A 56986-nucleotide genomic window follows, 5' to 3' on the forward strand; every position below is an offset into this window, starting at 1 on the left:
TCCCACAGATGATTGGCCAGCGCACCATAGGTCCACGGCCCGGTCTGTCGCAATGCAATGCCGGTGATCCCAGCAGCCCATGTATCACTCGATACGTCGCTAAAGGTTGGAAAGCGCACAACGGGACCCACGCCCCACGTTATGTCCCCGGTTCCGATTGGCGAGAACCACGCAGAGAACAGGATATCTCCGAACCCCTCCTGGCGTGTGCCCGGCACAACGTCTTCCTGCCAGATGTAAGGAATGATAGTTCGGGTAATCAGGTTAAGGTCATCGTTCAGTTGAAAGGGCACGACTGGTTGAAAGTTCAGCGTGGTGCGCGAGCCCTGATCAGAGACGCCCAGATTTTCATCATAGTTCAATTGAAACGGAACCGAGACGATTGCCGCAAGTGGGTTGGCCAGTTCCTGTGCCAGATCGGATGCCTCGTCTGCAACGGTTGTGGTTCCGGCACTGGCTGTAAAAAGCAGCCCCATAAGAGTATGGGATCGACGCATAGCCGTGTACTCCTTTTGAGATGCGGTTTGGGCGAGTGGCCTAGTTGATCGGCTCCAGCTTCGGGAAGGTCCAAGTGCCGTTCAGGATTGCACCCTCGGGCTCATAGAGGCGGATCGCGTAGTTCCAGCCCGGAGTAATCGGCAGACAATTCACGCGGCCATCGTCGCACCCGCCGAAATGCAACGTGACCGAGCCGTCTTCTGCTGCTTCGGCTGTGTAGCCGTTGTAGCTGTTTATGCCCAGATCATTGGCTTCCAGAAAGCCGTCACCGTTATAGACAGTCACCGACCAGAACGCCCGAACCGGCACATCCTTGACGGTTACCGCATGCGGTGTTTCGCCGTCATTCTGATCGACCGCGTCCAACAGATAGATCGCGGCCTCAGGCGGAAGACCGCCCCAGCCCGAGAAGGCGCCGACCAGAAACTGAACCGGATCAATATCGTCTTTTGTTCTGCCAAAGGCACGGGCTGAATCGGTGCCCAGCAAGGACAGGTCGTTTATCGCCTGACGCGCAGTGGCAAGCTGTTCGGTGTTCCAGTTCGGCGCGTCAAATGGACCCGTTCCACCGCCGCTGACGACAATTCCATCCTGTGCCGCTTGCGCGGCGGCAATATCATCCGGGTCGGTCACATCGACGAATGTGCGAAACGCGATGAAACCAAAGCGCGTACCAAGGTCTTCCTGTGTGATTTGATACGTGCCGGGCTCTGCCTCGGCATACATGAAGTGGTCCTGATTGATGACATGCATCGAGATATAACGGCCATCCGCTTCGGGCAATGTCACTTCGACGGGTTTGCTCAAATCCAGCAAGATGCCGGAGTAGAGCGTGTCCTGATTCATGCGGATAACCGGCTGGTTGTCCGGTGTGGTGGCTTCGCGCATATGCCCTAACTCGCCAACAGCGAGGCCGAGATTGGCTATGTTGGTGCGAAACATGTGATCTGTCTCGGCGCGCACAAGGGTGTCGACGGTCACATCGACCATGTCTTCGGCCCAAACGCCTGTCGGGAGTGTAAGCGCGACTGTCAGAAGAAGCTTTTTCATCGTAAGCATCCTGTTGTTCAGTTTGCGGGTTCTACGGAGGGGAAGACCCAGCTTCCGTCGATGACCTCTGGGCCCGGCTGATAAAGGCGCACGGCATAGTTCCAGCCATCCATGATCGGGAGACAGTTCATGCGTCCGTCGTCGCAGCCGCCGAAATGCACGGTCACACTGCCATCATCATTCTTGGTGCCTGAGACCGAATTGACCACATACGAGTCGAGGGAATTGAGTTCAAAAAACCCGTCTGCATTATAGAGGCTCACGGACCAGAACGCGTTCACTGGCACTTCCGCTGGGACCTGGATTTTGTATTCTCCAAGCGGCAGGCCGGGCTCGATATTCAGATAAAAGGCCTCGTCTTCGGGCAGTCCACCAAAGCCGACGGCGGTGCCAAGGAAATGGCGCAATGGGTCTACATGATCTGCCGTACCAAAAGTTCGGACGCTGTCTGTGGCGAACCTGCCCAGCTCAATTGCGGCTTGGCGCAGCGCCTCAAAGCTCTCCGCGTCGTAATTGGGCATTTCGAAGGGCGTTGCGGAGGCAGCATCAATGGTGAACCCGTCCTGAATTGCATTGACCGCCGCAACATCCTTGGGGCTCTCGGCATCCACCAGTATTCTCATGAAAACAAGTACGTAGGGGGTATGGAATGTATCCATGTCAAGCTGGAACACACCGCCACCGTCGAACACTTCATTGATGAAATGATCCTGATTGACCACCATCGTCGTCATGTATCGGTCGCCCACATCGGGCAGAGTCAGGGTTGCGCCTTGGCTGATATCAATAACCGCAACGCTGTAGAGTGTGTCGCGGTTCATCCGAATGGTGGGCTGATTGTCGATGGGGGTGGGTTCTTTGAAGTGAAAGAACTGATTTACGCCTCCGGCCAGGCCATTGTACGTCTTCAGTTCATTGTCTGTAGCAGCCCGAACAAAGTTGTTTATGGTAATGGGCACTTCGTATGTCTCAGCAAGTGCATCGACCGTGGTATCAAAGCTCTGAGCGGTCGCTGTGCTTCCAATCAGGACAGCTAAAGCAGCAAGTTTCCAGCGTTTGTGCGTGAGATTCATAGTTTGCCCGCTCCACTAGCCAATTACAGAAATGCATTGTTTGATGGTCCCGGCACCTGATCAAAAGCGCACTCTCGCGCCTCTCATTTTGTTGTTCTTAAAATGCTACAATCGGAGCCTTGGCCATCTCTCTCCAACAAACCACAAAGTTCGAATGTATGCCCTGACAGATTGGGGCGACCGCCTCCGAAAACTGGTCAAAAATGACAGGTAGCGATAGCACTTTGGCCAACAACTAGGGGCTCTCTATTAAAATTGACCCGGCGGCGGGCCTATCGTTCATGCAGTGGTGCCAGTTTGCTAGACTGCTCTCTGCAGTTGGCGTGGTTTAATTCCATTGAGCCTCTGCGAGCGGGCACCTGACTTTTTCATTCAAAAAAGTGTCTTCGGCTTTGACGCAGGTCAGGGACACAGAGCCGCGCTTGTCTATGCTTGACGTGCCCGGCCTTTCAATTGCGGTGTCTTAAGGGAGTTATGATGACAGGGCAGGACGCGCATGCTCGACACAGAACACCACCGCTTACACGCGGGCGGGTCATCGTCCCGCTTTTGCTTGCGTTTCAAGAATCCGGTCAATCTGTAGAAAGTCTCCTTGCGGAATTCGATCTATCCTTCTCGGAGTTGAGCGCTCCGAGTTGTTTCATTCCGCACGACACTGTCTATGCCGTGTTTGAAGCCGTCGCACAAAAGACATCCCCAGACTTTCCAGCACTTGTTGGTCAAACTTCAGATCCGACGATTGCATCCCCATTCGGACAGGCCTTTCGCGTCGCAAAATCGCTGGCTGATTTCATTGCCAGGTTCTGCGTTCATGCGGGAAACAACACAAATGCGGTCACCATGACACTTGATGTCTCTGGCGAGTTTGCCGTGCTGTCCGCCAAACGCAGATTCACGCCATGCTGTTCGCCCGCCTATATGGATGCGTTTCAGATCAGCCGATGGGCTACGTTGCTGCACGAAACTGCAGGTCAGCGTTGGGAAGCAAATAAGGTTCTTGTGCGTGTGAACCGTCCTGATCTTCTCCCGTCTTACTTCTACGGTATCCGGGCGATAGGTGCGGGCTCAGACGGGTATTCCATCCGCTTCCCAAGTGCTTGGCTTTTATTTGAACTGGTTAACCGAACCTCAACCGAGTACGTGTCGACCACTCAGGACGAAAAAAACCCAGTGCCTACAGATTTGCTGAGTTCGATCCAAAGCGTTGCCTACTCAATGGTCGGGCGCACGGACTTGTCGGTCACGACGCTCGCCAAGGCATGCGGTTTTCGAGGCGCGGTTCTCAACAGACGGCTTGCTGCCTATGGGACATCACTGTCTCGCATCGTTATCGAAGCTAAATGTGACCGGGCGAAGCGCCTGCTTTCAAAGTCTGAAATCTCAATGGGCGATATCGCGGCTCAGTTGGGGTATTCTGACGCGACGGCCATGACACGGGCCTTCAAGAAATGGACGGGTCAGACACCCTCAGAGTTTCGCACCCGTGAAATGAATGGCGTTGAGGCATCTGTTCCGATACTCGACCCGGTCGAATGCGATTGTGAAACGTAACAGGAATACGACGCGGCTCACGTTGTTGCCGCGCTTCAATCTTGGGATCAAAAAAGGGGAGCAGATCGTGGACTTCACACAAGTAAGGAGTATCGTGTGTAGCTTTCTAGTTGCGCCGACTACGCTGCTCTACGGATCTCCAGCAGTGGCTCAGGACTCTGGCTGGAGCTTTTACGGCAGCTTCTACATCTATGGCGCAGATACCGAGACAACCATTGGCCCCTTAGAGTCGGAACTGAGCTTCAGCGACGCACTTGATAATCTAGACCTCGCCTTTATGGGCACGGTTGAGGCGCGACACGGTCGATGGTCACTGATCGCAGACTACATGCGCACAGATCTGACATTTAAAGGCGACACCCCTGGCCCGGTGTTCAGCGGCGCAGAAACCAGCCTGAAGACACAGTTCTTCAGCGGGTATGCGGCGTACACGGTCTATCAGGACCAAGCTCTGGACGTCGATCTCGGGGGTGGGTTTCGTTGGTTTGATACCAGCAGCACAATCACTCTGGTCGGTGGCCCCAGCCCGGCACCAAGTGCAAGAACAAGTGACGATTGGGTAGATCCCCTAATTGCAGCCCGTATCCGGTATCAGATCAATGACCGCTGGTCAGCAATTGCCTTGGCTGACTACGGCGGATTTCGCTCAAATCGCGAAACGGCGCAATTTGTAGCTACAGTGGGGTATGCCATCACTCCAAAGTGGAATTTGCGCGCAGGTTATCGCTACATCATGGTCGACAAAGGTGAAGGTGATAGCAAGTTCAAGCTCTCACAATCCGGACCCGTGTTGGGTGTGACATACAGCTTCTGAGCAAGGGCATTATGCGAAAGGCGGCCATGCCGAACACAAACAGGTCTGAAGTGTCGAAATTGCACCAAGGCGCGAGCAGCGGTGCCGACATGCTTGGGACAGACAATTGCAGTTGGATGCGAACAGTCGGACAAAGGCAATTGAGGAAAGGAACGACGAGGCGACTGATTACCAGAGCTTTGCCTACGGCAACCGTGTGTTCGTTCTGTATCCTGGCTGCCTGCGGGCCAAATATCTATGACGAAATTGAACTGATGCCTTCACCAACGGTCTATGCCGAGGCTGCTTTTGACCCTTACAAGGACATCACGGCAGACAACTTCGTGCAGCGTTCGCAGCTATTCTACGCCACAGATCGGCTGCCCGCGGTTCCCGGCGACCCACAAGCCTATTACAACAATGAGCGCGGTCACATTCTGCGTACCGGCATTGCCGAAGTGCAAAGCAACCCCCCATTGGCGACGTTGGAAAAGCTTCGCCACGTTACTATGACGCGCGACCGCGCTAAGGACTACACGCTCAGCTTGTCTGACGTACAAGAGATTGGTGTCATGCCATTCAGCGTCACGCGCTACATGAACGATCCACCTTCGCAACAGGAGATGAAGGCAGCTGGACTTCGGTTTGCCCAACGGATTGACGATCACCTTGCAGCCTCTCGCAACAAAGACATTTTCATCTATGTCCATGGCTACAATGTCGATTTTGATTACTCGACCCTTGTTTCCAAAGAGTTGCAGCACTTTCTGGGCTATCAGGGCGCCTTCATCAGCTACAACTGGCCCGCTACACCCAATCGCCTGGCGTATTTTCGGGATCAGGAATCTGCATTGGCGACGCGCCGCAATTTGCGGTCTCTTGTCGAATACCTGTCGGCAAACACCAACGCCCGGCGCATTCACCTTATAGGATACAGCGCAGGCTCAAGGCTCGCATTTGAAGCCGCCTATCAGATTGCTCTGCAGCCTCGGTCAAAGCCACGGCTGGGACGGCTGATCCTGATCAGCAGCGATCTTGATCGCAGCTACTTCTTGCAATCGATTGAAGACGGCCTTCTGGATGCCGTTACAGATGTGACACTCTATCAATCGCAGACTGATTCAGCGCTGGCGATGTCACGGTTGGTCTTCGGTCGCGACCGTCTGGGTCAGGTTTCCGATGAAGCAATAAATGGGTCTCTGTTTCAGCGCCGACTTTCTGAGATGAAAACCCTACATATCATCGACGTGACCGAGGCCGAAGCGGCCGATACAGGAAACGGGCATTGGTATTTCCGATCTTCGCCATGGGCCAGCAGTGACCTGTTCATTTCTCTGCTTACAGACCGAGATCCTCAAGCGCGCGGGCTTGTGCGTGCTCCGGGCGAAGCTGTCTGGAGTTTTCCACCGAACTATCCGCAGACACTAAAACGGTATCGAAATGGCAGCTAATACTGGGATTCCAACGGATGAGAACCATTTGAACCAGATTTTGATTGTGTTCTATGAGCCTGACAACGCACCTAGAGTGCCAGCGCAAAGCTGACGTTCGAGCAACGCGCAGCATCGGTTTAAGCGGGCTCGTCCCAGACCTCGGAGCAGATGCAACATAAGCCCCTACCCTGTTTTCCGCGACATACTCAACGGCCCATAAAAGACATTGGTCGCACCGTCAGGATGCCGCGTTTGCAAACTGCTTTCTGGACATTCACTGCGCGAGAGTAATTTGGTGCCTGGATAACACGCACCTTGCCGGACCAAAGCGGTCAGACATAAGGTGTGACCGAACGTCAGCTTTTTTATTGATCAAGCCTGAGGCGCGAAATCACTATCGTCGCAACGAGGAGAATAGAGCCGCCGACTGTGAATGGCGCACCAACGGAAAACAGACCGACCAGCAATGCGCCCACAAATGGTGCGGTCAGCAGCGCCAACGTATTTGCGGCTTCGCTCAGTGCCGTTACCGACCCCATCCGGTCGGGCGAAACAGTATTTTGCAAGATGATGCGCACCGGGATCACGGCCATGGCGGACGTCAGTCCCAAAACAAGGAAGAGCAATATGAATGCCTGAAGGGGCATGGATGCGCTCAAGAGATCAAAGATCCCGAGCGTCAGGAGCATGCCGCCCCCGACAAACGTGCCGAACGCGATCCACCTTGGACCCTACGTCTTATGGCACGCACTCTATGCGGCGGACCAAGGTGGCACACATCTACAGGAAGACCGGTAACCTGCGAGCTGTTCAGTTGCTCCTCGGTCATGCCAAGATGGACAGCACTGTCCGCTATCTCGGGGTCGAGATCGAAGACGCTCTGGCGATCTCTGAAAGCGTGGAAATCTAAAAAGTGGGCTGCCTGCAATGGCGGCCCAAAGTTAAAGTTTTTCGAAGTCACCCGCGCTGCGCCGCAGTTCCTTGTAGCGGACATGGACGTGCACGAAATCTATCATCTCCCAAAGAGAAACCGATTTACCGCAGCGCAGTCAAAGTTTCGACTATCTGTTTACGTCTTCTACCTTTTTCAATGGTCCGGTCTGTAAACATAGGAATTATGAACGGCGGTTTCGCTCACAAGCCATCTCTCTATTTGCTATTTACGCGCCTTTGCAATTAGGCAAACCATATCAAGCAAGAGCGATGCCCCGGCCAAAGCTGTAATCTCAGCATGATCGTACGGAGGTGAGACTTCGACGAGATCGGCCCCGACAAGGTTGACCCCGTCGAGCTTTCGCACCAAAGACTGCCCTTGATAGGTAGACAGTCCTCCGCATACCGGCGTTCCGGTTCCGGGCGCGAATGCCGGATCAAGCGCGTCAATATCGAAGGTCAGGTAAGCAGGCCGGTCTCCTACGGTTTCTTTGATGCGCGCAACCGTTGCATCAATCCCGTTCTCGTGAACCCAATTTGCGTCGAGTACCGTGAACCCGTGGGTCTTTTCATTCAGCGTGCGCATGCCTACCTGTACTGACGTCTCAGAGGATATGATGCCTTCGACAGTGGCATGGTAGAACATTGAACCATGGTCGATCCGCTTTGGGTGTTCTTCCCATGTATCCGAATGGGCATCAATCTGGATCAGCGAGATAGGGCCGTGGCGTTCTGCCTGCGCCTTAAGGATCGGATAGGTGACCGAGTGATCTCCGCCCATCGTCAGAAGAAAGGCACCAAATTTCAGGATTTCCCGCGCTTGGTCCTGAATTTGCAGCGCAATCTGCTCTGGAAAGCCTGGGTCGATATCACAATCGCCGTAATCAACCATGTTCAGGGTTTCGAAGGGATCAAACCCCCAGGGCCAGGGCCCACCATCCCAGGCGAGGTTGGTCGATACAGCACGAATGGCACGTGGCCCGAACCTGCACCCCGGGCGATTGGTCACAGAGAGATCATAGGGAACGCCCCATGTAACCATATCCGCGCTCTTTAGATTGCGGGAATATTGTCGCCGGAACAGACTTGTCGCTCCGCTAAAGGTCGGCTCATACCCCATGCCCATTTCGTTTTGCGCCAGAAAGGCGCGGTCGGTTGAAGTCACCATTATTGGCTCCGTTGATTTTGATGGTTGCTGCCCGAGTGTCGGGGAATTGCAGTTCTTTCCCGCCTTTGCCGGGCTTGGCAGGGTTCAGGTGCCGGATTTTACATTCGTCCAAAGACGGTTGCGATTGCGCAGCGTTTTCGCGCCGACACTCAGATCAGGGAAGAGTCGTCTAAATGTCGCCTCATCCGGGTAGATTCCCGGGTCGGTCAGAATGGCTTCCTCTACAAATGTATCTGCTGCGGAATTCGCATTCGCAAAATAGACGTAGTTGGACACTCCTGCGATGACATCAGGCCGCAGCATGTAGTCAATGAACCGATACGCTTCATCCGCCCGCGTAGAATCCACCGGAATGGACATGAGGTCGATCCACATCAACGTGCCTTCGCTTGGAATTGAATACAGAATTTCGACACCATTGCCGGACTCCATGGCACGGGCCTGAGCTATGCCGGCATCACCACTGTACATCACTGCCAAACAGGCATCTCCTCCGGGCAAATCTGTAGATGCTTTCTGGTTGTGAAAATAACGAATGGACGGTGTGACGGCCTCGAAGAGGTCCTGAACCCTGTCGAGATCGGCCGGGTCATCGGAGTACGGGTCAGCCCCGAGATAGTTCAGCGCCACCGAGACCATTTCTACCGGTGAGTCCAGCACGGCAATCCCACAGTCGGCAAGCTTGGCGGTGATCTGAGGATCAAAAAGAACGTCCCAGGATGTGATGACATCCGTGCCCAGCCGCTCTTTGATCATGGCCGGATTGTAGGCAAGCCCTACCGTGCCCCAAGTGTAAGGTACGCCCAATTGCCGGGCACCGGGCATACTTTCGAGCGACGCCAGAATTTTCGGATTGAGATTGTCGTAGTTGCTCAGGCGCGCTGGGTCGATCGGATGCAACGCCCCGGCCTGAAACTCTCGCTGCGCATTGGACGCGGCGGGGAAAACGACATCGTAACCTGACGCCCCTGTCAGCAGCTTGGTTTCCAGAACCTCGTTTGAATCGTAATAGTCCAGGCTGACATGTGTCCCGGTCTCCTTTTCGTAGTCCGAAATCGTCGTTTCGCCAAAGTAATCAGCCCAATTGTAGATTGAGAGGTCTTCGGCGGAAGCCGGAAAGGTAATCGCGAGGTTTGAGGCAATGGCAACAGCCGAAAGGCCAAAATGCGGTTTCATCGTATCTCCTCCTTGTTGCAGAATCTCGCCCTGAATTTTCACGCCCGGAGAGGCTTTGGTGACGAGGCACAGTCAGCACCCCGGGCGAGCGCTCTGACATCAACAATGGAATTGAATGGCCATCACTGTAAATTTGCGGTAGGATATATATCTTTAGTTATAGGAATTGGCTTTGTTACCAGACAGAGACGACATCTCGGCGGCCAAGTGGGATGAGACCTACGCAATCTTGTTGGAGCGGTTGGAAACAGACTTCTTCCCAACAGCTCTGAGGAAGATTCTGGAACTGCATGTCAATTTTGAAACGATGATCCTCACGCGGTATCAGGATCAAGCACCACCTGTCTCGCTTTATCACGATCTCGACGACGTGCAGGCGGCCATATCAATTCAGTTTTATGCAACCGGCCCATACCTGCTGGATCCGTTTTCGCAAGCGTGTAGATCGGGAAAAGAACCCGGCGCTTACCGTCTGGCCGATTTGGTCAATGAGGCGTTCTTTCGTTCAGAGTACTACCGCACCTTTTATCGCAAGGTTCGGATCAGCGACGAGTTGGGGGTGTTGATCAGACGAAACACCGGGGACTGGGTTGTAATATCCCTGTCGCGAGGCGCCCGTCAGCGCCGGTTTACCCCTGAGGATGTCGCGAAGATCAATTCCATCCATAAGACCCTGTCGGCCGCCGTGATCCGAAACTGGAACCTGAGTGGTGCCGAAGATCAACGGGAAGCCCTGAATCAGGTTGAGGAACGGTTGGCTGCGTTTGGGGCGGACAGGTTAAGCCCAAGAGAGGCCGAGGTCGTGCGCCTTGTTTTGCAAGGCCACTCAGCCGGCTCTGCTTCCGCATTTCTCGGGATCACCGAAGGTACAGTCAAAGTGCATCGCCACAACGCCTACTCCAAGCTAGGCGTCAGCTCGCAGGCAGAGTTGTTTTCCGCAGCCACACGATATCTGGCATCAAAGCAAACTTAGTCTTGGGAAGCTGACAGACTACAAAGTTATTCCGATTGCCGGAATCTGTTGAATTTGGCCCATTCCCGACATTGGGCATAACAATCATTTTCTGCGGTCGCAGCCCGCATTGCCGCCATTCGCTGCACAAGCAAAGTGAGGAGCCACTCGAACTCTCAGCCTAAAGGGCAAAGCTGACGTTCCATATGCAGTTTCGATTAACCACCTTGCTTGTCTTTTTGCAATTTCAATAATTCTGGTTAATTCTTTAAGAATTGTCTTTGGGCGTCAGCTCTTTCTCCGCTTCTATAGATACTATCCGAAGCTGCCATTCCTGCGTCCAGTACCAAGTACCTTAACTTCTAACCAGTGGAAGCCCAACGCGATCACACCCGCCACGAGAATGTAAAAAACCGCCAACAGGATGAGCGGTTCATAGATTATGAACGTGTCTGAACGCACCCGAGAAGATACTGCGTAGATATCGACAACGGTGATGGTCGCAACCAGTGGGGTTGCCTTCAATTGCAGGATGGTTTCACCACCCAGCGTTGGCAATACATTTCGAATTGCCTGCGGCAACCAGATACGGCGAAACATGGTTAGACGTGGCATGCCAAATGCCTTGGCTGCCTCAAGCTGGCCCTTGGCGACCCCTTTGAAGGCACCGCGCATCACCTCTCCTTCGTAGCCGGCATAGGACAACGTCAGCGCCAGTACTGCATAAGGCCAGGCCTGCCGCAAATAGGGCCACAACTCGGAAGAGCGTATCCAGGGGAACTGCGGAAACAAAGACCCAAGCCCATAATACAATAACCAGAGTTGCAGCAGCAGCGGTGTGCCGCGGATGATAGTGCAAAATGCCTTGGCAGGGGCGGCAAGATACCAAGGCCCAACCGCCTGTGCCAATCCAAGTGGAACGGCGAGTAGGAAACCCAAAACTACGGTGACCACCAACAGCCAGATTGTCGTCCAAATACCCTGAAGGGCGAGCGGCGCATATTTCGGGATCCAGTCCCACTGAAGAGAGACGGCGCACCAGACAACGATTCCAGCGAATATCAGCATCATCACAATGCGATGTGGTTGCATCAACGATCTGAAATCAATCATCTGCCCCCTCCTTTAAGGGAGGGTTGGCCGCGACGCGCCCATTTCTCAATCCGAGCGAAGATGCCGCCCGAACACAGCGTTACCATGAGATAAAGAAATCCCGCTGCCAGAAAGAAAGTAAAATAGGCGCGTGTACTGCTTGCAGCCTGGCGGGTTTCCAGTGTCAGCTCGTTGAAACCCACAACAGCGAGCAACGCGGTATCTTTGGTTGCAATCAGCCACAGGTTGGCAAGACCTGGCACGGCGAAGCTCATCATGGCCGGGATTGTCACGCGGCGCATGGTCATGAAGGCGGGCATACCGTAGGACTTGGCCGCTTCGATCTGACCGGGCGGAACCGCCTGAATCGCGCCGCGCAAAATCTCGGTCGCGTAAGCGCCCTGGACCACACCCAGCACCCATATGCCTGCGCCAACACCACTGACCTCAACCCGACCCCCGCCCATCGCGGCAGAGATTTTGTTTATGATGTCAGATCCCACGTAATACAGGATCAGGATCAGGACCAGCTCGGGCACGGCCCGGATCACCGTCGTGTAGATGGCGAGAAGATCGCGCGTGACCTTCCCGCCATAGAGTTTGCCATAAGCTCCGAACAATCCGATCACGAGACCGAGGGCGTAAGCGCCGAAAGCAATCTGCAATGAGTGGGACAATCCGCGCAGCAGATTGCCCCCCCATCCCGGTGGCGAGAGCGACAAAAGCTCTGCGCTCTGCGCCAATCCAAGTGAATCCAACAGTCCGTTCACGGCAGCGGCTTAGTAAATGCTGGCCGAGAAATAGTTCGAAGTGATCTTCTCGTGCGTGCCATCGGCAAGAATTGCGGCGATGCCTTTGTTCAGCGCCTCACGCAGGTCATCTTGCCCTTTGCGCACGCCAGCCCCGACGCCACGCCCCAGAATGGCGGGATCATCCTTCACGGCACCCTTGATTTCGCAACAGGCACCCGCATCCGAATTTACGAAGTCGGCCATGGCGATGCTGTCGGCCTGAGTTGCGTCAATACGGCCTGCGAACAGGTCCTGATTGGCCTCATCCTGAGTTTGATAGACGCGCAGTTCGGAATCCTTGAAGTATTCCTGTGCATAGGCCTGATGGATGGTCGAAGCCTGGATGCCAACAACTTTACCTGCCAGCGACTCTGGCGTCGCTTCGATATCCATCGATTTATCCGCAACTATGACGGCGGGTGTGTTGTAGTAAGGATCGGTGAAATCAATGGTTTTCAGCCGCTCTTCGGTGATCGACATCGAGGCCATGATGGCATCGATCTGCTGCCCGGTCAGCGACGGGATGATACCGTCCCAAGCCACCGGCGTGATAACACAGTCAAGTTCCGCTGCTGCGCAAACAGCATTGATGACATCGATCTCCCAGCCAACCCAGGTGCCTGAACTGTCCAGCGAAGCGAATGGCGGATAGGGTTCGGCCGCAATACCAATCTTGACCTCTTCAGCATTGGCGACACCAGCCGAAAAGATGGCGGCGGCAAGCCCCGATGCGAGTAGTTTCTTGACGTTCATTTTGTTACTCCCTTTTGGTTCATTCGTTTGTTTTGACTGAATCAAGCGACCGAGCTGAGGAATTGCTTCAACCGTTCTGATTTTGGGTTACCGAAAACCTCGGCAGGCGGACCTTGCTCTTCAATGCGGCCCTCGAAGAGATAGACAACGTGGCTGGCAACTTCGCGCGCGAACTTCATTTCGTGCGTGACCAGCAGCATGGTGCGGCCTTCGGCGGCCAGATCGCGGATCACGGTCAGAACCTCGCCCACAAGTTCGGGATCAAGCGCCGAAGTCGGCTCATCAAACAGCATGACCGACGGGTCCACCGCCAGCGCCCGCGCGATGGCGGCGCGCTGCTGCTGGCCGCCCGACAGATAGGCCGGATAGGTGTCGGCCTTATCGCCGAGGCCCACCCTTTTCAGCAATTCATGCGCCCGCGCGATGGCCTGAGCCTTAGGCACCTTCAGCACATGCACCGGGACCTCGATCACGTTTTCCAGAAGCGTGCGATGGGTCCACAGGTTGAACTGCTGAAAAACCATGGCCAGCCGGGTGCGGATACGTTCGATCTGTCGCCGGTTCGCGGGGTTGCCATCGGCGTGCATTTCAATCAGTTCACCCCCGATGGTGATCTTGCCCGAGCTCGGCGTTTCCAAGAAGTTGATACATCGCAGCATGGTGGATTTGCCAGAGCCTGATCCTCCGATGATGGCAACAACATCCCCTTTGTTAGCTGTCAGGGACACGCCCTTCAAAACCTCTAGCGAACCGAAGGATTTGTGCAGGTCTTCAACCTTAATCGCCTCATTGGACGCAGTTGCTTCGGGTGGGGATGTTGCTGCTTCGGCTGTGTCCATATCCAACAATCTTCTGATTTCCGCTTGCAGTAAGCCTCGAAAATCGCAATTATGCAAGTGTATAATAACACCCAGCCATGGATGAACCGGACGTGCAGGACCAAATCCGCAAGTTTACACGTGAGTCCGCCGAGTTTCGGCGCGAGGCGCTGATATTGGCGACTCTGAACCTGATAGCTGAGATGGGTGTTCGCGGGGCCACCGTACGAGAGATTGCAGCCCGCGCGAACGTGACCCAAGGGTTGATCCGCCATTATTTCTCTTCAAAGGAAGAACTGGTTCAGGCTGCGTATGAGCACCACATGAATACGCTGACCGATCAGACAGCGGCTTCGTCAGGAACGGGAAGCGCGGTATCTCAGTTGACAAACTTCGTTGACGCGTCGCTGCGACCACCGATCGTTGATCCAAGCGCCGTAGCCTTGTGGGCTGGCTTTCTGAACAAGGTGCAGAATGATCCGAAAATGCAAAGCATTCACCAACAGACCTATGACTATTTCCGGGGTCACCTTGAGGAGCTGATCGTTGCCGCATTGCAAGAAACCGGGCGCTCGGTCGCAGCGTCGGAGGCAACGCAACTGGCTATTGCCTGTAACGCGGTGATCGACGGCCTCTGGCTGGAAGGGGGTGCGCTTCCGGATGCCTTTTCCGAAGGACAACTGGCACAGATCGGACTGGACTCTGTCGGCGCTATTGTCGGGATTCCGTTGACGAAAGAGGTGGAGCAGCCATGAAAACCACATCAGTGACCGAAAGGTTAGCAGGCCTGGGTGGCGCCAAGTGGGGCGTACATCTAAAAGCCCGCGACCTTATCAAAGCCGGCGCGGATATCGTCGAGATGACGATTGGCGAACCGGATGTGCCTGTGCCCGATGTGTTGGTCGAGGCCACCGTGACCTCACTACGTGCGCAGCGGACAGGGTATTCCAACGGACGCGGTGAAGCTGGACTGCTCGACGCGCTTGCCGTGCGCTATTCAACCTCTCGCGGGCGGGCTTTTTCACTCGAGAACTTTCTCTGCTTTCCCGGGACACAAACCGCCCTGTTCACAGCGATGGCTGGAGTTGCTGAGGCAGGTGATGAAGTTCTGGTTGGTGACCCGATGTACGCAACATACGAAGGGGTCATACGCGCCTCGGGTGCGGAAATGGTTCCCGTTCCACTGCATCCAGAGCACGGGTTTCGCATGCAGGCCGGAGATATCGCGGCGCGGATCACGCCGCGCAGCCGCGCCATTCTTCTAACCACGCCCCATAACCCAACAGGTGCAATCCTGACTGCTACGGAAATTGCCGAAATCGGACAACTCGCGATAGCGCATGATTTGTGGATCATCTCGGACGAAGTTTATGAAGATCTGATCTTTGACGAGGCCGAATTTGCTTCACCATTGGCAGACCCGAAACTGGCGGATCGTGTCATAGGTGTATCATCCATCTCGAAATCACATGCTGCCCCAGGGTTTCGTAGCGGTTGGTGTGTCGGACCAGCAGCGTTTTGTGAAGCGCTGCTGCCGTATTCCGAAACAATGCTCTTTGGCAATCAGCCCTTCATCGCGGACATGACCGAAAAGGCAATCCGCGACGGGTCCGAGGTTGCGCCCGGCATGGCCGCTCGTTTCTCTGGCCGCGCCACCCTGCTGGCTGATCGTCTTGAAGCAGAAACGGATCTGACGGTTCATCGCCCAGAGGCGGGAATGTTCGCCCTCATCAACGTTTCTGCCACCGGGTTTGATGGCGAAGATTATGCGTGGGATCTGTTGCAGGCCGGGGTGGCTGTCATGCCAGGGTCCGCTTTTGGCAACGGTCTGAAAGACTGGGTCCGGGTCGCGCTGACGATTAGTGACGCCGATTTTGCCACAGCGGTTTCTCGCATCATTGATCACGCCAACAGCAAATCACGCGAGGTTGCATGAGCGGAATGACAATCGGTGAAGCTTTGGTTGCCAAGCTTCGCCAAAGAGATGTGACCTGCGTCTTCGGAATTCCGGGCGTTCACACGGTTGAGCTGTATCGCGGGCTTGCGGCCTCGGGCATTCGTCATGTTACGCCCAGGCACGAGCAGGGTGCCGGTTTCATGGCTGATGGCTATGCGCGTGTTTCGGGGAAACCAGGTGTGACCTTTGTGATCACTGGCCCCGGGTTGACCAATACGCTGACGCCCATGGCGCAGGCGCGCGCTGATTCAATTCCGATGTTGGTGGTCTCTGGTGTCAATAAAACCGCTTCACTTGGCAAGGGCTTGGGACATCTGCATGAATTGCCAGACCAACTGGGGCTGGCCAGAACAGTTGCGTTGGTGTCAGAACAAGTTGCTGACACCCAAGCGCTGGACCCGGTTTTGAACCGTGTTTTTCACAGCCTGACAGATGGTCGCCCGGGACCCGCGCATATCGAGATTCCATTGGATATCGCGGCTTCTGAGTATCAAGAAACGCCAGTTGAGGCATTCGACCCAAAGCCCTCGTTCAACCAAGCACAGATCACGAAGGCTGCGAAGCAACTGACTGAGGCAAAGGAAACTGTCATTCTGGCGGGTGGTGGCGCAAAACGTGCAGGGCCCGGTCTACGGGCATTGGCCGAAGCGCTGGATGCCCCCGTGGTGCAGACTGTAAATGCGCGCGGCTTGATACACGGGCATCCTCTGACCGTTCCAGCCAGCCCCAGTCTGAACGCGGTTCGTTCACTGATAGAAAGCGCCGATTGCGTACTAGCTTTGGGAACCGAGCTGGGGCCGACCGACTACGATATGTACGACACAGGCCAATTTGCTAAAATGCCGGGCCTTATCCGAGTTGATCGGTGCGCCAATCAACTGGCCCGTCATGACGCAACGCTTACCATTCTAGGTGACGTTGACTTGGTTGTGGGGGCTCTATCCGAAGCTTTACCGCATGAAGCAAAGCAAAACGGCGGAGCCGAACGAGCCAACAAAACACGCAAAGCCGCCTGGGAGGAGATTGGTGCGAGTTATCGCGATCAGGTAGAAATCCTGAATGCAATTCGCTCTACCGCGCCGAATGCGCTCATGGTCGGTGACTCAACTCAACCGATTTATGCGGGCAATCTTTTCTACGATCATGACCGCGCAGGTGGCTGGTTCAATTCAGCAACGGGATATGGTGCTCTCGGATATGGGATACCTGCAGCCATCGGCGCATCGATCGCCGATCCAACCGCACGGGTTATATGTATTACCGGCGACGGAGGCGCGCAGTTTTCATCGCCTGAGATCATGGCGGCGGTAGACGAAAAACTGCCGATTACCTTCGTGATCTGGAACAATCGCGGGTACCGGGAAATTGCCACGTCGATGCAGGATGTGGGCGTGACCGACATCGGATGTGAACCTTCGCCCCCCGATTTTGCTGCAATGGCAAAGTCCTTTGGTATTCCATTCACCACGGTTCCACCCGAACCGCAGACCATCGCGCAGGCGTTGCGCAAAACTGTCGCCCGGGGCGGGCCGGCAATGATCGAAGTCTCCGCTCCGCCATTCGAACCTCAGAAAGATTGAAACATGTCAGACCCAACCTTTGAATTTTCCCGCGCCATCACCCGACGCCCGGCCCCAACCATTGCCAGCGGATTGCGCGCAAAAGATATCGGCAACCCAGATTTCGACGGGATGGTGGCAGCGCATATGGCTTACGTGGCTGCCCTGAAAAGCACTGGGGCTGAGGTAATCGAACTTAAGCCCCTCGACGCATTCCCTGACGCGCAGTTTGTCGAAGATACGGCCCTTTGCCTTCCGCAAGGTGCTGTGCTGTTGCGACCCGGCGCGCCTTCGCGAATGGGTGAAGTGGCCGAAATGGCACCGACACTTCAAGCACGCTATGAAACGGTCTTCGAAATCAAAGGTCCGGGCCATATTGAAGGCGGAGATATCCTTGTGACTGGTCGCGAGATTCTCGTGGGTCGGTCTGACCGCACGGATGCAAATGGTGTCGCCGAACTCGCTAAGATCACCTCGGACTGGGGCCATAACTTGCGCGAAGTGTTCACCCCTGAAGGTGTATTGCACTTCAAGACAGATTGTTCCTTGATGGATGCCGAGACAATCCTGTCGACCCGTCGATTGGATGCATCGGGTTGCTTTGAAGGCTACCGGGTATTGTATGTAGCCGACGGCGAAGAAGCAGCCGCCAACGCAATCCGCTTCAACAATTTGGTGTTGATGGCCGCTGGCTTCCCGCGCACAGCAGAGATGTTGGATCAGGAAGGGTACTCGGTCGTTGAAATCGACAATACCGACTGTGCAAAGCTGGACGGTGGCATGTCATGTCTTTCGTTAAGGTTTTGAAGCGTTTGTCGCAGACTTTTGGCCATTGGGGTTCTTGAAGCTAATAAACAATTGAACCGTCCAAATTAGTTCCACTGACCAGACATCTGTTGATCACGCGGCAATCGACATATTGGGCTCATTCCGGACCTCGGCGCCATTGCAGCACAGTTCCCTGCTCCGCTGTCAGCTCATTGGGTAGAACCGGCCCTGAGCTGCCGTTGGCCTACATATTTCAATGCTGCGGTCGCAGCCCGCTTTGCAGCCATTCGCTGTAGTTGCGAAAGCCAGCCGAGGTGAATTCTCACTCTGCGGTTGAAAGTGGCATCGCGACTTAGACTTGCTTCATTCATCGCTTGATTTCTAGAGTGAGAACAAACTCCAACCAGCTATCGATGCTGGGGTTCAAGAACTGGTGCCAGACACGAAGACAAATCTGAGGACACAGCGAATATGATTCTCTAGAACTTTCTGCAGTCTACTCGCGCCAATCAAACGATGTTCGTAACATCACAACCCAGTCTCGAGTTCACCAATAAAGAATTCTAGAAACGATAAGTCGCGCCTAACACTGGCCCTGACTGATCAAATGTAAAATCGCTACCGTCGATCTCATGGTCAAACGAGATATAGCGATAGCCGCCGCGGATCAGCCATCTGTTGTTGATGGCATATTCGGCGGTCAACAGAACCTGCCATGTTTCACTGCCGCTGCGGAAACCTCCGTAGTCGACGAAACCGGTGCCGGACCATTTGTCCGAGAACCGGACGCGTGCTCTGGCGGCGATGACAGGGTCGGTCCAGCTGTCGTCGGCGGTTGTTGTCCTCCCCGGTGCCGCGCCAGGGAGAAGGGTGAACTCTGTATCAGTGCTGAACCACCGGAACCCTCCGGCGACATCCACCGAGATAGTTGGTGCTTCATACACTCGGTAGCCGACATAACCGCTTAGGTATTGCGTGGTAAATGATGTCTCGAGGCCCGAACTGGCGGGGCCGGGAGTGCTGTTGCTGAACGACAAATCTGTGTAGTTGTAATCTGCAAGTATAAGCCATCGTCCGTCGGTGGCCGAGAACGCTCCCATAAAGGCGAAATCTAGGTTTTCCAATGCATCAGAAAAACTGAGTGTACCGTCCAGTGTCCCCATGGGGGTGCTTAAGGATGTTTCTGTTTCCGGCATGAACAGATAAATCGTGGCCTCGTAGGACCAATCGGATTGTTGTGCCGCAGCCGTTGTGGCTGCCGATGCCGATAGCGTTGCCGCGCATAAGCAACTTTTCACCCATAGTGACGAAAACATTCTGTTCCTCCCGACAAACATACAAGTTTCAATAAATTGTCGTTGGTTTGAAATTGTGTGGTCCTGATTTTCATTCCGCAGCTTCTTCCGTCGCCATCGAACTGTTGCCGACGCGATTGATATCTGTGTTCGGGAAAAACTCGGACCAAACGTGCCAGAATACGCCTGCGCGCAGGGTTTCTACACGTTTTAGCTGACCCTGATCCGAGTGACCCCAGAAATCGCATTTGGCCACCGGTTGACCCGAGTCGTTATACCAAACGCCCAAGCTTTCATATTTCGGATCCAGGCTGACCACGACATCCCGTCCTCCGACTTTGGCGGTCACGATCCAGTTGTTCTCGATGATGAAATCGTCGGTCCAGCAAGCGACATCTTGACCAATCGTAATTCCCCAGACGTAGGTTTTGTTCGGCAACCGGTGGTCTGAACGATCCATGTTGTCCATCACAGGAGCGTCTTCCTGATGTTGGCGTCCGATGCCCCAGCCAAAGGTGATCTCGGTCATCATGTCCAGCAGACGCAGCAAAGGGTTCGTGGATGGTTTGTTCAGAAACACCTCACCTTCTGGATAGGCTTTCTGAAACCCGCGGAATGTCATTCGAAAGGTGGGCCAAGGCCTCATTTGCGCTTCGGGCCGGAGAGGGCAAGCAGGACCCTCGGAGTTGGGGTCGCGATCCGCCTCGCGAAAACCGTAGATATGCTGGATCGGATCGCCCGTGTCGTTGTCACGCAGTATCAAGTTGTTGCCATGCTGGGCCAGAACCTCAAGGTTCAGGCGCCGTCCTTCTATTCGCGGTGTGTACCCCTGACCCAGATTGGCCATCGCGCAGTAAGTCATGACCACATCCTCGCCCCCCAGCCCATCTACATCGCCCGCCAAATGAGGGCGCATGATCTGCGCATCCGGGTGCGCGCGCGCGTGACCATTGTGTTCGATGACGATGACTGGCGCTGTTGGACCGACATATTTTCGCGCTTCCTCGATAGAAAAATACTGGGCGTCGTTGAGCTGGTTTCTCAGGCCCAAATGCACCCACACATAGGGAAACCCATAAAGAAGCAAGGTCAGCGCAGCCGTTACAAGCCAAAGCCAGAAAGGGCCGCCCCCCAAAAGGAAATGTGCAAGGGTTGCCACTACAAATCCGCCCAGGCCAATGCCAATCAGGCGGTATTCATGCCGGATAAAGCGCACCATATTCTCGCGCTTTACTTTCAGCAGCATTTGCGAGACATCGCCAAGGTCGCGGAAATAGACAAACCCGATTCCGAGTGACACGATCAATCCCAGTGCGAAAATTATGCTACCAACCATGCTGAGATCCTCGATTTTGGTGATTACAGTCCTTCGCGGTTCATTACGAAAGAACAGGCCTACTTCTGGGGCGACGCGCGCTTGATCATGAAAGCTTCAACGGCTTGCTGTGTCTCGGGACGAATGTTCTCAATCCCCTCATAAGGCATGCCGTAGGCGGGCGGAGTATCGGGGTATTTCTCTTTCCGCGCCTTGTGGCGGCCCAGTATACGTACGAATTCCTGCCCACCCCAAGACCCGACTTCGGTTGAGACCGAGTATTCTTCGCGGGTGTCGCGGTAAAGATCGAAGAATTTTGCTAAAATTGCGCTCTCGCCGGGTCCCGGCAGTTTGAGCTTAAGCTGATCCTTAACGATCGCCTCGGGTTTCGCGACCGAATAGATGATCACGTGATCGCGTCGCGCTTTCGATTCATCCGCGAACAGTAGCGCCGCCGACTGATCGACACCATCGACCAGACGATCCCTTGGGATGAATCCATCCGCCCCGGCAAAGCGCGAGATCGTGGTATACAGGTCCGAAACATGAATGATGCTGTTTAACAACCCGTCAGCTTCAATCATGCCCGGCCAGCGGATGAAGGCGTCCACGCGCACGCCACCTTCAGTCGTGTCGCCTTTACCGCCCGCGTAAATCAGTGGGGTAAACCCGGATTGCGGCGCGTATTTGGTAAAATGCCCATTGTCGCCCATAACCACAACGATGGTGTTTTCGCTGAGCCCTAGATCATCCATGCGCGCGAACAGATCACCCAGCCACTGATCCAGTAGCTGCATCTTGTCGACATACAAGCCGCCATTCGCGCTTTCCGGCCCGTCACGGCCGGCGCGGGTATTGTCCAGCGGGATCATCGGCCAATATTGCAGGAAGAAGGGCGCGTCCCCAGTTGCAAGGCGTTCCAGTTCCTGAAGTGTTTTATCCTGAAACGCCTGGTTCATTTCGTCGTATTTTTCGGCGTTCCAGCGTTCTCCGGCTTCCATGCGGATTTCGCGAATGGCGCCGCCGGTCTCGCCCTCGATGACGGTCATCATCGCCGAGGCATCCGGTCGGAACCAGCCGTCCAGTGTGTATTTATCCTCATAGTCCCGGATCGCGACCGAGACCTGTTCTTTGATCGCATCATCATTAAAGATTGTCAGCTGGCCCTGCTGGTGGATGGCGTGCTGGGCATAGTCAAAACCCTGATTCATTGCCCAGCTTTCGGCAATATCGCCCATATGCCACTTGCCGACGTGGCTGGTTGCATATCCTGCCTGTTTCAAGACTTCGGCCAGCGTCACTTCATTATCGGGCAATCCAAAGCCAGCGATATCGACGGTCGTATCACCCATTCCCATACGCACGGGCAAGCGGCCGGTCATTTGTGCCACGCGAGTCGGGGTGCAGGACGGTTCAGTATACATCCGAACCATACGCAACGCTTCGTCCGAAAAGTCGTTGATGTTCGGAGTGTCGTACCCACGGACAGCGTTGAGCTCGGGTATACCCATATCGCCAAAGCCCATATCGTCAATCAGAACGCTGACGATATTTGGGGGTTGCCCATTGTTGCCGTCACGAAAAGCGGCCAAAGCCTGATCAACGGCAGCGTCATCCTGCACCCATTGTTCCGCGCGTTGGGCTTGCAGAATATAAAACTCAGCATCGTGTTGAATAGGGTCGTCCTGAGCCTGCAAAGGTGGGGCGGCAATGCCTGCACACAAAACCATAAGCCATTGTAGTTTCATTCCATCTCCCCCAGGGTTCGAAGCCGAGCTTCGGTTTTTGACTTCGATGTGATTACCATCAGTAACATCGATATATTCGAATAATTACTAAATTTGTGATCTCACTGCCAACTCGTGAATACGTCGCGGGTCAGTTCGGATTCCGGGCGCAGGTTTTCAATGCCTTCATAAGGTGTACCTTTGCCAATCTCTGAATGCGGATACTTGGCGATCATCTTCTGGTGACGCTTGATCATATCTTGAAAAGATGCCCCGGCCCAAAGCGAGTAGCCCACCAAAGGGTGTTCCTCTCGGGGGTCCCTATAAATATTATAAGTCGGAGCAGCCGCGCCGGGTTGACCGGGGGCAGGAAGATGCATCTTGAACTCCTGCTTGACGACCGAGCGCAAGACAGGTCCTTCGTAGATATAGACATAGTCGCGCCGCCCATTTCCCTCGCCGTTCAACAGCAAGGCCGTCTGGTCGATGCCGTCTATTACGCGGTCCCTTGGGATAAAGTCTGTGGCTCCGGCAATTCGCGCCATCGTGGTGAAGATATCTGAGACGTGAAAGATGTCACCGGCTGCGCTGTTGGCTTCGATCACACCGGGCCAGCGAATGAACGCATCGGTTCTTACGCCGCCTTCAAGATGCTGGGTTTTGCCACCGCGATAGATCAGCTGGTTCAGACCGGATGAGCCTTCGTAGTGATACATCAGGCCATTATCCGCCATCAAAACAACAATTGTGTTGTCCGCTTTGCCAGATTCTTCAAGCTTGGCCAAAAGATCTCCGATCCAACCATCAAGCAGTTGCAGCTTGTCGGCATGAAAACCGCCATTTCGTGAAATTGCCTGATCCGGGTAGACGAAGTTCAACGGGTAAAGCGGCCAGTATTGTAAGAAGAATGGCGCATCCTCGGAAGCGACGCGTTCAAGTTGCTCCAACGCCTGCCGTTGATATCGTTCGTTCATCTCTTCATATTTGGTCTGCGTCCACACTTCACCGGCTGACATTTCTACTTCCTGGGCGGGTCCACCGGCTTCGGCCTCGACACCGGTGACAAGGCCGTATGGCTTGAACCGTTCATCCAGCAGGAACTGATTGTTCTGCCCCTCGGGCACATAGCCGAGCATGGTGTTGGACCGCATTGCCTCGGGGGTCATGAGGCTCAGCTGTACTTGCTGGTGGAGTGGAAATGCGGCCCAATCAAACCCCTGATTGTGGGGGTACGATTGTTCGATGTCGCCTTGGTGCCATTTGCCGACATGCGCCGTATTATAGCCGACCTGTTTCAGAATCTCCGGCAGTGTCACTTCACTGGCCGGAAGGCCCTCGCCAACCAAAGCCACCTTGACCTCTTCCACACCTGCGCGAATTGGGTGGCGCCCTGTCAACATGGCTGTGCGGGTCGGAGTGCAGGAGGGTTCGGTATACATGCGCATCAGCGACATACCTTCGGTGGCCAAATGATTGATGCTGGGTGTCTCAATCCCCATGACGTAGTTCATCTTGCGGTCGCCCATCTGACCGAAGCTGACGTCGTCGATTAGGACGTAGAGAAAATTCGGAGGCTTGCCACCATTGGTCGCACGAATTTCGGCCAGCTTGGCGTTGATTTCAACGTCTTGCGCATCCCATGCCTCACCAAACTGCGCGCGGAGGAATTCAAACTCACCGTCATGAACAATGGGGGTTTCCTGTGCAAGCACGGAGCCGACACCAATCAACGACGCCGGCAAGATGTATCTAAGTCTCATGTCAAACCTCCAAATCTTTATCCCGTACCGATTCCGCACCCGCGCCTTGAGCCTGCAGCTGTCCTTCTATACTGCCGCGCAGGTCCGAAATGCTTTCTGCCAGATCGGCAAGCTATCGCAACTGCAGAACTGACTCCGAATTTGGCGGCATCGCCAATTCCGCGAAAACCTCTTTGTAGTCGCGACACATCCGATCAAACTCTTGGTCTTTTTCTCGTAGGTCCCGTAGCAGACGACCCGCTTCGGGAAATTGGGATTCAAAGAATTCATCATCCGTCATTGGCAGCGCCCTATAGGCATTCATTCTCTATGCATGCATCCAACAGAATATGTATTGCACGTTTCAAGTCGCATGCTACGGTAACATCATGACGTCAAACCCTTATTGTGAAAGGATAGTTTTTGAACGTCAGCGTGGGAAATCAGGATCAGACTGGTACTCAACACTTCTCGAGCGAGCAGGTGCGTGTCGCTTTAAATAAGGTTCTGGGGTCGGATGAATTTAAAGGATCCGCCCGCATGCGATCATTCCTGTCTTACGTTGTGACAGAAACACTGGAGGGTCGTTCCGACGAGATACGCGCTAAGACCATTGCAATGGATATTTATGGCTACGAGGCGGATGAGCTATTGAAACGCGAAGGTGTCGTGCGTGTGGATGCCGGACGTGTTCGGCGAAAGCTCCAAGCTTATTATGAAAGTAAAGGGGCCGCTGACGAACTGGTAATCTCATTGCCTGTCGGAAGTTACGCACCACAATTTTTGTCGGGCTCCGATCGAAGCAGACAAAGCTTACGCGTAAGGCAACGGGTTACCTTGGTCGTTATCTCGCTTTCAATTCTAGTAGCCGGTATTCTAACCGGCGTTCTGATCGGCCGCAGTTTGCAATCTGTTGCTCCAAAAACTGGCAAAACTGCGATCTACGACGTGTCTCCAGCCCGCGTCGAAGCAATGAACCTAAGCAACGCAGGCCGGGATCTAATTTTCCCGGTTACAGATTTGGCACGCCTTCAACCTGCGTTGTTGATATTTCAAACAGCAATTGAACGAGACCCGTTGTTCTACGGGGGGTACGCAGGCGCTTCTCAGGTCGAAACCATGTTCGCCATCATGAAATCCGGCAGTCCAAGTTCAAATGAGTTTTTGCGCGCGGCCGACAAGAATAGTGCTTATGCTTTGGAAATGGCTCCGGATGCAGCATGGTCGCTTTCAGCTCGGGCCTGGTTTGAATTTGGGGTGGGCAATTATGAAAGCGCGGTTGGATTATCCCAAAGGGCCGTAGACTTGGCACCCGATGATTCACATGTTGCTGAATTCGACGCCCTGATCTCCCTTTACACGTCCGATTTTGATCGGGTTCTGTCGCAATCAGTGAGATATAGAGCACTGGCCCAAAACGGTGGAGGGCTAGTTTTTGACAACGCATTGGGTGCGGCTCAGTTCCACACGGGAGACTATGCTGCCGCAATCCGAACGTTTGATAAAACAATATCTCGCGGTGGGCCGTTCGGACCAATTTCCGCAGCTTACCTTATGGCAGCCCACTGGAGGAACGGAGAACAAGCTGAGGCACAGCGGCTTGCAAGAGTATTTTCGGACACTTGGCCAAGCTTCCCCCTCGAAAAACTAAAGGCTCGGGTGTTTGTAGACCCACAGCCAGTTCAAGAGCTGATCAGTGCAATGATAGCTGCAGGTTGGTCAGGACCCGCCAAGCCCTGACGATTTTCTATAGGGTTTGTAATAACTCGTTCAGAGGCATGCGCTTCCAAGAAGGAGGTGCGTTGGTTGTGAAGTGGACGAACCTCCAGACGAGATCAAAACAAAGTTCATCGATACCGAATGGGTGTGTGATGGACAGACAAAGGTCTGCTCTTGGCTCCCGATGAGATAATCTTTGCACTCGCAGCGAACTTCTGCTTCCCGCCCGTCTGTGCAGAAGCTAGAGGTCGAATAGCAGAATAAGTTCGATTTCTTACCCCCTACCCTGCGCGGCTGATGCCACCAATTTTAAACTCCCGGTTTCAGTAATCCGCGCCCTTCCGAGTATCCCATAGACGCAGAATTTCTATCTGAGTGGGCATTACACGATAGATTAGCGTAAATGGGGTTCGCGGTACTGAAAGCTCCCGTACGTCTTGGCGTGTGTCACTTGGGTGACCTGCATACGGGTTTGCTGCAAGAGTAAGCTGAATGGCTTTGAGCTGTGCTCGTGCCCTTTTGCTGCCTTCAGGAAAAACTGACGTGTAGTAGTAGCGGAACCATTGAATGTCCCGGGCCGTATCTTCGAGAAATACAATTTTCATTGGCTATTGGATTGCCCGCTTGCGACCGGAGCAGAGAGCTCATTCTCGGTATCCCAGCTGTCTATCCAGGCATTCATTTCGTCTGCCGTGATGAACTTACCTAGATCTGCTTTTTCAACAGCTGCATCAATGGCTGCTCGCTTTGCGGCCTTGGATTCCAACATCGTTCTAATTGCTCGTACAGCGAGCTGCGCAGGCGGCCGATCTTCTATCGCAGCTTCTCGTTCCAGAGACTTTCTCAAGTCTTCATCAAGACGGATTGAATATGGGTTGGTTCTCATCGCAATCACCTGTTTCCGCTGTGTAGTACAATGTAATACATCCGCATTCTATTCACAATAGATCGATGGGATGAACTTCATCTGTTGCTCTGAACTCATAAGCGAGATGGGTATTCATAAGTACGGCCTGCTCGTCCGCGGTTATTTTGATTTTTGCACCAACAATGCGGTTGGTTGCATGTCTCCCCGATCGATCTTTGACATCAGAGAATTCAAATAGGCCTGGTGAGATTTTATGTTCTCCGCTCGTTGGAAAATATATCCCAAAACCATGAAACGGAGAGCTGGGCCATGTGTCGATTTCATAGCATACCAAGTCTGACCAAGTCGTAGGTATTCGGCGATATCGTCCATAAGACGGTCACAGTGCGTCTGATCTCGGGCGAGGCGAAGTTCGGAGCACAAGCGTGGAAAGCTGCGCTCCATTTGATCTGGAGAAACTTGAATCTGAAAATGTTTTTCTTTCTTAACTATCGGATTCAAAGAGTCCTCTTTATGCCCCTCAATTTCATGGTCATTGGCCGTCAAATTTTCTGTATCTGCTTGTGTTATCTGGGAGATTTCCACAGAGATTTCCGCCAGAAGGTTGCCTAGTACATTTGCATCTGGTTTGCGACGCAGAGCATTGCGTACGGTGGCCATCAAATCTGAAATCGCCGTGTCGTCTGCTACGAGTTTTCTGAGGCTAGCAAGAGCGGCCGATACTTTGTCGCGGAGTAAAGTGAACTCGAGAGCGCGATCAGCATGACTCTGGGCTTCCTGGATTAACTCGGCATACTTTTCAGACAAGGGCAAAAGGGACAGTCCAGTTGCGGTAACCACCCTGCCCTGTCGGTCCCGGCGCGCCCAACGTTTGCCGTTTGCGCTCATGACGCGACGAATAAGCCCAAGTTCAACCAACGCCGAGATATGGCGCTCAACAGTTTGAACACTAACGTGGGTTCGTTTGGCGATTGCCGCGTTGGAAGCGAAGCAGATGTGACGGTCATCCTGATCCGAAGAAATCTGATCTCCGTCCATAAAGGAAACCATAGCTCTCAGGACATTGAGAGACGTGGATTTAAGCCCAAGCGGTTCTCGGGCTTCCTCAACGGCTCGAAGTAGCATCCATTTTTTAGGCGTATTACCCCCCTGCCCTGCCGTTCCCGACAAGGTTGCTCCGTTTGGAGCCAATGCTGTTACTGTTTTCATGAGTTTATGTCAGCAGACAAAGAAAACCTGTTCACCCAGAGGCGTTTTTTGTTGTCTCGTGATTCGCGGGCTGTTAGGGTTTAGGTGTCAAATCTATAACCACTAGTTGGTTTTTAGCCCTCGGAGCCTTAGGTTTCGGGGGTTTCTTTTTTGCTTTTCTCCTCTTTGCTCGTTGCCTCATGTAGAGTTAACAGTTGTTAACTCGCTTACTCCTCGGCGTTTTCTTTGAAGCGCTCGTAGGATTCCTGAACTATTTGAGAAAGGTTGTCCGAAAGCCAACGTGAATAGGCTTCATTTTCCCCTGCTCTTTTGATCGTCATATTCACCGTTGAATTGCTGATCTTAATGACAACGTCGGGTGCCGGTCGGATTTCTTGTGCTTCTTTCTTACGAGCCAAGCCGCCTAAAAGCCCGTTTAACCGATCGTCTGAACTACCTGCGTTGAGCGTCTCCAAGAGCTTCTTAGCCTTGTCCGCTGTTATCATCTTTTTTCGCAACGCATCGGCGAGTGCCGTCCACTTGGGCCGCCCGGATCTCGGTGCTGGGCCGATCATATCGCCAAGATCATCGGGAATATCGTTTGTAATTCGCTCCAATTGCGACAACGTGTTTTTTGAGATGGCCAGTGCCGTGATCACTTCAGAACGATCATATCCTTGGTTTAGAATCTCTCGCGCAAACCGGGCTCTCTCGTAGTAACTGAGGTCAACACGAGAAGAGTTCTCCAGACCCTTTGCCTGAAGCGCCTCTTTGTCATCCAACGCGCGCACCAAAGCGCGAACAGGCTGATTTAGATACTGACAAGCTAGGATGCGGCGGCGGCCGTAAATAACCTCGAAGTGGCCGTCCGCTTCCTCAGACGGACGCAGGAGGACAGGAACCTGTTGGCCTCCTGCGTCTTGGATGCTTTCAGCCAGTTCCAGAACAGCTGGATCGACTGTTGGTTCTGCCTCGGAGTTAACAGGTGTTAACTCGATCCCAAGCCTATCTCTTGGGCCCCAGGGCAAAATAAGCGAGGTATCGATGTCTTGGATACCACCAGCACCAACACGGACCGAAGCTATGGTGCCGCGAGGAAGTGCCGCGTTGGCGCGTTCCGTTTTTGTAGGTGGGATTGGTGGGTTTCCGGCTGCAGCTGCAATCGCTGCAGCCATGCTGGTTTTATTTTGCTTAAGTGCCATTTCAACGGCCCCACGCGGCTTGAATCATGTTTGAAACTTCGTGTCCCACGGCGTCCATACTAGATCGTGCACGGTCATAAGTAGACCGCGTCATTTCTGACCGAACAACTTCATACATTGTCATTTTCAGCATTGCAGCATCGGCAATAGCAGTGCTTCGCAGCGCAGTTGCTCCGATCACCCGATCTTGAAACAGCGCCCGCATCAGGCTGACAATTTGCTGAGACGGAGTATCGGATGGATCGTCTCGGGTTATGAGGAACCGGAAGTTGTCATGGACTATCGGAATTCCGGAGTTTTCAAACTCTTCCAGATAAGCTGAAGTCATCTCAAGAAATTGCTGCGTGGACGCTACGTCCAACATGCTCGGTGTCAGTGGTACGATTACTGAGGTCGCCGCGAACAATCCCGCCAGCGTTAGAAACCCCAACGAAGGCGGGCTATCGATAATGATCACATCATAGTTTTCTTCTACTGACTCGATAGCGTTGGAGAGTCGATTAAAGAAAGGGATGCCTTTGCGGGCGTAGACGGCGGTTTCTGTTTCAAACTCCGACAGTATTAACTGGGCAGGAGAAAGATCCAGTCCGGGGAAGTAGGTGTCCCGAATACACTCGGACATTGGGATTGGGTCTTCGTATCGAAGGGCATCATAAATCGAATTTCCTTCAAACTCGATCTCGGGCTGTATTCCGCAAAATCCAGTTAAGCTGCCTTGTGGATCAAGGTCGATAGCCAGAACACGATAACCTTGAAGCGCAAGATAGTGACATAGGTGAATAGCTGAAGTGGATTTTGCACTGCCACCCTTGAAGTTCATAAGTTGAATAACCTGAAGCCGGTCGCTATCGCGACGACCGGGTAGGTATTTGCCCGGCTTTCTGGAGCTACCTTCAAGGATCTGGCGCATCGCTTTGATTTCAGCCCCAGAGTAAAAGCGCCGGCCATTCTTGTTGACTTCTGGCTCCGGCAGTGAGCCCTCAGCATGGCCTTTTCGCAGGTACTGTCCGGTTGTACCAAACAGGTCGGCAACCTCAGTTGCACTGAAGAGGCGGAGGGTCTTTGACAACTCTGGCGAATACGCCTGAGTCAGGTGTGTAGTAAGTGCAACTTGTAGACGATCAGAAATTTCACGTGTAACGTGAGACTGCGTCGTCGCAGCAATGGGTGTGGTCTGTAGCATAGTTGCAGTTTTCCTGCTCATTTTTGTATGGTTGCGCAACTTGAGTACATTTAGGCACTCGTATTCCGATTCATGTCAAGAGAAAAATCAATAACTTGTGGGTCACTGCGAGGCCCGCACAAATGTTCTGAAGTTAACAGCTGTTAACTCATGTTTCCATTGGGCAGTTAGGAAGCGCTTTGAGGTTGCAGGATGCCGGTATAAATCGGTCTCGGATTTCGATTTTTGCGGTTGCTGAGTTCGGTCAGATTGCACTCTTTATCGAAATAAGTTCTGCCACAGGTACTTTCATGCGATCACGTCGTGCTCGAGTTGCAGAAGATTTGCCTCACGATGTTCAAAAAGCTTAATCGGTCGGTTTTCTTGATAGGTGCTGACAGGCTAACCGACTTGCTAGGGTAGGGCGGGCCACCTCCGGCAACGGGTTCCCTGTACCCGCCAAATTTGTTGTGGAATGAATTCTATTCCAGTGCGGGTCTTAAGCAAAAACTTCACTGCGAACCAACAAGTGCTGATGTCGCGTATCGATTGAATCAGTTTCTCTCACCCCAACAGGTCCGTCGCCGGGTTTTCTGCGATATCGACGTCGTCATAGTACTTCTGCGCTTGTGCCATGGAACGGTGCAGCGACAGGCGCATGGCGGCCTGGATCGGGGCGCCATCTAGGGCGGCCTGGGTCAGGAAGCCCGAGCGCAGCCCGTGCGGCGAGGCAAACCCCTCTGGCAAGCCCGCCAGTGTTAACCGGTGCTGGACAATCTGATAAATCGCATCCGGGCTGAGGCGGCGTTTCAGCACCCGGTCGGCTTTGGAAACGGGGCGGAACAAAGGGCCGTCGTTAATCCCGCCCACCTCGATCCAATGCACTAGCGCCTGAGCAGCGCGACCCTTGAGCACCAGCCGTGGGGTTTCACCTTTGCTCGTGGTTTTGGTCTCAAGCAGTGAGAGCCAGACCACACCTGTTTTGTTGAATTCCTTCAGCGACACATCCTCGCGCCTCAGTCCGGTGATCTCCGACCGACGGCGGCCGCCGCTGGCCCAGCCCAGCATCAGGATGGCGCGATCGCGGCAATCCCGGCGGGACCCCCGGCAGGTGGCGAGCAGCTGTTCCAGCACATCCCGGGTGATCGGGTGTTGCGATTTCGGGGCAGGGGGCCGGGCCGCGGCGCGACGGGCTTTGGATCGGGCCTGTTTGACTTGCGGCGTGCCAAACGGGCTGGTCAGGTTTTTCATCCGATGAAACGCCAGCCAGGAGGCGATGCGCCGGTCCAGCGTCGACGGGGCAGGGCAGATGAGGGACTTGCGCAGCCCCTGAGCAATCAGCGCTTCTGCGGTTTCGCGCGCTACATCCGTTTCTGGTGCGTCATTCAGATCGCGGGCGTGATCAAGAATGAAGGCGAGGGCGGTGGCTTCGGATTCCGGCCAGTCCAGCGCCGTGCCAAAGCGTGCGGATTTCCAGGCAGTGACATAGAGCAGGTCGCGCTCATAAGCGCGCAGCGTATTGGCCGGCGTGCCGCGCACATAGAGATCTGTCAGCGCCTCCTGATCCGTGTCCGAAAGGGCAGGGGCGGCGGCGGGGAGGTATGGGGCAGGGGGCTTCATGTACCCATTCTGCGCCCATTTCCCCGCAAAATCAATCACAAGTGATAAGGGGTACTTATCGGATATAATTTGCCTCCGGAAATCTCCGAAAGGTAAAATGCAAAACTAACACTTTATGCGCACTGTGGGCGCACCGGCTCGAATACCTGGCACACTTGGATATATGCAGAACTCCGGCTACGCTGAATGAAAATTCAGAGGTACAGCGTGCGGCGATTCATCCTTCAGATAGCAGCGATCCTGATTTTCGCCGGGGAGCTTCATGCCGAGAAGCAGGATTACCTTGAGCTTGCCCGGCGCGGCTGGGGATACGAGCTTCGCGCCACGATGCTGGGTCGCGACATGGCCATTCCGGTACATATCAATGGGCGGGACCTTGCCGGAGCCTCGTTGTGCGTGGTCGGGGAACGGCCGCATCCGCAGACGCTGGCGGTACTGAACACCTTTCGGGACCTGCTGAAGCACAGCTATGGCCATCCCACGCCGATGCGTTATGCGGGGCGGTCCGCCAGCAATTGCGGCACCGGGCGGACTGTGGTTCTGCGCTTGTACTCGGGATATCCTCCGGAACGGGAACTGTCTTCGGATCTGGACTGGCTGAGCGAGACCCATCAACTTGGCCTGCCTGCCGGGCGCAGATATCTGGTGACATCTCCGGCGATGGCGCAAACCTTCTTTGGCCATCGCGGTCAGGGGACACATATCGTGGTCAGGCAACCGGCGCACGGCCGGCCCGACCTGTTGGAGACCGCGTTCCACAAGTCGATCCTGCTGGAAGAGCTTTTCCAGTCTTACACGTTCGGAATGGACATTCTGCTGAGCGACAGGACAGCCGGGTTTTTGTCGAAGCTGCAGGAAACGCCGGTGAACCTGCACCGGTTTCCATGGAACTCGCACGCTTTCATGCGGGCATTGCTGAATTCCAACCCCGGCGGGCTATGCGCCTTTGATGTGTTCATGCTGCACGCGGTAGCTCAGTCGCCGGTGGATCAGACCATAGATCCGGGGTTCATCGAATATATCGACGACGAATATGATCGCCTTTGGGCGCAAACCGACAAAACGTTGACGGACCCGCAGTTTGCGTCTCTGTTCGACGAGGGCTGCACCCGCGCCGTTCAGGTTTCCAGGTAATACCATCGGGTGTATTTTGCGGGGCAGGGGACTCCGGTTAGCCTGTATTTGGGTCCAGTACCATCGGAACCCAGGGGAGGTCATATGGACACACGGCCTGAAAACCCGCCGCGCGCGATTGCGGGGGTATCGGGGTATCTGTCGCAAGGGCTTGTCGGGCACGCGCATCTGGTCGAAAGCCTGCTAATTGCGCTGCTCGAAGGGGGCCACCTGTTGGTCGAGGGCGCACCCGGTCTGGCCAAGACCCGCGCTGTCAAATGGTTGGCGAACGCTGTCGAAGGCAGCTTTGCCCGCATACAATGCACACCCGACCTGATGCCATCCGACGTGACCGGGACGCCGGTCTATCAGCCGCAGGAGGGCCGGTTCGAATTTGTTCCCGGGCCGGTTTTTCACACTCTGGTGCTGGTCGATGAGATCAACCGGGCCCCGCCCAAGGTCCAGTCCGCTTTGCTGGAGTCGATGGCAGAACATCAGGTGACCGTCGGGAATGAAACCCACGCTTTGCCCGATCCGTTTCTGGTCATAGCCACCCAGAACCCGATCGAACATGATGGGACTTTTCCCTTGCCCGAGGCGCAGTTGGACAGGTTCCTGCTGCATGTGGTCCTGTCGCTTCCGGATGTGGAGACCGAGCGGCAGATACTTGATCTGGTCATCTCCGAAACGCAGGACGGCCCGCCCGGCGTGCAGCGCATGACGCTTGAGGAATTGCGGGCCGCACGGGCCGAGGCGCGCGCGGTGCACGTGGCCCCGGAATTGCGCGACTACATCGTGCGCCTTGTATCCGCAACACGCCAGGGGCCACTGGCCGAACACATAGAACATGCGGTCTCGCCGCGCGGCTCGCTGGCGCTGGCGTCGGCGGCACGGGCGCGCGCCTATCTGCGCGGCCGTGACTTTGCCTTGCCCGAGGACGTGACGGCAGTGGCCCCTGACGCGCTGGCCCATCGGATGGTTCTGACCTGGCGCGCGGTTGCGGATGGTCGCAAGCCGCGCGGATTGGTTGCGGATATTCTGAACACGGTCGAACCGTTGTGACCGCCGTTCTGTCTCATGCCGGTGTGACTTTGACCTCGGACGCATTGATCGCATTGCGGCGCGTGGCTTTGACGACCCAGGCCGATCCGCCTGTGGTTGCCTTGCCCGGAGGGTTCCTGACGCGAAAGCGCGGGCAGGGCGTTGAGGTGGCAGATGCGCGGGAATACGTGGCCGGTGACGACATCCGCCATCTGGACCGGGGCACAACCGCGCGCACCGGGCGGCTGCATGTGCGCCAGTTTCAGGAAGAACGCGACCGGGTCTCACTGCTGGTGGCCGATTTTCGGGCGCCGATGTTCTGGGGGTTACGGCGGGCCTTTCTATCTGTTGCCGCCGCCGAGGCGCTGGTTCTGATCGGCTGGCACCTGATTGAAAGCGGCGGGCGCGTTGGTCTGTTGGCCATTACGGCCGGGGCGCCGGTCATCATTCCGCCGCGCGGCAGAACGCGCGGCATGCTGGATGTGATCGGCGGACTGGTGCAGGCCCATGGGCGCAGCCTGACAGCGCTACAAAGCGCTCGGGATGACGCGCGATCACTGGAACAGGCGCTGGAAGGTGTGGAACGCCTGACCCGATCCGGGTCAGAGGTCATTATCGCCTCGGGCTTTGATACGCCGGATGCCGCTTTGGCGGATCGGCTGGACCGGATCGCCCATCGGCGCAGCCTGCGGCTTATTCTGATCACCGAAAGCAAGACCCATGACATGCCGCGCGGCTGGTATCCCATGCGCCTGCCCGACGGGCGACAGAAACGCGTCTATCTGACCGGAACCGAAACCGGGGGTGATCTGCTGTATCAGAACATCGGCACCCATCAGGCGCTTGTTCTGAACGCAAGCGATCCGGTGGAAGAGACCGGTCAACGCATTGCGCTTGCGTTTTCGGAAAGGATTGCCGCATGAGCGAAACGGTGATGTCCGACAGCACAATGCTGGCCAGCCTGCGGGACATACGTTTGCCTGCGGAAGCCGCAGGTGGCGTTTGGGCGGACTATGCGGTGGTCATGGGCCTGTCGGCCCTTACTGCCATCTGCGTCGTATTTGTGTTGCGGGTGTTAAGCACCCGGCGGCCCGCGACCCGGGTGGGCCGCGAGGTTGAAGACGTCACAGGCTGGTCGGAAGACCGGCTCAGGGTGGCGCTGCTGCACCAGCTTCGCGAGCAGAACCCCCAACGATATTCGGAACTCTCAGAGGGTCTCTATCGCCCGGACGGCGGGCCAAGTCTAGCAACCTTGAAGGATGAGGTGGCGCGCTGTGTTTGAGCTTGCCGATCCTTGGGTGTTGCTTCTACTGCCTGCCCCGTTGCTGATCGCGCGTGTTCTCAACTCGCGGCCCATGCTGGATCGCGGCTTCCCGGTTCCCGAACGTATCGGCGCGATGCTTGATGCTGCAAACGCAGGCGATGATCCCGGCAGGCACAGGTTCGCAGATCAGGCGGTATTGTGGGCCATCTGGGTCCTGCTGGTTTTTGGGCTATCCGGCCCGCGTGAACTGACACCGGTGAGCGCGCTGAAAGTCTCGGGCCGTGATCTTGCGATTGTTCTGGATCTGTCCGGATCAATGGTGCGGGACGATTTTTTTTTGGATGACCGTCAGATCACACGGCTTGAGGCGGTCACGACTGTGGGTGCCGATTTCGCCAGACGTCGGGCAGGGGACCGGGTCGCGCTGATTGTCTTTGGGTCCGAGGCGTATTTCGCCACCCCGTTCACCTTCGATACCGAAGCTGTGGCCAACCGGATCGAAGCAGCCAGCATTGGCATTTCGGGGCGGGCGACGAACATCTCGGACGGTCTTGGACTGGCGTTGAAACGGCTGGCAGACAGTCAGGCGGCATCTCGGGTCGTCATTCTGCTGTCGGACGGCGTGAACAATGCCGGTGCCACCAATCCGCGCGGTGTCGCGGAACTGGCCGCCGGGATGGGGGTGCGTGTCCACACCATTGCCTTGGGGCCGAAAGATCTGGAAAGCGCTGCAGTAGGTGAGCGGGGCGTTGTCGACGCGGCAACCTTGCGCGCCATTGCGCAGGTGTCGGGCGGAGAAAGCTTTCGCGTCAAAACCACCGATGATCTGATTGAGGTCACACAGGCGCTGGATCGACTGGAAGCCACCGACAGCGCGGGCCTGACCGCCGAGGTCTATCGAGACTACTGGACCTGGCCCGCCGCGCTGGCCGCAGCCTTGGCGCTTTTGGCAGCGTGGAGGCAGTCGGGATGACGGAAACGGATTTCAGTCTGCTCAGACCATATTGGATGCTCGCTGTTCCGGTTGTCGCGGGCCTGGCCTGGTGGGTGCTGTCAAGCGCCCGTGGATTTGGCACGTGGGACAAGGTCGCTGACGCCGCGTTGATGCAGGCGATGGCGGTTATTGGCCGGATCGAAGGGGCGTCCATGCCCCTGACGCGGATGGCGCAGCTTTCGGTTGCCGGGCTCTGCGTGATTGCCCTGACCAGCCCGGCGGTCGAACGGCGCGGCGCCGAGACCTATCGAAACCTGGACGGGGTTTTGTTTCTGGTCGATGCGTCGGCAAGTGTGTCAGGCAACGCCGGCTGGCCGCAAATGCTGACCATGGGGCGATTTGGCGTCAGTGCGCTGGAGTCACGGCCCGGCGGGATCATCGTTTTTGCCGGCGACGCCTATGTCGCGACCGACATGACAACCGATCACCGGCAATTGGGCCAGACCTTTTCTCTGATTGATGCCGATACCGTGCCGGACAAAGGCTCGCGTCCCGAACGCGCGCTGGCATTGGCTGCGCAACGGATGGATGAGGCCGGTATTCTGGCCGGTGATGTGGTTCTGTTCACCGATGGCGAAGGTCTGGGGTTGGCTTCGCTGCAGGCCGCCGCAGCGCTGGCTGATCGCGGTGTCAGAGTGTCCGTGGTTTCGCTAGAGGAGCCCTCTGCGCAGATTCAGACCCATGCCAGCGTCGGCAGCGGCGCGGTTTTCACATTGGATCAGACCGATGATCTGGGGGGGTGGTTGTCGGAAGACGCTGCGACACGGCTCGAGAAGTCGGATTTCCCCGTGCTCTTCTGGCACGATCTGGGGCGGTATCTGCTGTTCCTCGCGCTGTTCCCGATGCTGCTGCTGTTCTGGAGGGAACGGGCATGAAGTGGCTCGCGGTCTTCAGTGCGGCCCTTATTGCCTTTGCGATTGCACTGGGTGGCGCGGCCCCGTTTGGCCGGGTCGCCTTGGCGCTTGGGATGAATACGGTTGCCGCCCGGCTGTTTGAAGACCCGGATTGGCAGGGTGTGGCCTTGTACCGGGCGGGCGAATTCGATGCGGCGGCGCAGGCCTTTGAGGATGCGGGGTCGTTGTATAACCTCGGGAATGCTCAGGTTCATGGCGGTCGCATTGCCGCCGCGCTGGAGGCTTATGATCAGGCGATTGTGACGGGCGATGCGGATGCGCAGGCCAATTTCGATGTTGTCGCCGCCTTTTATGCAGGTCTGCAGATCGACCACGAAGCGCTTGGCCTGTTTCCCGAGCGAAAAACCGGGCCTCAGGCGGACAGCTTCATAGCGCACGGTGATGCGCGTGCGGCAGGCACCGGCAGCGAGGTCACCAATTCCAACACGATGCTCGGGCTGGCGGAACTGGACAGTCGCGGGCGACTTGGGGTGCGGCGTATCTTTGACGACAAGTTCATGGTGGCGGATGAACGGTGGCTCAACCAATTGTCCGACGTCCCGGGGGAATTTATGGCCGCCCGGATCGCGCAGGAACACAAACGCCGCGGAAAACTGGGGCTTTCACCGCCGGAACCGGAGGACCCGCAATGAAGTGGTTGGTTCTTGTCTGGCTGTTTTTCCCTTTTCCGGCCCTGGCGCAATCGAAAACCGTGTTGCCATCGGAACTGTCGATTGAGGTGACGGTCGAGGACAGCAGCGTTGTGCCGTTCACACGCGAAATGATCCTGATTACCATTCGTGGAGTGTATCGGCGTCATATTACGCGGGAAAAGCTGATACAGCCGGATTTCGATGGTTTCAGCTGGGCGCAGCTTGGACCGGATCACTGGACCGAGGAACGGATCAACGGGCGAAACTTCAAGGTTTTCACCCGGCGCATGGCGGTCTACCCGGTCAGGTCCGGTGAACTGACCATTGGCCGGTTCACCCATAGTCTGACGCTGACGGATGAAAGTGACGACTGGTTCGAACATGACATCCAGTCCGAACCGCTGACCATCGAGGTCGCCGAAGCGCCGGTCGTGGCGGACTGGTGGTTTCCTGTGCGTAACCTGCAAATCTCGGACCAATGGTCGAACGCACCGGATCAGCTGTCGCCGGGTGAGGGCGTTCTGCGTGTGATCCGGATTGAGGCGCTGGGGGCGACGCCCGAGATGGTCCCCCCTATGCCCGACCTGCGCTCGCCTTCCGCCATGATCTTTGCCCATCCGGAAAAACGGCTGGTGGAACTGACACCGGAAGGTCCGGTGACCTATGCCTTCTGGCGCTGGACCATTCGGCCCGGCAACGACACGTCGGGCATCGTGGAACCCCTGCAACTCAGTTACTTTGACACCGTCGCGCGCAAGGCGCGCGAAGTCACAATCTCGGCGCAGCGTGTGGCCTATGGTGTCGTCGCAAACAGTGGAAACGCGGAGGCACCCCCTCCTGCTCCCACCGCCGCCCGGTTGCCAGGTTGGCCGGCGCTTGTTCTGGCTTTAATCGTGTTCGCAGCCGCTGTGGGGGTGGGCATGTCTGGTCACAAGCTGACCGGTTTACAGGCGTTGCAGCGCTTTGCGGCCTTTGATCCTCTGGCGCGGGATCTCAGGGCCTGTGCCAGAAACGGAAGTGCCCATGGTGTGCGTCAGGCTGCGGCTTCAATCCTGCGACGCGATGGGCCGTCACCGGCGCGGGTTGCGCAGTTGCAGGACTTTGACCATTGCTGTTTTGATCCAAAATCTCCTGCGCCCGATTTGCAGGGGTTTGCCGGGAAGTTCCTGCGCAATTGACTGTGATGAACAGCAAGGTTCTGTTTATTGGTGCATTTTTTCCAGTATCATTCTGAAACAGTTGAACTGATCCGGATTTGCTGTACCTTTCCCAGCGGAGGAGAGATAATGCATACGGTGGGGTACCCCAAAGCGGTGGACCAGGTGTCCAACGTTTTGATTGTGGATGATCATCCGCTTTTTAGCGATGCGCTGGCTGCAGCATTGCAGCTGGGTTTCGACGACTGCTGTATCAAAAAAGCAAGCACGCTGAAACAGACGTTCGAAGTGCTCGGCGGCGGCTTCAAAGCCGACTTGATCATGTTCGACCTCAAGCTGCCGGATGTGACTGGTATTTCGGGATTCCAGCAGTTGCGTAACCGGTGGCCCTCGACCCCGGTTCTGGTGATCTCGGCGTTGGCGTCGGGTGAGCTTGTCCGGTCTTTGCTCGACGATGGCGCCATGGGGTTTCTGCCCAAGGACACCACGGCGCAGACGCTGAAATTCGCCATTCAGGAAGTGGTCGCAGGGCGCAGGTACATACCGGCAGAGTACAGCCATGTGGAAGAACCAAAATCGCCTGAAAACACAGTGTATCAGTCCAGCCCCGAGCTTTCGACGCTGACACCGCAACAGGTGCGCATTCTCAAGCTGATCTGCATGGGAAAGTCGAACAAGCAGATCGCATATGAACTGTCTTTGGCCGAAGCCACCGTCAAAGCGCATATCACCGCTTTGCTGCGCCGTCTGGGGGTTCGCAACCGAACGCAGGCCGCTGTTCTGGTCGACTCTGTCATGGCCCGGCAAACACGGCATGAGCCTGAGGTCAAATCCTTTCTTCAACACTGAGGATCGCAAATGCGGGACCTGAAGCTGGGACCAAACTTTATCGCGATTGGTAGGTCGCTTGCCTCGGACCCGCATGCCGCCGTCGATGAGGCATGTGCAGATATCGACAGTCAGAAATCCTGCTTTGTACTGGCATTTATTCCAAACAGGTTGGACCCGTCCGAGGTGTCGCGCGGCTTGAACAGCAAACTGTCTGGCGTGCCGGTTTTTGGGTGCACCACTGCCGGACAGATAACCGAGCTTGGGTATGAGGCCGACGCCCTGCTTTTGCTGTCCTTTCCAAAATCGAATTTCCGCTGCTCATCCATCCTGTTCGAAGAACTCAGACCGCTGAAATCCACGGAAATCGCCGCTGTTGCGCAACGTCAAGCCGAGCGTTTCCGGCACACCGCAGGTTGGAACAGGCTGGCGCTGGTGTTTTCAGACGGGCTGTCGAAACAGGAGGACCTGCTGGTCTCGACGCTCGAAGCCGTGCTGGATGGCCTGCCGATTTTTGGCGGATCGGCGGGCGACGGTCTGCAATATGAAGAGACGTTTGTTTTGCACAGCGGTAGGGCTTATAGCAATGCTGCGGTCTTGTTGCTGATTGAGACCAATCTGAGATTCCAGGGCATTGGGTTTGATCACTTTCTGCCCATCGGATCCGAGATTATCATAACCGATGCCGACCCGGACGAGCGTATGGTTTATGAGATAAACGGCGCGCCTGCGGCGCAGGAATATGCCCGGCTGGTTGGCTGTGCGGCCTCGGATCTGTCACCGTTGGTCTTTGCCGAAAACCCGCTCTTGCTACGGCAGGACCTGAACTACTATGTCCGCGCCATACGCGAGGCGACGGATGCGCAGGCCCTGTCTTTCCTGGCGGCCATTGACGATGGCCTTATCATGACCCTGGGACGCGGCAAAGAGATCATCAAGACGCTGGAAGCCGGGTTGGACATTCGCGACAACGCGGGAAACGCTCCGGATTTCATCCTTGGGTTCGATTGCGTCCTGCGCAAGCTGGAAATTGAACAAAAACAACTGGGTAAGCAGGTCTCGGATGTATTGCAAACCCGTCGCGTGGTTGGATTCAACACCTATGGGGAACAACAGTCCGGTGTACATATGAACCAAACCTTCGTGGGTGTGGCCTTTTTCAAACCCGAGAAGCGTGAGTTGAGCTGACTATGCTGAACCCCGACGATCCTCTGGAACTTCAGGTCGTCAAGCAGGCGAAAATCATCGATGCGCTGATGCGCCGTGCCAATCGCCAGAAGGATGTGGGACCATCCGCATTCCGCGCCTTTCAGTCCGCCATCGAGCTTCAGCAACGTGTGGTCGAGCAAAGCCGGGATCTGGAACGTGCAACCACCGAACTGGAAAGCGCCCGGTACGAGCGTGAGCAGACGCGAAAAACGCTGGTTAAAGCCCTGTCTTCGATGGAGGAAGGCTTTGCCCTATTCACCGATGGTGAGTTGAACCTGTGTAACGAGCTGTTTCAGGCCGTGTTTCTGGATGTGTCCGAACTTGTCAGGCCGGGACTTCGCCTAAGGCGATTCTTCTCACTGGTGAAGGGCAGCGGGCAGTTTGTTTCCTCGGACCGGGGCGTGTCGAACATGATGGATACGCTGGAGCGTAATTCTCATTCCGGGATGGTATCGAGTGAGGTGATCGAACTGCGCGGCGACCGCTGGTACAAGCTGAGTGCGCAATATACCTCACCCGAGAATGTGGTCATTCTGCTCACCGACATCACGTCGGTTGTGCGCCGAAATCGCGACGAAAAAGAAACCCTCATCGACCGACAAGAGGATTATCTTCAGGCGGTTTTTCAGAACTTGAGCTCGGGCGTGTGCACATTTTCGGCCGATGGTGACATCATGATGCACAACGCGCGGTTTCGGGACCTTCTGAATGTGCCGAGATCGCTGCTGCAGGGCAATGTGCCGGTACAGACACTTTTGGATTTGTTGCGCGCACGCGGGCTGATCAGAGCCGATGATCAACTGAAGATCGCAAAATGGCAGCTTGAGCTGAACAGCCGGGGCTGGCTGCGCAAACGCGTGCGCGACGGGGCGGACCGGGTTCTGGACATTCAGGCCAACCAGTTGCCGGATGGCGGGTTTCTGGTCGAACTCAAGGATGTGACGCTTGAGGCGCGCGCGACTGAGACGCTGGAAAACCGCGTCATGGAACGCACTGCCGAACTGACCCGCGCCAACAAAAAACTGACCCGCGAATATGAGGAAAAGGCCAACGTAGAAGAGGCGCTGCGGATCGCCAAAGAACGCGCCGAGGCTGCGGTGTCGTCCAAGACCCGTTTTCTGGCGGCCGCCAGCCATGACCTTCTGCAGCCGATCAATGCCGCCAAGCTGATGATTTCGACCCTGACCGAGATTTCACGCAACACCGAACTTTACGAAATGGTCGAGCGTCTGGACGGCGCCTTTGGATCAGCCGAGCAACTGCTGCACTCGCTGCTCGATATCTCGCGGCTGGAAACGGCTGATCCGGACACGGTTTCGCCGACCAATGTCAGTCTGGCCTCGGTCATTGCCGGTATTCAGGGCGATCAGTCAATGGTGGCCGAGAACAAGAACATCCGGCTGGACGTGGTCACATGTTCGGGCTTTGTGTATTCCGATCCGGTCTATCTGTTGCGGTCGATCCAGAATCTGGTCGTAAATGCCATTCAGTACACCGAACCCGGTGGCAGGGTTCTGGTGGGGTGCCGCAACCGCGGTGACAAAATCGTGCTGCAGGTGTGGGACACCGGAATAGGCATCGCGCGAAAGGATCAAGCGCGCGTGTTCGAGGAATTCGCCCGCGCGGACAACGTACCGCTGGGCTCGGGCATGGGGCTGGGTCTGTCGGTGGTCGACCGGGCCTGCCGCCTGTTGGGGCACGAATTATCCCTGCGGTCCAAGCCGGGCGTCGGTTCCGTGTTCAGCATCGAGATGGACCGGGTCGAGGCGGAACGCAGCGCAAGCGAGCCCCTTGATTTGCTGCCAAACACCGGGGACGTGCCGCTGGATTATATCGCGCTTGTCATCGAGAATGACCGCGATGTTCTTTTTGGCACAACCCAATGGCTGGAACAAAATGGCGCCAGCGTTTTGCCCGCCGGGTCTCCGCAAGAGGCCATTCGGTTTGTCACCGATATCGGGATGCCGCCCGACATCATACTGGCGGATTATCAGCTTGATGACGGAGATACCGGGGTGGACGCGATCCGTCAGATCCGCGAAATGACCCAGACACGGGTTCCGGCCATTCTGATCACCGCAGATCGCAGCGACGCGGTGCGCAAAGCCGGTCTGCGGCATGAGATCTCGGTGATGACGAAACCGGTGAAACTGTCGCGATTGCGGCCATTGATTATTTGGAAAATCCAGCGCAGTGCAGGGGTCCAAGCACTGGACACCGACAAAAGTCGGCAATGACACGACCGCTGAAGGCAATACTCTCAACTGTGGGAGGAGATTGACTCATGAGGATGATTTTGTTCGCGTTGGCCCTTTTCGGCCTAAGTTTCAATCCGGCCCATGCGGCTCCGGTTGAGGCGGAACAGGCCTATGATCTTCTGTTTCAGGGGGGTGTTCTGGATACGATCGGTCGGGACAAGGAACTTGTTTACCAACGTACTGTGACAAACCGGCTGAAACCCCAAGCCGCCGAGCGCGATACCGGGGACATCGCGCTTAGTTTCACCGAGGACGGGACAGAGATGGCACAGCTGGAGTTCCGTCAGGACGAAAAGCAGCGTGCGATGGGTGTCTTTCCGGCCAGTGTCGGCAACCCGATGATCATGGTGTTCTATGAAAGCACCATCCGGGACATGGCGGAATCCGCCGGTGGCAGCCCGTTCTACATTCGCAACCGGGTCAAGGACGCATTGGTGCAACCCGCCGAAATGGTTGAGGGCGAGGCTATTGTAGACGGCAAAACCGTGCCTGTGCAGACCATTCGAATGCGCCCCTTTGCAAAGGACCCGAACAGGGATCGGATGCAGGGTTTTGGGGATCTGGTTCTAAGCGTCACTGTTTCAGAGGAGGTGCCGGGGTGGTATCTGCGACTTGTCGCCGAGACCGAACCCGCAGACGGCAGCAACGCGGTTTACCGGTCGGAAATGCAGTTCGAAGGGGTGCAGGAGGGGCGGCAATGATCACAACAGTGCGGCCAGCAGCTTTTGCCGCTGCGCTCTGCGCCGCGATCCCATCCGTATCCGGGGCGCAAAGCGTTGCGGAGCGGTTGAACGACTATCCCACCGCTGCGCGGGCCGATTATGTGTTCGCCTGTATGGTCACGAATGGTCAGTCCCGCGAAATGCTGGACCGGTGTTCGTGTTCGATTGATCTGATTGCGTCGATTTTGCCCTATGAGAGATACGAACAGGCCGAAACGGTCCTGTCGATGCGCCGGGTTGGCGGCGAGCGCATGGCGTTTTTCAAAAGCGCGGTTATGGCAGAAACGATGGTGGCCGACCTGCGCCGGGCACAGGCTGAAGCCGAAGTGGTCTGTTTCTGAACCCGGCCCGCCCGCTGATTAACTAGACGTAGATTTCGGCAGGTCGGCTTGGAAACTGTTGCCTTCAGTATCGGTTGCCTTGACCGTCAGCGTGGTTGTTCCGTTGTCGTTATACGCAAAGCGGAAGGCCGGGTTTTCCGAAATGGAAATGCCGCCTTCCATGGTGAACAGCAACTCGTCGCCCTGCCAGACCTCCAGATGATCAATGAAATGCGCCGGGATAAACAGCTGGGTGATCTGATCGCGTTGCAGACCGGAATAGTTCGGATGCCGGATCATGATCTGGGCTTCGCGGCGCGGGGTCGAGATTTGGGCCTGTTCCCCAAAGCTGCGCAGCTTCATCTTGCCCATCGACGCCAGCGCCACCTCGGGGTCGCGGCTGGCCGGAGCGGAACATCCACCAGATGCTTTTACAAAGCGGCCCGACATATGCAGACCCTCTTGCGTCTCGGCAATCACGCGGATGTTCGAATACTGGTCAACGCGCACCCGCATTTCGAAATCCAGCTCCCCCATGGCCGGGGAAAAGGTGAAAACTCCGGCAATCGGGGCTGGGTTTTCATCAATCACGACGGTCGCGGATTTGATTTGCGCGTTTGGATCGAGCTGTTTCAACAGGATTGGAACCGTGGCCGCATCATGGGCGCGGTAGGGCGCGTTCACGGACAGAAACGTGTCGGCACTGCCAAGCTCGGCATCACCGACAACATCGTAGCGCAAATCCTGCCAGGTCTCGCTTTGGACCAGCGGATTCTTGGCGGATTGTTCGGCCCAAACAGGCAGCGACAGTGCAAGCGAAAGGACCATTGATGGTCCGATAAGTCTGGCCATGTTGTCTCCTCCGGCAACCGGTGTCGCAAAATATGCCATAAAACCCCAATAAAATATACGCCGACAAAAGGCTGTGTGGCTTCCACGGCGAGTTGTGCGAAAGTTCCGGGCGGAGGATTGCAATGTTTGAAGCTGTTTTCATTTTGTGTCTGGAAGCGTCAGACGGGCTGTGCCGAAATCAGCTTCTGCCGGGATACGAAGCCTCATCTCAGGAGGCGTGCGAGCAAATGCTGGCCGCGGACCCTCCATTTGACGATCCCGAACAGAATGCGGACGCCTTTTGCCAACCCGTTGGCATTTCGCTGGAATTTGACGAGATTGCGCCCGGTCTGTTTGTCCATCGCGGTCGGATCGAAGAACCGAATGCCGACAATCTTGGGGACGTGTCCAATATCGGATTTGTCATCGGTGAGGACAGTGTCGCTGTGGTGGACACCGGCACCGCCCCCTGGATGGGAGAGGCCATCTGGCGCGCCATTCGGCAGCGAACGGACAAACCCGTCAGTCACGTAATTTTGACCCATATGCACCCGGATCACGTCCTTGGAACCGCGCCTTTGGCGCGATCCGGCGCGCAAGTGGTGGCCCATGCCGGGTTGGAAAGGGCGCTGTTGGACAGGCAAACCAACTATGTCGAAAGCCTGAGCACCTTGATCGGCCCTACGCAATACATCGGTGCCGATCCGATAGTGGTCGATATGCCAGTCAGCGGGGACGGCGAGATTGATCTGGGGAAACGCAAGCTGGCCCTGCGCGGCTGGCCGTCTGCGCATACCAACAACGATCTGACGGTGTTGGATCAAGGGTCGGGCATTCTGTTCACCGGTGATCTGGTTTTCCACATGCACACGCCAGCGCTGGATGGGCGGCTGGTCGGGTGGCGGCGTGTGTTGAATGAGTTGTCAGATATGGAAGTCACCCGGATCGTGCCGGGGCATGGCGGTCCGGTGCTGGCATGGCCCGAGGGTGGGGAAGCTATGCAGCGGTATCTGGACGTGCTGGAAACCGACACGCGGGCCGCGATTGACAGCGGCCAGCGGCTTGGCGAAGCGGTGGAAACCATTGCGCAGGGTGAGGCCGGAAAATGGGAGTTGTTCGAGGCCTATAACCCCCGCAATGCAACCGTCGCCTTTACCGAGCTTGAATGGGAATAATCCCGCTCAGCCCTGATCCGACTCGAGTTGCTGCAACATCTGGGAAATGGCGAACAGGCGGCGTTCGATGATCTGCGGGGTTTCGCACAGATAGGTGATCGAGCGCTGGCGGTCGGAATAGATCAACTGATCCCAGTCCAACTGCTCTTCCAGCGCATCGACCCTGTCATAGTCCGGGGGATCGGCGGTCAAGGCCTGATCCATATCGGCGCGGGCCAGATCGATCTTGTTTGCCAGATCGATCTGTTTAAGCGAGAACTCTCCGATGCCACCGATGATACGGGCACGCCGCTTGGACAGCGTGTCAAACACCCGCTGAAAGACCCGGCCCAGCACATCCGTATCGCCGTTGTGGCGCGCGGCGAAGGCTGCGACGCTGGGCTGCAGCTCTTCCAACTCGATGCGCCGCAAGGCCAGAAGGCCTGCCAGTTCGTCGATCTCGGGCTGAAGGTCGGTTGCCGCGTCATCAATCTGATGCGGCCACATCAGGCCCAGTGACAGGTTTTCGACCTTGCGTTGAATGCAGGGCCAGGTCGGGTCGGAAAAGTCCGCCGCAAAACCGGGGCCCGCCACACCGATCAAGGCCAGGGCCGCCATGGTCTGCTTGTTCAACATCGCAGGTCTCCTTCCCCCGGACACTATGCCCGAAGCCTGCGCGCTGAGTCTACCAAACCCAATACACACCATTGTCTTAATTGTTTGAGTGACATGCCAGCCGTCATACTCGAACCAAGCACCCGGTGTCTGAATGATTCCGGTGCAAGGGAGGACAGACACATATGAGAACGCGCGCGGCAGTTGCTTTGGCGGCAGGTCAGCCTTTGGAAATCATGGAGGTTGAGCTTGCTGGCCCCAAGGCAGGCGAAGTTCTGATCGAGGTCAAGGCAACGGGGCTTTGCCACACCGATGAATTCACCCGGTCCGGTGACGATCCCGAGGGTATCTTTCCGGCCATCCTCGGCCACGAGGGCGCGGGCGTTGTTCTGGAGGTGGGCGAAGGCGTCACCAGCCTGGAAGTCGGCGATCACGTGATCCCGCTTTACACGCCCGAATGCCGTGAATGCGAGTATTGCCTGAACCCCAAAACAAACCTCTGCCAGAAAGTGCGGGCCACGCAGGGGGCGGGCTTGCTGCCGGATTGCACCACCCGATTCAGCATGCTGGATGGAACGCCGATCCATCACTACATGGGCTGCTCGACCTTTGCCAATCATACGGTGGTGCCCGAGATTGCACTGGCCAAGGTCCGCAAGGACGCCCCGTTCGACAAGATTTGTTATATCGGCTGCGGCGTCACCACCGGCATCGGCGCGGTGATCAACACCGCCAAGGTCGAGATCGGGTCTCGCGGCGTTGTGTTCGGCCTGGGCGGTATAGGACTGAACGTGATCCAGGGTTTGCGCATGGCGGGTGCGGATCAGATCGTTGGTGTCGATCTGAATGACGGCAAGGCTGAAATGGCAGCGCATTTCGGCATGACCGACTTCGTGAACCCGTCGAAAGTCAGCGGCGATCTGGTGGCGCATCTGGTCGACCTGACCGGCGGCGGCGCGGATTACACCTTTGACGCAACGGGCAATGTGGGCGTGATGCGGACCGCGCTGGAATGCGCGCACAAAGGGTGGGGCGAAAGCATCATCATCGGCGTGGCCCCTGCGGGTGCAGAAATCTCGACCCGCCCGTTCCAGCTGGTCACGGGCCGGTCGTGGCGCGGAACGGCGTTTGGCGGTGCAAAGGGCCGCACCGATGTGCCCAAAATCGTCGACTGGTACATGGACGGAAAGATCGAGATCGACCCGATGATCACCCACAAGCTTAAGCTTGAAGAGATCAATCACGGGTTCGATCTGATGCACGAAGGCAAATCGATCCGGGCGGTAGTGGAGTACTGACATGGATCTCAAGGTCATCTCACAAAACCGCAGTTTCGGAGGGGAGCAGACAGTCTATTCCCACCAGTCCGAAACCTGCGATTGTGAGATGACCTTTGCAGTTTATCTGCCACCTCAATCGAGGACCGGTCCGGTCCCGGTTTTGTGGTATCTGTCCGGACTGACCTGCACCCATGAAAACGCGATGACCAAAGGCGGGTTTCAGGAGGCGGCGGCGGACTATGGTGTCGCTGTGGTGTTTCCCGATACGTCTCCGCGTGGCGACAACGTCGCGGATGATGACGCCTATGATCTGGGGCAGGGGGCAGGGTTTTATGTCAACGCCACCCGCGATCCGTGGCGGTCGCATTTCAGGATGTATGATTACATCGTAGACGAGTTGCGCGACATTGTGGTCAAGAACTTCCCGGTTCAGGATCGTCATGGGATAACAGGCCATTCCATGGGGGGCCACGGCGCGATTACGATCGCGATACGGAACGCCGACAAATTCGGATCTCTTTCAGCATTTGCGCCGATTGCGCACCCGACGCGCTCGGATTGGGGGCGAAAACAGCTCAGCAGCTATCTGGGTGACGACGAGAACACCTGGGTCGAGCATGACGCGACATTGCTTCTTGAGGAGCACGGCTGGAAAGGCGATCTGCTGATTGATCAGGGCGCGGATGATCAGTTTCTCGACCTGCTCAAACCCGAAGCTCTGGCCAACATGATGGCCAAGCGGCGCCAGCCCGGACAGATCAGAATTCAGCAGGGGTATGACCACTCGTACTTCTTCGTGAACAGCTTTGCGCGGGACCATGTGGAATGGCACGCCGAGCGGCTCAGCCAATGAAAACAGCAAGGAAAGATCAGTAGTGTTCAGAACAGTGATATCAGCGGCCTGCCTCATGATTGTGCCGATTGTTGCAAGCGCCGAAGGCGACCCGGATGCAGGGGCCAAGGTGTTCCGCAAGTGCAAGGCCTGCCATGCGGTCGGCGAGGGGGCGGAAAACAAGGTCGGTCCGGCGCTGAACGGCATTGTTGGCCGACAGGCCGCCACGGTCGCGGATTTCGGCTATTCCCCCGCCCTGATCGAACTGTCCGAGGGCGGTCTGGTCTGGTCGCCCGAGGAGCTGGACGCGTTCCTGACCAAGCCGCGTGACTATGCCAAGGGCATCAAGATGACATTTGCCGGTCTGCGCAAGGAAGAGGACCGGGTCAACATCATCGCCTATCTTGCGACCTTCCCCGACGAAGGATCGTAGGACGCGAAATCGCTCGCCCCCCGAACTTGGCCAGAGAAGAGGCCGCCCGGGTGAGCAAACTACGGCACCGTAGTCCAACCTGGGTGAGGTGTTTCATTGCAGCGGTATCGCTGCACATAAGGGAGGAGATTTAATGAAAAAGTTATCGCTTTGGACCTCCGGGATTGCCATTGCCATGGCCAGCACGGCTTATGCCAATGACGACCTGATTGCCCAGATGGATAACCCGAAACAATGGGCGATCCAGACGGGTGACTACAAGAACCAGCGCTATTCGGAACTGGATCAGATTACTGCGGACAATGTTGGTGATCTGCAGGTTGCGTGGACATTCTCGACCGGCGTTCTGCGCGGGCACGAAGGTTCCCCGCTGGTTATCGGCGATATGATGTATGTCCACACGCCGTTCCCCAATATCGTTTACGCGCTGGATCTGGCCAACGAGGGCAAGATCGTCTGGAAGTACGAGCCCAAGCAGGACCCGGACGTCATTCCGGTGATGTGCTGTGACACCGTGAACCGCGGTGTGGCTTATGCGGACGGTAAGATCTTCCTGCATCAGGCGGACACCAAGGTTGTGGCGCTGGACGCCAAATCCGGTGACGTGGTCTGGGAAGTGCAAAACGGCGACCCGGCGATTGGTGAAACCAACACGGCCACTGTGCTGCCGGTCAAGGACAAGGTCATTGTCGGCATTTCGGGTGGCGAGTTCGGTGTGCGCGGGTCGGTTACGGCCTATGACATGAACACGGGCGAGCAAGTCTGGCGCGCCTATTCCATGGGACCGGATTCCGACATTCTGGCCGATCCGGAAAAGACCACCCATCTGGGTAAACCGGTCGGCGCGGACTCGGGCACCAATACCTGGGAAGGCGATCAGTGGAAGATCGGTGGCGGCACCACTTGGGGCTGGTACTCGGTCGATCTGGACGAGAACCTGATGTACTACGGCACCGGGAACCCGTCGACATGGAACCCGGCGCAGCGCCCGGGCGACAACCGCTGGTCGATGACCATCATGGCCCGCGATATCGACACCGGTATGGCACGCTGGTTCTACCAGATGACACCGCATGACGAATGGGATTATGACGGCATCAATGAAATGATCCTGACGGAGCAGGAAATTGATGGTACCGAGCGCAAGTTGTTGACCCATTTCGACCGCAACGGTCTTGGATACACGATGGACCGTATCACGGGTGAACTGCTGGTGGCCGAAAAGTTCGACCCGGTTGTAAACTGGACAACGGGCGTCGACATGGACCCCAACAGCGAAACCTATGGTCGTCCGGCTGTGGTTGCCCAGTATTCAACGGAACAGAACGGTGAGGACGTAAACTCGACCGGTATCTGCCCGGCGGCTCTGGGCACCAAAGACCAACAGCCTGCAGCCTATTCGCCGAAGACCCAGCTGATGTACGTGCCGACCAACCACGTCTGCATGGACTATGAGCCGTTCCGTGTGTCCTACACCGCTGGTCAGCCATATGTGGGTGCGACTCTGGCGATGTATCCGGCACCGGATAGCCATGGTGGCATGGGTAACTTCATCGCGTGGGACAACACCGACGGAAGCATCAAGTGGTCTCTGCCCGAGCAGTTCTCGGTCTGGTCCGGTGCTCTGGCAACTGCGGGTGACGTCGTGTTCTACGGCACGCTTGAAGGGTATCTGAAGGCTGTTCATGCTGAAACAGGTGAAGAACTTTACAAGTTCAAGACACCCTCTGGCATCATCGGCAATGTGATGACCTATGAGCAAGGTGGCAAGCAGTACATCGGCATCTTGTCGGGTGTTGGTGGCTGGGCCGGTATCGGTCTGGCGGCTGGTCTGACCAACCCGAATGACGGTCTGGGTGCCGTGGGTGGCTATGCCGCGCTCAGCGACTATACCGCGCTGGGTGGCCAGCTGACGGTGTTCGCCCTGCCGAACTAAGCCAAGGATCCGACCGGCGCGGCCCAAACGGACCGCGCCGGTTTTCACCTGCAAAGAAACGAGCTTTCCATGAACCACTCTGTACGTCTTCTGGCATCTGTTCTTTTGTCCTGCCTTCCCGTGACTGCGATTGCCGACAATCTGGCGGTCTCGTATTCCGAGGATGGGCGGTACTACACCGAAGACGATATCCCGACGTTCAACATCGCCGAAGACGGAACGGTGGACTGGATGACATTCTCGGGCTTTCGGCGCTATCACGCGGAATGCCATGTCTGTCACGGCCCGGATGGTGAGGGATCAACCTATGCGCCCGCTTTGAAAGAGTCGGCGCTGGATATGGATTATTACGACTTTGTCGACATCGTTACCAACGGTCGCCAAGTGGTGAACGCTGCCGAAAATTCGGTGATGCCGGGATTTGGCGACAACCCGAATGTGATGTGCTTTCTGGATGACATTTATGTATACCTGAAAGCGCATGGATCGGGCGCGATCCCGCGTGGTCGCCCGCCGAAGAAAGAGGCGAAATCCGACGTGATCCGCGAGGATGAAGATGCGTGTATGGGTTAAGGCCTGTCTTGCTGTGACGGGGCTTGTTATCTGGCTTGGTCAGGCTCTGCCCGCGCTGGCGCAAACGTCTGATCTAGTCTCCAAGACAGCCTTTCGCGTTTGTGCAGATCCTGCCAACTTTCCCATGTCGTCCGAGGATGGATCGGGATTTGAGAACCAGCTTGCCGAGTTGATTGCCGCCAAACTGGAGCTTCCCGTGCAATATGTCTGGTTCCCTCAAGCGACGGGTTTCATTCGCAACACGCTGACCGCCAAGCGCTGTGATGTCGTGATCGGATATGCGCAGGGTCACGAGTTGGTGCAGAACACCAATCACTACTATACCTCGGCCTATGCGCTGATCGTGCCCAATGACAGTGACCTGGCCCAGGTCGATACGCTGGCCGATCCGGCGCTTCAGGGGCGGAAGATCGGCGTCGTGGCCGGCACCCCGCCGGCGGCCCATATGGCGCGTAATGGCCTGATCGGAAAAGCCAAGCCCTACAACCTTTTTGTTGACCGCCGTGTGGAAAGCCCCGCCATCGATATGCTGGACGACCTGCAATCCAGCGAGATCGACGCCGCGATCCTGTGGGGTCCTTTGGGCGGTCCTCTGGTCAAAGTGGATTATCCAGACTTAAAGGTGATCCCTCTGGTCAAGGAAGACCTGCCGCCGCGTTTGTTCTACCGCATCACCATGGGCGTCCGCCAGGGCGAGAAAGTGTGGCAGCGGCAGCTGAATTCACTGATCCGGCGCAATCAGGATGAGATCAACGCGGTTCTGGCCGAAGCAGGTGTTCCGCTGGTTAACGATCTGGGAACCGAGGTGCTGGAGCTGTCGCAATGATCCGCGCCCTTGTGGCGTTTGTGGTATGCGCAAGCGCTGCGGCGGCCCAAACCGTTCCTGAGCCACCCGACTATCGCACGGATCATTACCGGGCACCGGTGCCGGACTGGATCACCGGCGGCATCACCATAGGTCCGGAAGAGGCGCACGCGCTGTGGCAGGACAAGAGCGCGGCTTTCATTGACGTGCTCCCCCAGGCCCCCAAGCCCGCCAATCTGCCCAAGGGCACGATCTGGCGCGACAAGCCGCGCAACAGCATTCCCGGCGCGGTCTGGCTGCCCAATGTGGGCTACGGTGCCATTGCCGACGTCACGGCGGATTATTTTCGCAGCGGGCTGGAAACGGCCACGTCAGGGAACGCTGAACAGGCCGTTGTTTTCTTCTGCCTTGAAGATTGCTGGATGAGCTGGAACGCCGCCCGCCGTGCCATCGAGTGGGGATATACCAACGTCTATTGGTTCCCCGAAGGCACCGACGGCTGGGCGCTTTGGGACTACCCGATGGAACGGGTCAAACCGGCCCCCGGTCAGCCCGTTACCGGAGACGGTTAAGCTAGAAGCCCGCCAGTTTCTTGTGCAGATGGCTTACCGTGCCGTCGGTATCCGTCATGGTCACATCAACCGCTTGCGCACGGCTGGGAACTGAGATTCCGACCCTTGGATTCTCGGACAGGGAAATCGAGCCGGTCATTTGAATGTAACCTGCGCCGTCGAGGTCGATATCCACGGTTTCCACATAGCGCATCGGGATGAACAGAAGCGAAATCTGATCCATCTGCATCCCGGAATGCGACGGGTGGTCGATGTTAAGATCCATCTTGTTTGCGCGACCCGTACCGAGTTGGGACAACCGGGTCAGTGTGTTCAACGCCGGAACGCGACCGACCAGTTCGGCCTCCATCGTTCCCAGGTTTTCAAGGGCCAGTTTCGGGTCGGTTCCCGGTGGCGCGGCGCATGCACCGAGGCCCGAGGTTTTGACATAGGTCTCCGAAACCCAAAGGCGTCCGTCCGTCATTTCCGCGATCACATGCATGGGCGTGGGCCCGTTCACCCGCACGGTCACATCGAAATAGAAGCTGGGCAGCGGTTCCTCTAGTTCGAACACGGCAGACACCGGCATCGGGTTTTCATCCAGCACCAACGTCACTTTTGCGACTTCGGTTCCCTGTGGCGCAACCACCTGCGCGGCCAGTTCCGCCCGCGCATCGTCAGGGGTCCGATAGGGGGCATCAATGGCGATCAACGCGTCCCCGTTCTGCATGGGGCGATCACCGTAAAGCAAGGCGCGCACGTTTTCCCAGGCTTCGCTAGCCGCCATGACCGGGGCCGCTGACACCCAGATCAAAGCTGCCACTAGGTGAGAAGTCTTCATTGCATTCCTCCTCCCAGAAACCTGCCGAAGGCGCGCGGGCCGTCACAGGTTTCCAAAGTTTCTACCACAGTCAAAGTCTCGGGGTCCACGATGCTGACTGTGTTGTCGAACCAGTTTGCAACAACCAAAAGGTCCTGTTCTGCGGTCGCGTCGATGCCTTCGGGGTATTCCCCAACGTCGATCAGGGCTTGCGGTTCGAGGGTCTCAAGCGAAATCACGCTGAGTGTATTTGCATATTGGTTTGTCACAAATACCCGTCCTTGGGCGAAAGCAATGCCGTAAGGGCGTTCGCCGACCGGAACGGTTGCGGTGACGGCAGCAGCATCAAGGTCGACAACGCTGACATCATTGCTTCCGACATTGCCGACAAACAGCCGCCCGTCCGGCGCAAAGCGCAGTCCAAAAGGGCGTGTGCCAACCGGAATGTGGTGCAGGGATTGCAGGGTTTCGGCGTCAAATACCGAGACCTGATTGGCATCCTTGTCCGCCGACGCCACAAATCGCCCATCATCTGATACCGCAATGCCCGCCGGTGCCAGCCCTGTTGGCAGGTGGGCCTGAACCGACAAGGTTTTGCTGTCCAAAACCCAAATGCGGGCATTGTACCAATCGGTGACAAACACCCGCCCGCGCTTTGGGTCCAATGCGATCCCGATCGGGCCACCATCCAGCGTGATCTGAGCAATCGTTTCCCCTGTCTCCGCCGAAATTCGCCGCACGTGTTTGCTGTCGGGGGAGACTGTGAACACAACTCCGTCCCCGCCGACCGCCACACCGGCGGGTTTGCCGGGCAGGGGCCAACGGGCGGTTTCGCGCAGGTCCGTAAGCTCGATCCGGCTGAGTTCTGCGCCATTCTGACAGGTGACAAAGGCCGTTTCGGCCGAAACGGGAGCAGCAAGCAGGGACATCAGCAGGATCAGCCCGCGATCAGCTCGCCGCACCGAAGCGCTCGACCAGTGCATCCAAACCTGCCTGATACACACCGGTCACAGCGGCAATCGCGGCCTCGTCGTTCAGTTCAGGCGGGGGATCATTGTTCGGATAGCCGCGATAAAACGCACCGCGCCATTCGACAATCGACCCGCCCCCATCGCGCGGTTTAACTGTCAGGTGCGACGAGTAGTTGGTGACCGGCAAAACCTCGACCGCAACCTCGGTGATCCGGTAGGAATAGCTCATCTTCTCGTTGCTGAACTTATACAGGACCTCGGCAATGGTCGGCCCGCCCTCTTGCCCAAGGGTCAGCAGGCGGGTGGCGTCGATTGCATTGCCGCCATTTCCTTCGGTCGAGAACACCGCCGGGTGCCAGGACATATCGTCGAAATTGCCGATGGCGGCCCAGACCTCGTCCGGCGGGGCTGCAACTTCGGTGGTCAGGGCTACTTTTTGCCGGGTCGGGCCGTGGGCCCGGACAACGGCCGGAACCACAGCGGCGGCGGTTGCCGCAAGAAAGGTTCGTCGCTTCATTCGGTATCCTCCCTAGCTGCGCTGATGGCTGGCCCAGGCGGGTTGCACAGTCAGCGCGGATCGGCACACAACCAGACCTGCTCTGCCCTTCCCGAATACCGGTCGTTTTGACGAGCGCGGCGGGAAACAGAAGCAAGTTCAATCGCATACGTGCATTCTTATAAAATAAGAATCGAGGTTAATGATGAAGCTGATAGGCTTGAGATCACAACACGGCCAAAAGTATCGGTTCCGTTTTGCTGCGCATCGCGCTGAAGAATAAGAGCCTGCCAAAAAACCTGGCAGGGACCGGGAGGACATCTTGAACATGAACGTGCTGCCGCTTTTTGCGGCACTCTTTTGGTGTGTTTCTGCGATGGACGCAGTGGCGATTGATGTGAAAGCAGCGGTCCTGAGGATCGACTATCCCAGCCTGCTGCCGATCTCTCGCTACGATTTGAAACCCGATGATCTGGGCTTTGCCGGTGCATCGCTTGGGACCGAAGACAACAGCACCACAGGTGGCTTTCTGGGCCACACATACGAAACGACCACGGTGGCCGCTCTGCCCGAACAGGCCGACGAAGCGATGGATCAGATTCTGGCCGGTGGGGCCAGGCTGATCATCCTTCTGGCCGATGCGCCGGATGTCCTGCGCCTGACGGACAAGGCGGCCGAGGCCGGTGCTCTTGTGTTCAACGCCTCGGCTCCGGATGTCGATCTGCGGGATGCGAACTGCCGTGGCAACCTGCTGCATATCGCGCCGTCGCGGGTGATGAAGGCGGATGCGGTTGCGCAGTTTGCGGTCTGGAAGAAATGGGGCGATTGGTTCTTGCTGGCGGGGTCAAACCCCAAGGATACGAAACTGGCGGATGCCTATCGCCGCGCCGCTACCAAGTTCGGCGCGAAGCTTGTCGAGGATCGCGTTTTTGAGGATACCGGCGGCTCTCGCCGCACGGATTCCGGGCATGTTCTGGTGCAACGGCAATTGCCTTTGGACACGCAGGACGTTCGGGAACACGACGTGGTGATCGTTG

The 56986-nt window shown here is 56.4% G+C and carries 55 protein-coding genes and 2 pseudogenes (1 of these 57 cut by a window edge); 32 read left to right on the top strand and 25 right to left on the bottom strand.

Annotated features, from left to right (window positions below):
- The 3 genes and pseudogenes from ACR0NF_RS20225 to ACR0NF_RS20235 form a co-directional block, all read right to left on the bottom strand.
- Positions 1-497 (bottom strand): annotated as a pseudogene (locus ACR0NF_RS20225) (transporter); the annotation flags it as partial.
- Between the two features lie 40 nt (positions 498-537).
- Positions 538-1548: a DUF1254 domain-containing protein gene (locus ACR0NF_RS20230; RefSeq protein ID WP_480473228.1), complete on the bottom strand. Its 1011-nt coding sequence runs from the start codon at positions 1546-1548 to the stop codon at positions 538-540.
- Positions 1549-1565: 17 nt separating this feature from the next.
- Positions 1566-2621: a DUF1214 domain-containing protein gene (locus ACR0NF_RS20235; RefSeq protein ID WP_480778849.1), complete on the bottom strand. Its 1056-nt coding sequence runs from the start codon at positions 2619-2621 to the stop codon at positions 1566-1568.
- A gap of 477 nt (positions 2622-3098) precedes the next feature.
- On the opposite strand from ACR0NF_RS20235, the gene ACR0NF_RS20240 reads away from it, so the two are divergent.
- From ACR0NF_RS20240 to ACR0NF_RS20250, 3 genes are all read left to right on the top strand, one after another.
- Positions 3099-4172, top strand: a complete 1074-nt coding sequence (locus ACR0NF_RS20240) for an AraC family transcriptional regulator (protein ID WP_480473232.1) — start codon at positions 3099-3101, stop codon at positions 4170-4172.
- A gap of 145 nt (positions 4173-4317) precedes the next feature.
- A complete protein-coding gene (locus ACR0NF_RS20245) occupies positions 4318-4986 on the top strand; it encodes an outer membrane protein (RefSeq protein WP_480667345.1) in 669 nt (222 codons plus the stop codon).
- Between the two features lie 254 nt (positions 4987-5240).
- Positions 5241-6416: an alpha/beta hydrolase gene (locus ACR0NF_RS20250; protein WP_480473236.1), complete on the top strand. Its 1176-nt coding sequence runs from the start codon at positions 5241-5243 to the stop codon at positions 6414-6416.
- A 347-nt stretch (positions 6417-6763) separates the two neighbouring features.
- On the opposite strand, the gene ACR0NF_RS20255 is transcribed toward ACR0NF_RS20250, so the two are convergent.
- Entirely contained in the window at positions 6764-7087 is a 324-nt protein-coding gene (locus ACR0NF_RS20255; protein ID WP_480473238.1) for a hypothetical protein, read from the bottom strand.
- Positions 7088-7122: 35 nt separating this feature from the next.
- Here ACR0NF_RS20255 and ACR0NF_RS20260 point away from each other — a divergent pair.
- Positions 7123-7308, top strand: a pseudogene (locus tag ACR0NF_RS20260) (integrase); the annotation flags it as partial.
- A 246-nt stretch (positions 7309-7554) separates the two neighbouring features.
- On the opposite strand, the gene speB reads toward ACR0NF_RS20260, so the two are convergent.
- Both speB and ACR0NF_RS20270 read right to left on the bottom strand, forming a co-directional pair.
- The gene (gene speB, locus ACR0NF_RS20265; protein ID WP_480473240.1) at positions 7555-8499 is read right to left on the bottom strand and encodes an agmatinase; all 945 of its coding nucleotides are present in this window, start codon (positions 8497-8499) and stop codon (positions 7555-7557) included.
- 84 nt (positions 8500-8583) lie between these two features.
- The gene (locus tag ACR0NF_RS20270; RefSeq protein ID WP_480473242.1) at positions 8584-9675 is read right to left on the bottom strand and encodes an extracellular solute-binding protein; all 1092 of its coding nucleotides are present in this window, start codon (positions 9673-9675) and stop codon (positions 8584-8586) included.
- A gap of 172 nt (positions 9676-9847) precedes the next feature.
- Here ACR0NF_RS20270 and ACR0NF_RS20275 point away from each other — a divergent pair, with 172 nt between their 5' ends.
- On the top strand, positions 9848-10648 hold the full coding sequence (locus ACR0NF_RS20275; protein WP_480473244.1) for a helix-turn-helix transcriptional regulator: 801 nt from the start codon (positions 9848-9850) through the stop codon (positions 10646-10648).
- 294 nt (positions 10649-10942) lie between these two features.
- On the opposite strand, the gene ACR0NF_RS20280 is transcribed toward ACR0NF_RS20275, so the two are convergent.
- From ACR0NF_RS20280 to ACR0NF_RS20295, 4 genes are read right to left on the bottom strand one after another with little or no spacing between them, the layout of a single operon-like run.
- Entirely contained in the window at positions 10943-11740 is a 798-nt protein-coding gene (locus tag ACR0NF_RS20280) for an ABC transporter permease (protein WP_480473246.1), read from the bottom strand.
- Positions 11737-12489 carry an ABC transporter permease gene (locus tag ACR0NF_RS20285; RefSeq protein ID WP_480473248.1) on the bottom strand — a complete coding sequence of 251 codons (753 nt, stop codon included), beginning with the start codon at positions 12487-12489 and terminating at the stop codon, positions 11737-11739. The genes ACR0NF_RS20280 and ACR0NF_RS20285 overlap by 4 nt, the downstream gene beginning before the upstream one ends.
- A 9-nt stretch (positions 12490-12498) precedes the next feature.
- On the bottom strand, positions 12499-13263 hold the full coding sequence (locus tag ACR0NF_RS20290) for a transporter substrate-binding domain-containing protein (protein ID WP_480778850.1): 765 nt from the start codon (positions 13261-13263) through the stop codon (positions 12499-12501).
- 41 nt (positions 13264-13304) lie between these two features.
- Positions 13305-14102: an ABC transporter ATP-binding protein gene (locus tag ACR0NF_RS20295; protein WP_480473252.1), complete on the bottom strand. Its 798-nt coding sequence runs from the start codon at positions 14100-14102 to the stop codon at positions 13305-13307.
- 77 nt (positions 14103-14179) lie between these two features.
- Here ACR0NF_RS20295 and ACR0NF_RS20300 point away from each other — a divergent pair, with 77 nt between their 5' ends.
- The 4 genes from ACR0NF_RS20300 to ACR0NF_RS20315 are packed head-to-tail and all read left to right on the top strand — an operon-like array spanning position 14180 to position 18404.
- The gene (locus ACR0NF_RS20300) at positions 14180-14836 is read left to right on the top strand and encodes a TetR/AcrR family transcriptional regulator (protein ID WP_480473254.1); all 657 of its coding nucleotides are present in this window, start codon (positions 14180-14182) and stop codon (positions 14834-14836) included.
- The gene (locus tag ACR0NF_RS20305; RefSeq protein WP_480473256.1) at positions 14833-16017 is read left to right on the top strand and encodes a pyridoxal phosphate-dependent aminotransferase; all 1185 of its coding nucleotides are present in this window, start codon (positions 14833-14835) and stop codon (positions 16015-16017) included. Before ACR0NF_RS20300 ends, ACR0NF_RS20305 begins: the two co-directional genes overlap by 4 nt.
- Positions 16014-17618: a 5-guanidino-2-oxopentanoate decarboxylase gene (locus ACR0NF_RS20310; RefSeq protein WP_480473258.1), complete on the top strand. Its 1605-nt coding sequence runs from the start codon at positions 16014-16016 to the stop codon at positions 17616-17618. Before ACR0NF_RS20305 ends, ACR0NF_RS20310 begins: the two co-directional genes overlap by 4 nt.
- A 3-nt stretch (positions 17619-17621) precedes the next feature.
- Entirely contained in the window at positions 17622-18404 is a 783-nt protein-coding gene (locus tag ACR0NF_RS20315) for a dimethylarginine dimethylaminohydrolase family protein (protein WP_480473260.1), read from the top strand.
- 524 nt (positions 18405-18928) lie between these two features.
- Here the strand turns inward: ACR0NF_RS20315 and ACR0NF_RS20320 are convergent.
- From ACR0NF_RS20320 to ACR0NF_RS20335, 4 genes are all read right to left on the bottom strand, one after another.
- The gene (locus ACR0NF_RS20320) at positions 18929-19528 is read right to left on the bottom strand and encodes an outer membrane protein (protein ID WP_480473214.1); all 600 of its coding nucleotides are present in this window, start codon (positions 19526-19528) and stop codon (positions 18929-18931) included.
- A 223-nt stretch (positions 19529-19751) separates the two neighbouring features.
- Positions 19752-20996: a DUF3179 domain-containing (seleno)protein gene (locus tag ACR0NF_RS20325; protein ID WP_171724059.1), complete on the bottom strand. Its 1245-nt coding sequence runs from the start codon at positions 20994-20996 to the stop codon at positions 19752-19754.
- 59 nt (positions 20997-21055) lie between these two features.
- A complete protein-coding gene (locus tag ACR0NF_RS20330) occupies positions 21056-22723 on the bottom strand; it encodes a sulfatase-like hydrolase/transferase (RefSeq protein WP_171724060.1) in 1668 nt (555 codons plus the stop codon).
- A 101-nt stretch (positions 22724-22824) separates the two neighbouring features.
- Positions 22825-24462 (bottom strand): sulfatase-like hydrolase/transferase, encoded by a 1638-nt coding sequence (locus ACR0NF_RS20335; RefSeq protein ID WP_480660876.1) that lies wholly within the window; start codon positions 24460-24462, stop codon positions 22825-22827.
- Between the two features lie 414 nt (positions 24463-24876).
- On the opposite strand from ACR0NF_RS20335, the gene ACR0NF_RS20340 reads away from it, so the two are divergent.
- Positions 24877-26181 carry a tetratricopeptide repeat protein gene (locus ACR0NF_RS20340; protein WP_480778851.1) on the top strand — a complete coding sequence of 435 codons (1305 nt, stop codon included), beginning with the start codon at positions 24877-24879 and terminating at the stop codon, positions 26179-26181.
- 302 nt (positions 26182-26483) lie between these two features.
- On the opposite strand, the gene ACR0NF_RS20345 is transcribed toward ACR0NF_RS20340, so the two are convergent.
- From ACR0NF_RS20345 to ACR0NF_RS20370, 6 genes are all read right to left on the bottom strand, one after another.
- Complete coding sequence (locus ACR0NF_RS20345) at positions 26484-26765, bottom strand: type II toxin-antitoxin system RelE/ParE family toxin (protein ID WP_480668031.1); 282 nt, start codon at positions 26763-26765, stop codon at positions 26484-26486.
- Complete coding sequence (locus tag ACR0NF_RS20350) at positions 26762-27046, bottom strand: CopG family ribbon-helix-helix protein (protein WP_480661025.1); 285 nt, start codon at positions 27044-27046, stop codon at positions 26762-26764. Before ACR0NF_RS20350 ends, ACR0NF_RS20345 begins: the two co-directional genes overlap by 4 nt.
- A 141-nt stretch (positions 27047-27187) precedes the next feature.
- Positions 27188-28237: a helix-turn-helix domain-containing protein gene (locus tag ACR0NF_RS20355; RefSeq protein WP_480778852.1), complete on the bottom strand. Its 1050-nt coding sequence runs from the start codon at positions 28235-28237 to the stop codon at positions 27188-27190.
- Positions 28238-28443: 206 nt separating this feature from the next.
- A complete protein-coding gene (locus tag ACR0NF_RS20360; RefSeq protein WP_480778853.1) occupies positions 28444-29418 on the bottom strand; it encodes a ParB/RepB/Spo0J family partition protein in 975 nt (324 codons plus the stop codon).
- Between the two features lies 1 nt (position 29419).
- Complete coding sequence (repA, locus tag ACR0NF_RS20365; protein WP_480778854.1) at positions 29420-30622, bottom strand: plasmid partitioning protein RepA; 1203 nt, start codon at positions 30620-30622, stop codon at positions 29420-29422.
- 522 nt (positions 30623-31144) lie between these two features.
- Entirely contained in the window at positions 31145-32200 is a 1056-nt protein-coding gene (locus ACR0NF_RS20370) for a tyrosine-type recombinase/integrase (RefSeq protein ID WP_480661033.1), read from the bottom strand.
- A gap of 207 nt (positions 32201-32407) precedes the next feature.
- On the opposite strand from ACR0NF_RS20370, the gene ACR0NF_RS20375 reads away from it, so the two are divergent.
- The 13 genes from ACR0NF_RS20375 to ACR0NF_RS20435 all read left to right on the top strand — a co-directional run bounded on the left by ACR0NF_RS20375 (position 32408) and on the right by ACR0NF_RS20435 (position 44673).
- Positions 32408-33334, top strand: a complete 927-nt coding sequence (locus ACR0NF_RS20375) for a hypothetical protein (protein ID WP_480778855.1) — start codon at positions 32408-32410, stop codon at positions 33332-33334.
- Between the two features lie 84 nt (positions 33335-33418).
- Positions 33419-34375, top strand: coding sequence for an AAA family ATPase (locus ACR0NF_RS20380; RefSeq protein ID WP_480472963.1), 957 nt, complete (start codon positions 33419-33421; stop codon positions 34373-34375).
- A complete protein-coding gene (locus ACR0NF_RS20385) occupies positions 34372-35277 on the top strand; it encodes a DUF58 domain-containing protein (RefSeq protein ID WP_480778856.1) in 906 nt (301 codons plus the stop codon). The genes ACR0NF_RS20380 and ACR0NF_RS20385 overlap by 4 nt, the downstream gene beginning before the upstream one ends.
- A complete protein-coding gene (locus ACR0NF_RS20390) occupies positions 35274-35636 on the top strand; it encodes a hypothetical protein (RefSeq protein WP_480472967.1) in 363 nt (120 codons plus the stop codon). Before ACR0NF_RS20385 ends, ACR0NF_RS20390 begins: the two co-directional genes overlap by 4 nt.
- Complete coding sequence (locus ACR0NF_RS20395) at positions 35629-36591, top strand: VWA domain-containing protein (protein ID WP_480472969.1); 963 nt, start codon at positions 35629-35631, stop codon at positions 36589-36591. Before ACR0NF_RS20390 ends, ACR0NF_RS20395 begins: the two co-directional genes overlap by 8 nt.
- Complete coding sequence (locus ACR0NF_RS20400) at positions 36588-37487, top strand: VWA domain-containing protein (RefSeq protein ID WP_480472971.1); 900 nt, start codon at positions 36588-36590, stop codon at positions 37485-37487. Before ACR0NF_RS20395 ends, ACR0NF_RS20400 begins: the two co-directional genes overlap by 4 nt.
- Positions 37484-38158, top strand: coding sequence for a hypothetical protein (locus ACR0NF_RS20405; RefSeq protein WP_480778857.1), 675 nt, complete (start codon positions 37484-37486; stop codon positions 38156-38158). The genes ACR0NF_RS20400 and ACR0NF_RS20405 overlap by 4 nt, the downstream gene beginning before the upstream one ends.
- Positions 38155-39336, top strand: coding sequence for a hypothetical protein (locus ACR0NF_RS20410; RefSeq protein WP_480473320.1), 1182 nt, complete (start codon positions 38155-38157; stop codon positions 39334-39336). The genes ACR0NF_RS20405 and ACR0NF_RS20410 overlap by 4 nt, the downstream gene beginning before the upstream one ends.
- Positions 39337-39444: 108 nt before the next feature.
- Positions 39445-40164, top strand: coding sequence for a response regulator (locus tag ACR0NF_RS20415; protein ID WP_480778858.1), 720 nt, complete (start codon positions 39445-39447; stop codon positions 40162-40164).
- A 9-nt stretch (positions 40165-40173) separates the two neighbouring features.
- Complete coding sequence (locus ACR0NF_RS20420) at positions 40174-41331, top strand: FIST N-terminal domain-containing protein (RefSeq protein WP_480778859.1); 1158 nt, start codon at positions 40174-40176, stop codon at positions 41329-41331.
- Between the two features lie 2 nt (positions 41332-41333).
- On the top strand, positions 41334-43589 hold the full coding sequence (locus tag ACR0NF_RS20425) for a PAS domain-containing hybrid sensor histidine kinase/response regulator (RefSeq protein ID WP_480778860.1): 2256 nt from the start codon (positions 41334-41336) through the stop codon (positions 43587-43589).
- Positions 43590-43636: 47 nt separating this feature from the next.
- Complete coding sequence (locus ACR0NF_RS20430; RefSeq protein WP_480778861.1) at positions 43637-44311, top strand: hypothetical protein; 675 nt, start codon at positions 43637-43639, stop codon at positions 44309-44311.
- Positions 44308-44673 carry a hypothetical protein gene (locus tag ACR0NF_RS20435; protein ID WP_480472987.1) on the top strand — a complete coding sequence of 122 codons (366 nt, stop codon included), beginning with the start codon at positions 44308-44310 and terminating at the stop codon, positions 44671-44673. Before ACR0NF_RS20430 ends, ACR0NF_RS20435 begins: the two co-directional genes overlap by 4 nt.
- An 18-nt stretch (positions 44674-44691) precedes the next feature.
- Here ACR0NF_RS20435 and ACR0NF_RS20440 read toward each other — a convergent pair whose 3' ends face one another.
- On the bottom strand, positions 44692-45504 hold the full coding sequence (locus ACR0NF_RS20440; RefSeq protein ID WP_480472989.1) for a quinoprotein dehydrogenase-associated SoxYZ-like carrier: 813 nt from the start codon (positions 45502-45504) through the stop codon (positions 44692-44694).
- A 122-nt stretch (positions 45505-45626) separates the two neighbouring features.
- Between ACR0NF_RS20440 and ACR0NF_RS20445 the strand changes: the two genes are divergently transcribed.
- On the top strand, positions 45627-46658 hold the full coding sequence (locus ACR0NF_RS20445; RefSeq protein WP_480472991.1) for a quinoprotein relay system zinc metallohydrolase 2: 1032 nt from the start codon (positions 45627-45629) through the stop codon (positions 46656-46658).
- Between the two features lie 6 nt (positions 46659-46664).
- Here ACR0NF_RS20445 and ACR0NF_RS20450 read toward each other — a convergent pair whose 3' ends face one another.
- Positions 46665-47273 carry a hypothetical protein gene (locus tag ACR0NF_RS20450; RefSeq protein WP_480472993.1) on the bottom strand — a complete coding sequence of 203 codons (609 nt, stop codon included), beginning with the start codon at positions 47271-47273 and terminating at the stop codon, positions 46665-46667.
- A 164-nt stretch (positions 47274-47437) separates the two neighbouring features.
- Between ACR0NF_RS20450 and ACR0NF_RS20455 the strand changes: the two genes are divergently transcribed.
- The 7 genes from ACR0NF_RS20455 to ACR0NF_RS20485 all read left to right on the top strand — a co-directional run bounded on the left by ACR0NF_RS20455 (position 47438) and on the right by ACR0NF_RS20485 (position 53683).
- Positions 47438-48550 (top strand): S-(hydroxymethyl)glutathione dehydrogenase/class III alcohol dehydrogenase, encoded by a 1113-nt coding sequence (locus tag ACR0NF_RS20455; protein ID WP_480778862.1) that lies wholly within the window; start codon positions 47438-47440, stop codon positions 48548-48550.
- Between the two features lies 1 nt (position 48551).
- Positions 48552-49385 carry an S-formylglutathione hydrolase gene (gene fghA / locus ACR0NF_RS20460; protein ID WP_480472997.1) on the top strand — a complete coding sequence of 278 codons (834 nt, stop codon included), beginning with the start codon at positions 48552-48554 and terminating at the stop codon, positions 49383-49385.
- Positions 49386-49440: 55 nt separating this feature from the next.
- Positions 49441-49797 (top strand): c-type cytochrome, encoded by a 357-nt coding sequence (locus tag ACR0NF_RS20465; RefSeq protein ID WP_480472999.1) that lies wholly within the window; start codon positions 49441-49443, stop codon positions 49795-49797.
- Positions 49798-49930: 133 nt separating this feature from the next.
- Entirely contained in the window at positions 49931-51733 is a 1803-nt protein-coding gene (gene xoxF5 / locus ACR0NF_RS20470) for a lanthanide-dependent methanol dehydrogenase XoxF5 (protein ID WP_480473001.1), read from the top strand.
- A gap of 69 nt (positions 51734-51802) precedes the next feature.
- Positions 51803-52306, top strand: coding sequence for a c-type cytochrome, methanol metabolism-related (locus ACR0NF_RS20475; RefSeq protein WP_480473003.1), 504 nt, complete (start codon positions 51803-51805; stop codon positions 52304-52306).
- Complete coding sequence (locus ACR0NF_RS20480; RefSeq protein WP_480473005.1) at positions 52290-53132, top strand: substrate-binding domain-containing protein; 843 nt, start codon at positions 52290-52292, stop codon at positions 53130-53132. The genes ACR0NF_RS20475 and ACR0NF_RS20480 overlap by 17 nt, the downstream gene beginning before the upstream one ends.
- Entirely contained in the window at positions 53129-53683 is a 555-nt protein-coding gene (locus ACR0NF_RS20485; RefSeq protein WP_480473007.1) for a PQQ-dependent catabolism-associated CXXCW motif protein, read from the top strand. Before ACR0NF_RS20480 ends, ACR0NF_RS20485 begins: the two co-directional genes overlap by 4 nt.
- Position 53684: 1 nt before the next feature.
- Here the strand turns inward: ACR0NF_RS20485 and ACR0NF_RS20490 are convergent, their stop codons facing one another.
- From ACR0NF_RS20490 to ACR0NF_RS20500, 3 genes are read right to left on the bottom strand one after another with little or no spacing between them, the layout of a single operon-like run.
- A complete protein-coding gene (locus ACR0NF_RS20490) occupies positions 53685-54503 on the bottom strand; it encodes a quinoprotein dehydrogenase-associated SoxYZ-like carrier (RefSeq protein ID WP_480473009.1) in 819 nt (272 codons plus the stop codon).
- A complete protein-coding gene (locus tag ACR0NF_RS20495; RefSeq protein ID WP_480473011.1) occupies positions 54500-55465 on the bottom strand; it encodes a YncE family protein in 966 nt (321 codons plus the stop codon). Before ACR0NF_RS20495 ends, ACR0NF_RS20490 begins: the two co-directional genes overlap by 4 nt.
- Entirely contained in the window at positions 55431-55970 is a 540-nt protein-coding gene (locus tag ACR0NF_RS20500; RefSeq protein WP_480473013.1) for an SRPBCC family protein, read from the bottom strand. Before ACR0NF_RS20500 ends, ACR0NF_RS20495 begins: the two co-directional genes overlap by 35 nt.
- Positions 55971-56277: 307 nt before the next feature.
- Between ACR0NF_RS20500 and ACR0NF_RS20505 the strand changes: the two genes are divergently transcribed.
- Positions 56278-56986, top strand: the 5' portion of a protein-coding gene (locus ACR0NF_RS20505) for an ABC transporter substrate-binding protein (protein ID WP_480778864.1). 473 nt of this gene lie beyond the right edge of the window; 709 of the gene's 1182 nt are visible here — the first part of the coding sequence; its start codon is at positions 56278-56280; its stop codon lies beyond the right edge, outside the window.

This window comes from Ruegeria sp. CF4 (genome assembly GCF_056537345.1).

Bases quoted from the DNA above. Each gene is read 5' to 3' on its own strand.
- ACR0NF_RS20230 (WP_480473228.1), bottom strand. From the start codon at position 1,548: ATGAAAAAGCTTCTTCTGACAGTCGCGCTTACACTCCCGACAGGCGTT.
- ACR0NF_RS20235 (WP_480778849.1), bottom strand. From the start codon at position 2,621: ATGAATCTCACGCACAAACGCTGGAAACTTGCTGCTTTAGCTGTCCTG.
- ACR0NF_RS20240 (WP_480473232.1), top strand. From the start codon at position 3,099: ATGACAGGGCAGGACGCGCATGCTCGACACAGAACACCACCGCTTACA.
- ACR0NF_RS20250 (WP_480473236.1), top strand. From the start codon at position 5,241: ATGCCTTCACCAACGGTCTATGCCGAGGCTGCTTTTGACCCTTACAAG.
- ACR0NF_RS20255 (WP_480473238.1), bottom strand. From the start codon at position 7,087: ATGCTCCTGACGCTCGGGATCTTTGATCTCTTGAGCGCATCCATGCCC.
- speB (WP_480473240.1), bottom strand. From the start codon at position 8,499: ATGGTGACTTCAACCGACCGCGCCTTTCTGGCGCAAAACGAAATGGGC.
- ACR0NF_RS20270 (WP_480473242.1), bottom strand. From the start codon at position 9,675: ATGAAACCGCATTTTGGCCTTTCGGCTGTTGCCATTGCCTCAAACCTC.
- ACR0NF_RS20280 (WP_480473246.1), bottom strand. From the start codon at position 11,740: ATGATTGATTTCAGATCGTTGATGCAACCACATCGCATTGTGATGATG.
- ACR0NF_RS20290 (WP_480778850.1), bottom strand. From the start codon at position 13,263: ATGAACGTCAAGAAACTACTCGCATCGGGGCTTGCCGCCGCCATCTTT.
- ACR0NF_RS20295 (WP_480473252.1), bottom strand. From the start codon at position 14,102: ATGGACACAGCCGAAGCAGCAACATCCCCACCCGAAGCAACTGCGTCC.
- ACR0NF_RS20300 (WP_480473254.1), top strand. From the start codon at position 14,180: ATGGATGAACCGGACGTGCAGGACCAAATCCGCAAGTTTACACGTGAG.
- ACR0NF_RS20305 (WP_480473256.1), top strand. From the start codon at position 14,833: ATGAAAACCACATCAGTGACCGAAAGGTTAGCAGGCCTGGGTGGCGCC.
- ACR0NF_RS20310 (WP_480473258.1), top strand. From the start codon at position 16,014: ATGAGCGGAATGACAATCGGTGAAGCTTTGGTTGCCAAGCTTCGCCAA.
- ACR0NF_RS20315 (WP_480473260.1), top strand. From the start codon at position 17,622: ATGTCAGACCCAACCTTTGAATTTTCCCGCGCCATCACCCGACGCCCG.
- ACR0NF_RS20320 (WP_480473214.1), bottom strand. From the start codon at position 19,528: ATGGGGACACTGGACGGTACACTCAGTTTTTCTGATGCATTGGAAAAC.
- ACR0NF_RS20325 (WP_171724059.1), bottom strand. From the start codon at position 20,996: ATGGTTGGTAGCATAATTTTCGCACTGGGATTGATCGTGTCACTCGGA.
- ACR0NF_RS20330 (WP_171724060.1), bottom strand. From the start codon at position 22,723: ATGAAACTACAATGGCTTATGGTTTTGTGTGCAGGCATTGCCGCCCCA.
- ACR0NF_RS20335 (WP_480660876.1), bottom strand. From the start codon at position 24,462: ATGAGACTTAGATACATCTTGCCGGCGTCGTTGATTGGTGTCGGCTCC.
- ACR0NF_RS20345 (WP_480668031.1), bottom strand. From the start codon at position 26,765: ATGAAAATTGTATTTCTCGAAGATACGGCCCGGGACATTCAATGGTTC.
- ACR0NF_RS20350 (WP_480661025.1), bottom strand. From the start codon at position 27,046: ATGAGAACCAACCCATATTCAATCCGTCTTGATGAAGACTTGAGAAAG.
- ACR0NF_RS20355 (WP_480778852.1), bottom strand. From the start codon at position 28,237: ATGAAAACAGTAACAGCATTGGCTCCAAACGGAGCAACCTTGTCGGGA.
- ACR0NF_RS20360 (WP_480778853.1), bottom strand. From the start codon at position 29,418: ATGGCACTTAAGCAAAATAAAACCAGCATGGCTGCAGCGATTGCAGCT.
- repA (WP_480778854.1), bottom strand. From the start codon at position 30,622: ATGAGCAGGAAAACTGCAACTATGCTACAGACCACACCCATTGCTGCG.
- ACR0NF_RS20370 (WP_480661033.1), bottom strand. From the start codon at position 32,200: ATGAAGCCCCCTGCCCCATACCTCCCCGCCGCCGCCCCTGCCCTTTCG.
- ACR0NF_RS20380 (WP_480472963.1), top strand. From the start codon at position 33,419: ATGGACACACGGCCTGAAAACCCGCCGCGCGCGATTGCGGGGGTATCG.
- ACR0NF_RS20390 (WP_480472967.1), top strand. From the start codon at position 35,274: ATGAGCGAAACGGTGATGTCCGACAGCACAATGCTGGCCAGCCTGCGG.
- ACR0NF_RS20400 (WP_480472971.1), top strand. From the start codon at position 36,588: ATGACGGAAACGGATTTCAGTCTGCTCAGACCATATTGGATGCTCGCT.
- ACR0NF_RS20405 (WP_480778857.1), top strand. From the start codon at position 37,484: ATGAAGTGGCTCGCGGTCTTCAGTGCGGCCCTTATTGCCTTTGCGATT.
- ACR0NF_RS20410 (WP_480473320.1), top strand. From the start codon at position 38,155: ATGAAGTGGTTGGTTCTTGTCTGGCTGTTTTTCCCTTTTCCGGCCCTG.
- ACR0NF_RS20415 (WP_480778858.1), top strand. From the start codon at position 39,445: ATGCATACGGTGGGGTACCCCAAAGCGGTGGACCAGGTGTCCAACGTT.
- ACR0NF_RS20420 (WP_480778859.1), top strand. From the start codon at position 40,174: ATGCGGGACCTGAAGCTGGGACCAAACTTTATCGCGATTGGTAGGTCG.
- ACR0NF_RS20425 (WP_480778860.1), top strand. From the start codon at position 41,334: ATGCTGAACCCCGACGATCCTCTGGAACTTCAGGTCGTCAAGCAGGCG.
- ACR0NF_RS20430 (WP_480778861.1), top strand. From the start codon at position 43,637: ATGAGGATGATTTTGTTCGCGTTGGCCCTTTTCGGCCTAAGTTTCAAT.
- ACR0NF_RS20435 (WP_480472987.1), top strand. From the start codon at position 44,308: ATGATCACAACAGTGCGGCCAGCAGCTTTTGCCGCTGCGCTCTGCGCC.
- ACR0NF_RS20440 (WP_480472989.1), bottom strand. From the start codon at position 45,504: ATGGCCAGACTTATCGGACCATCAATGGTCCTTTCGCTTGCACTGTCG.
- ACR0NF_RS20445 (WP_480472991.1), top strand. From the start codon at position 45,627: ATGTTTGAAGCTGTTTTCATTTTGTGTCTGGAAGCGTCAGACGGGCTG.
- ACR0NF_RS20450 (WP_480472993.1), bottom strand. From the start codon at position 47,273: ATGTTGAACAAGCAGACCATGGCGGCCCTGGCCTTGATCGGTGTGGCG.
- ACR0NF_RS20455 (WP_480778862.1), top strand. From the start codon at position 47,438: ATGAGAACGCGCGCGGCAGTTGCTTTGGCGGCAGGTCAGCCTTTGGAA.
- fghA (WP_480472997.1), top strand. From the start codon at position 48,552: ATGGATCTCAAGGTCATCTCACAAAACCGCAGTTTCGGAGGGGAGCAG.
- ACR0NF_RS20465 (WP_480472999.1), top strand. From the start codon at position 49,441: ATGATTGTGCCGATTGTTGCAAGCGCCGAAGGCGACCCGGATGCAGGG.
- xoxF5 (WP_480473001.1), top strand. From the start codon at position 49,931: ATGAAAAAGTTATCGCTTTGGACCTCCGGGATTGCCATTGCCATGGCC.
- ACR0NF_RS20475 (WP_480473003.1), top strand. From the start codon at position 51,803: ATGAACCACTCTGTACGTCTTCTGGCATCTGTTCTTTTGTCCTGCCTT.
- ACR0NF_RS20480 (WP_480473005.1), top strand. From the start codon at position 52,290: ATGCGTGTATGGGTTAAGGCCTGTCTTGCTGTGACGGGGCTTGTTATC.
- ACR0NF_RS20485 (WP_480473007.1), top strand. From the start codon at position 53,129: ATGATCCGCGCCCTTGTGGCGTTTGTGGTATGCGCAAGCGCTGCGGCG.
- ACR0NF_RS20490 (WP_480473009.1), bottom strand. From the start codon at position 54,503: ATGAAGACTTCTCACCTAGTGGCAGCTTTGATCTGGGTGTCAGCGGCC.
- ACR0NF_RS20495 (WP_480473011.1), bottom strand. From the start codon at position 55,465: ATGCACTGGTCGAGCGCTTCGGTGCGGCGAGCTGATCGCGGGCTGATC.
- ACR0NF_RS20500 (WP_480473013.1), bottom strand. From the start codon at position 55,970: ATGAAGCGACGAACCTTTCTTGCGGCAACCGCCGCCGCTGTGGTTCCG.